Annotated in this window: 56 protein-coding genes, 2 pseudogenes and 2 riboswitches (2 of these 60 running past the window's edge); of the genes and pseudogenes, 10 read left to right on the forward strand and 48 right to left on the reverse strand. The window is 48.4% G+C overall.

What is annotated here, in order from left to right:
- From ispD to K0036_RS15190, 9 genes are all read right to left on the reverse strand, one after another.
- On the reverse strand, positions 1-590 hold the 5' portion of the coding sequence (gene ispD / locus K0036_RS15150) for a 2-C-methyl-D-erythritol 4-phosphate cytidylyltransferase (RefSeq protein WP_025642360.1). 145 nt of this gene lie to the left of the window's left edge; 590 of the gene's 735 nt are visible here — the first part of the coding sequence; the start codon lies at positions 588-590; the stop codon falls past the left edge of the window.
- A gap of 21 nt (positions 591-611) precedes the next feature.
- Positions 612-1,640: a tRNA (adenosine(37)-N6)-threonylcarbamoyltransferase complex transferase subunit TsaD gene (gene tsaD, locus K0036_RS15155; RefSeq protein WP_025642358.1), complete on the reverse strand. Its 1,029-nt coding sequence runs from the start codon at positions 1,638-1,640 to the stop codon at positions 612-614.
- A gap of 35 nt (positions 1,641-1,675) precedes the next feature.
- Positions 1,676-2,584, reverse strand: coding sequence for a ribonuclease Z (locus K0036_RS15160; protein ID WP_025642356.1), 909 nt, complete (start codon positions 2,582-2,584; stop codon positions 1,676-1,678).
- Positions 2,585-2,592: 8 nt separating this feature from the next.
- Complete coding sequence (locus tag K0036_RS15165) at positions 2,593-2,826, reverse strand: hypothetical protein (protein WP_025642354.1); 234 nt, start codon at positions 2,824-2,826, stop codon at positions 2,593-2,595.
- Between the two features lie 106 nt (positions 2,827-2,932).
- On the reverse strand, positions 2,933-3,376 hold the full coding sequence (gene rimI / locus K0036_RS15170) for a ribosomal protein S18-alanine N-acetyltransferase (RefSeq protein WP_220430105.1): 444 nt from the start codon (positions 3,374-3,376) through the stop codon (positions 2,933-2,935).
- A 1-nt stretch (position 3,377) separates the two neighbouring features.
- Positions 3,378-4,412 carry a threonine aldolase family protein gene (locus tag K0036_RS15175; protein ID WP_220430106.1) on the reverse strand — a complete coding sequence of 345 codons (1,035 nt, stop codon included), beginning with the start codon at positions 4,410-4,412 and terminating at the stop codon, positions 3,378-3,380.
- Positions 4,405-5,130 (reverse strand): tRNA (adenosine(37)-N6)-threonylcarbamoyltransferase complex dimerization subunit type 1 TsaB, encoded by a 726-nt coding sequence (gene tsaB, locus K0036_RS15180; protein WP_220430107.1) that lies wholly within the window; start codon positions 5,128-5,130, stop codon positions 4,405-4,407. Before tsaB ends, K0036_RS15175 begins: the two co-directional genes overlap by 8 nt.
- Positions 5,118-5,543: a tRNA (adenosine(37)-N6)-threonylcarbamoyltransferase complex ATPase subunit type 1 TsaE gene (gene tsaE / locus K0036_RS15185; RefSeq protein ID WP_004607217.1), complete on the reverse strand. Its 426-nt coding sequence runs from the start codon at positions 5,541-5,543 to the stop codon at positions 5,118-5,120. The genes tsaB and tsaE overlap by 13 nt, the downstream gene beginning before the upstream one ends.
- A gap of 15 nt (positions 5,544-5,558) precedes the next feature.
- Complete coding sequence (locus tag K0036_RS15190; RefSeq protein ID WP_173694427.1) at positions 5,559-6,074, reverse strand: YcxB family protein; 516 nt, start codon at positions 6,072-6,074, stop codon at positions 5,559-5,561.
- A 146-nt stretch (positions 6,075-6,220) separates the two neighbouring features.
- Between K0036_RS15190 and K0036_RS15195 the strand changes: the two genes are divergently transcribed.
- On the forward strand, positions 6,221-6,589 hold the full coding sequence (locus tag K0036_RS15195; protein WP_025642343.1) for a VOC family protein: 369 nt from the start codon (positions 6,221-6,223) through the stop codon (positions 6,587-6,589).
- A gap of 74 nt (positions 6,590-6,663) precedes the next feature.
- On the opposite strand, the gene K0036_RS15200 is transcribed toward K0036_RS15195, so the two are convergent.
- From K0036_RS15200 to K0036_RS15230, 7 genes are all read right to left on the reverse strand, one after another.
- Positions 6,664-7,293, reverse strand: a complete 630-nt coding sequence (locus tag K0036_RS15200; RefSeq protein ID WP_025642342.1) for an ECF transporter S component — start codon at positions 7,291-7,293, stop codon at positions 6,664-6,666.
- 155 nt (positions 7,294-7,448) lie between these two features.
- Positions 7,449-7,576, reverse strand: a riboswitch (FMN riboswitch).
- Positions 7,577-7,625: 49 nt separating this feature from the next.
- Complete coding sequence (locus tag K0036_RS15205) at positions 7,626-8,678, reverse strand: ornithine cyclodeaminase family protein (RefSeq protein WP_025642340.1); 1,053 nt, start codon at positions 8,676-8,678, stop codon at positions 7,626-7,628.
- 108 nt (positions 8,679-8,786) lie between these two features.
- Positions 8,787-9,602, reverse strand: coding sequence for a MerR family transcriptional regulator (locus tag K0036_RS15210; RefSeq protein WP_173694429.1), 816 nt, complete (start codon positions 9,600-9,602; stop codon positions 8,787-8,789).
- A gap of 44 nt (positions 9,603-9,646) precedes the next feature.
- Positions 9,647-10,807 (reverse strand): dicarboxylate/amino acid:cation symporter, encoded by a 1,161-nt coding sequence (locus K0036_RS15215; RefSeq protein ID WP_220430108.1) that lies wholly within the window; start codon positions 10,805-10,807, stop codon positions 9,647-9,649.
- A 23-nt stretch (positions 10,808-10,830) separates the two neighbouring features.
- Positions 10,831-12,108 carry a serine dehydratase subunit alpha family protein gene (locus K0036_RS15220; RefSeq protein ID WP_220430109.1) on the reverse strand — a complete coding sequence of 426 codons (1,278 nt, stop codon included), beginning with the start codon at positions 12,106-12,108 and terminating at the stop codon, positions 10,831-10,833.
- 25 nt (positions 12,109-12,133) lie between these two features.
- Positions 12,134-12,991 (reverse strand): YitT family protein, encoded by an 858-nt coding sequence (locus tag K0036_RS15225; RefSeq protein ID WP_220430110.1) that lies wholly within the window; start codon positions 12,989-12,991, stop codon positions 12,134-12,136.
- Between the two features lie 29 nt (positions 12,992-13,020).
- Positions 13,021-15,177: a Tex family protein gene (locus K0036_RS15230; RefSeq protein ID WP_025642331.1), complete on the reverse strand. Its 2,157-nt coding sequence runs from the start codon at positions 15,175-15,177 to the stop codon at positions 13,021-13,023.
- A 223-nt stretch (positions 15,178-15,400) separates the two neighbouring features.
- Here K0036_RS15230 and K0036_RS15235 point away from each other — a divergent pair, with 223 nt between their 5' ends.
- From K0036_RS15235 to K0036_RS15255, 5 genes are all read left to right on the forward strand, one after another.
- Positions 15,401-16,003, forward strand: coding sequence for a TetR/AcrR family transcriptional regulator (locus tag K0036_RS15235; protein WP_220430111.1), 603 nt, complete (start codon positions 15,401-15,403; stop codon positions 16,001-16,003).
- A 33-nt stretch (positions 16,004-16,036) separates the two neighbouring features.
- Positions 16,037-16,960 (forward strand): diacylglycerol/lipid kinase family protein, encoded by a 924-nt coding sequence (locus K0036_RS15240; RefSeq protein ID WP_025642327.1) that lies wholly within the window; start codon positions 16,037-16,039, stop codon positions 16,958-16,960.
- Positions 16,961-16,980: 20 nt separating this feature from the next.
- Positions 16,981-17,796, forward strand: a complete 816-nt coding sequence (locus K0036_RS15245; protein WP_044955195.1) for a glycerophosphodiester phosphodiesterase — start codon at positions 16,981-16,983, stop codon at positions 17,794-17,796.
- Between the two features lie 98 nt (positions 17,797-17,894).
- Entirely contained in the window at positions 17,895-18,563 is a 669-nt protein-coding gene (locus K0036_RS15250) for a phosphatase PAP2 family protein (protein WP_173694435.1), read from the forward strand.
- 27 nt (positions 18,564-18,590) lie between these two features.
- Positions 18,591-19,013: a bacteriohemerythrin gene (locus K0036_RS15255; protein ID WP_220430112.1), complete on the forward strand. Its 423-nt coding sequence runs from the start codon at positions 18,591-18,593 to the stop codon at positions 19,011-19,013.
- A 62-nt stretch (positions 19,014-19,075) separates the two neighbouring features.
- Here the strand turns inward: K0036_RS15255 and mutY are convergent, their stop codons facing one another.
- The 3 genes from mutY to K0036_RS15270 form a co-directional block, all read right to left on the reverse strand.
- On the reverse strand, positions 19,076-20,833 hold the full coding sequence (gene mutY / locus K0036_RS15260; protein WP_173694436.1) for an A/G-specific adenine glycosylase: 1,758 nt from the start codon (positions 20,831-20,833) through the stop codon (positions 19,076-19,078).
- The gene (locus tag K0036_RS15265; RefSeq protein ID WP_259283321.1) at positions 20,830-21,954 is read right to left on the reverse strand and encodes a DUF3878 family protein; all 1,125 of its coding nucleotides are present in this window, start codon (positions 21,952-21,954) and stop codon (positions 20,830-20,832) included. The genes mutY and K0036_RS15265 overlap by 4 nt, the downstream gene beginning before the upstream one ends.
- Before the next feature lie 156 nt (positions 21,955-22,110).
- Positions 22,111-22,983 (reverse strand): Rpn family recombination-promoting nuclease/putative transposase, encoded by an 873-nt coding sequence (locus tag K0036_RS15270; RefSeq protein WP_025642315.1) that lies wholly within the window; start codon positions 22,981-22,983, stop codon positions 22,111-22,113.
- Between the two features lie 487 nt (positions 22,984-23,470).
- On the opposite strand from K0036_RS15270, the gene K0036_RS15275 reads away from it, so the two are divergent.
- On the forward strand, positions 23,471-25,027 hold the full coding sequence (locus tag K0036_RS15275; protein ID WP_220430113.1) for an ABC-F family ATP-binding cassette domain-containing protein: 1,557 nt from the start codon (positions 23,471-23,473) through the stop codon (positions 25,025-25,027).
- Positions 25,028-25,232: 205 nt separating this feature from the next.
- Positions 25,233-26,564: an IS4 family transposase gene (locus K0036_RS15280; protein ID WP_220430114.1), complete on the forward strand. Its 1,332-nt coding sequence runs from the start codon at positions 25,233-25,235 to the stop codon at positions 26,562-26,564.
- A gap of 188 nt (positions 26,565-26,752) precedes the next feature.
- Here the strand turns inward: K0036_RS15280 and K0036_RS15285 are convergent, their stop codons facing one another.
- Positions 26,753-28,669, reverse strand: a complete 1,917-nt coding sequence (locus K0036_RS15285) for an FAD-dependent oxidoreductase (protein ID WP_220430115.1) — start codon at positions 28,667-28,669, stop codon at positions 26,753-26,755.
- Positions 28,670-28,688: 19 nt separating this feature from the next.
- The gene (locus K0036_RS15290; protein WP_220430116.1) at positions 28,689-29,534 is read right to left on the reverse strand and encodes an SDR family oxidoreductase; all 846 of its coding nucleotides are present in this window, start codon (positions 29,532-29,534) and stop codon (positions 28,689-28,691) included.
- A gap of 200 nt (positions 29,535-29,734) precedes the next feature.
- Here K0036_RS15290 and K0036_RS15295 point away from each other — a divergent pair, with 200 nt between their 5' ends.
- The gene (locus K0036_RS15295) at positions 29,735-30,292 is read left to right on the forward strand and encodes a TetR/AcrR family transcriptional regulator C-terminal domain-containing protein (protein ID WP_025642308.1); all 558 of its coding nucleotides are present in this window, start codon (positions 29,735-29,737) and stop codon (positions 30,290-30,292) included.
- A gap of 28 nt (positions 30,293-30,320) precedes the next feature.
- On the opposite strand, the gene K0036_RS15300 is transcribed toward K0036_RS15295, so the two are convergent.
- The 16 genes from K0036_RS15300 to K0036_RS15370 all read right to left on the reverse strand — a co-directional run bounded on the left by K0036_RS15300 (position 30,321) and on the right by K0036_RS15370 (position 45,385).
- Positions 30,321-31,439: a uroporphyrinogen decarboxylase family protein gene (locus K0036_RS15300; protein ID WP_259283322.1), complete on the reverse strand. Its 1,119-nt coding sequence runs from the start codon at positions 31,437-31,439 to the stop codon at positions 30,321-30,323.
- Between the two features lie 48 nt (positions 31,440-31,487).
- Positions 31,488-33,095 (reverse strand): ASKHA domain-containing protein, encoded by a 1,608-nt coding sequence (locus K0036_RS15305; protein WP_220430118.1) that lies wholly within the window; start codon positions 33,093-33,095, stop codon positions 31,488-31,490.
- A gap of 1 nt (position 33,096) precedes the next feature.
- Entirely contained in the window at positions 33,097-34,113 is a 1,017-nt protein-coding gene (locus K0036_RS15310) for a methylcobamide:CoM methyltransferase MtbA (protein ID WP_025642305.1), read from the reverse strand.
- A 16-nt stretch (positions 34,114-34,129) separates the two neighbouring features.
- Positions 34,130-34,780 (reverse strand): corrinoid protein, encoded by a 651-nt coding sequence (locus K0036_RS15315; protein WP_220430119.1) that lies wholly within the window; start codon positions 34,778-34,780, stop codon positions 34,130-34,132.
- A 13-nt stretch (positions 34,781-34,793) separates the two neighbouring features.
- On the reverse strand, positions 34,794-35,663 hold the full coding sequence (locus tag K0036_RS15320; RefSeq protein ID WP_220430120.1) for a uroporphyrinogen decarboxylase family protein: 870 nt from the start codon (positions 35,661-35,663) through the stop codon (positions 34,794-34,796).
- 13 nt (positions 35,664-35,676) lie between these two features.
- On the reverse strand, positions 35,677-36,360 hold the full coding sequence (locus K0036_RS15325) for a uroporphyrinogen decarboxylase family protein (protein WP_259283323.1): 684 nt from the start codon (positions 36,358-36,360) through the stop codon (positions 35,677-35,679).
- A gap of 29 nt (positions 36,361-36,389) precedes the next feature.
- Positions 36,390-36,701 (reverse strand): hypothetical protein, encoded by a 312-nt coding sequence (locus K0036_RS19175; protein ID WP_259283324.1) that lies wholly within the window; start codon positions 36,699-36,701, stop codon positions 36,390-36,392.
- A gap of 13 nt (positions 36,702-36,714) precedes the next feature.
- A complete protein-coding gene (locus K0036_RS15330) occupies positions 36,715-37,362 on the reverse strand; it encodes a corrinoid protein (RefSeq protein ID WP_220430121.1) in 648 nt (215 codons plus the stop codon).
- An 18-nt stretch (positions 37,363-37,380) separates the two neighbouring features.
- Positions 37,381-38,310 carry a GTP-binding protein gene (locus K0036_RS15335; RefSeq protein WP_220430122.1) on the reverse strand — a complete coding sequence of 310 codons (930 nt, stop codon included), beginning with the start codon at positions 38,308-38,310 and terminating at the stop codon, positions 37,381-37,383.
- Positions 38,311-38,378: 68 nt separating this feature from the next.
- Positions 38,379-38,557: riboswitch (cobalamin riboswitch) on the reverse strand.
- A gap of 57 nt (positions 38,558-38,614) precedes the next feature.
- Complete coding sequence (locus K0036_RS15340; RefSeq protein ID WP_220430123.1) at positions 38,615-39,391, reverse strand: pseudouridine-5'-phosphate glycosidase; 777 nt, start codon at positions 39,389-39,391, stop codon at positions 38,615-38,617.
- The gene (locus K0036_RS15345; RefSeq protein WP_220430124.1) at positions 39,385-40,422 is read right to left on the reverse strand and encodes an ADP-ribosylglycohydrolase family protein; all 1,038 of its coding nucleotides are present in this window, start codon (positions 40,420-40,422) and stop codon (positions 39,385-39,387) included. Before K0036_RS15345 ends, K0036_RS15340 begins: the two co-directional genes overlap by 7 nt.
- Complete coding sequence (locus K0036_RS15350) at positions 40,415-41,464, reverse strand: ADP-ribosylglycohydrolase family protein (protein ID WP_220430125.1); 1,050 nt, start codon at positions 41,462-41,464, stop codon at positions 40,415-40,417. Before K0036_RS15350 ends, K0036_RS15345 begins: the two co-directional genes overlap by 8 nt.
- 110 nt (positions 41,465-41,574) lie before the next feature.
- Positions 41,575-42,678 (reverse strand): substrate-binding domain-containing protein, encoded by a 1,104-nt coding sequence (locus K0036_RS15355; RefSeq protein WP_173694450.1) that lies wholly within the window; start codon positions 42,676-42,678, stop codon positions 41,575-41,577.
- Positions 42,679-42,717: 39 nt separating this feature from the next.
- Entirely contained in the window at positions 42,718-43,662 is a 945-nt protein-coding gene (locus tag K0036_RS15360; protein ID WP_220430126.1) for a carbohydrate kinase family protein, read from the reverse strand.
- A gap of 2 nt (positions 43,663-43,664) precedes the next feature.
- Positions 43,665-44,612, reverse strand: a complete 948-nt coding sequence (locus K0036_RS15365) for an ABC transporter permease (protein ID WP_220430127.1) — start codon at positions 44,610-44,612, stop codon at positions 43,665-43,667.
- Positions 44,613-44,629: 17 nt separating this feature from the next.
- Positions 44,630-45,385, reverse strand: coding sequence for an ATP-binding cassette domain-containing protein (locus tag K0036_RS15370; RefSeq protein WP_025642283.1), 756 nt, complete (start codon positions 45,383-45,385; stop codon positions 44,630-44,632).
- A gap of 294 nt (positions 45,386-45,679) precedes the next feature.
- Between K0036_RS15370 and K0036_RS15375 the strand changes: the two are divergent.
- Positions 45,680-45,962 (forward strand): annotated as a pseudogene (locus K0036_RS15375) (sugar transporter); the annotation flags it as partial.
- 331 nt (positions 45,963-46,293) lie between these two features.
- Here K0036_RS15375 and K0036_RS15380 read toward each other — a convergent pair.
- The 11 genes and pseudogenes from K0036_RS15380 to K0036_RS15430 form a co-directional block, all read right to left on the reverse strand.
- Positions 46,294-46,983 carry an L-ribulose-5-phosphate 4-epimerase gene (locus K0036_RS15380; protein WP_271262786.1) on the reverse strand — a complete coding sequence of 230 codons (690 nt, stop codon included), beginning with the start codon at positions 46,981-46,983 and terminating at the stop codon, positions 46,294-46,296.
- Positions 46,952-47,857 (reverse strand): L-ribulose-5-phosphate 3-epimerase, encoded by a 906-nt coding sequence (locus K0036_RS15385; protein ID WP_220430128.1) that lies wholly within the window; start codon positions 47,855-47,857, stop codon positions 46,952-46,954. The genes K0036_RS15380 and K0036_RS15385 overlap by 32 nt, the downstream gene beginning before the upstream one ends.
- Before the next feature lie 12 nt (positions 47,858-47,869).
- Complete coding sequence (locus tag K0036_RS15390) at positions 47,870-48,925, reverse strand: hypothetical protein (protein WP_310593061.1); 1,056 nt, start codon at positions 48,923-48,925, stop codon at positions 47,870-47,872.
- An 11-nt stretch (positions 48,926-48,936) separates the two neighbouring features.
- On the reverse strand, positions 48,937-50,040 hold the full coding sequence (gene ulaG / locus K0036_RS15395; protein ID WP_220430129.1) for an L-ascorbate 6-phosphate lactonase: 1,104 nt from the start codon (positions 50,038-50,040) through the stop codon (positions 48,937-48,939).
- A 2-nt stretch (positions 50,041-50,042) separates the two neighbouring features.
- Positions 50,043-51,530, reverse strand: a complete 1,488-nt coding sequence (locus K0036_RS15400; protein ID WP_220430130.1) for an FGGY-family carbohydrate kinase — start codon at positions 51,528-51,530, stop codon at positions 50,043-50,045.
- A 166-nt stretch (positions 51,531-51,696) separates the two neighbouring features.
- A complete protein-coding gene (locus K0036_RS15405; RefSeq protein ID WP_025642276.1) occupies positions 51,697-52,404 on the reverse strand; it encodes an MBL fold metallo-hydrolase in 708 nt (235 codons plus the stop codon).
- Positions 52,401-53,375, reverse strand: coding sequence for an ABC transporter permease (locus tag K0036_RS15410; protein WP_025642275.1), 975 nt, complete (start codon positions 53,373-53,375; stop codon positions 52,401-52,403). The genes K0036_RS15405 and K0036_RS15410 overlap by 4 nt, the downstream gene beginning before the upstream one ends.
- 18 nt (positions 53,376-53,393) lie before the next feature.
- A pseudogene (locus K0036_RS19690) lies at positions 53,394-54,889 on the reverse strand (sugar ABC transporter ATP-binding protein).
- A gap of 39 nt (positions 54,890-54,928) precedes the next feature.
- On the reverse strand, positions 54,929-55,915 hold the full coding sequence (locus tag K0036_RS15420; RefSeq protein WP_025642272.1) for a sugar ABC transporter substrate-binding protein: 987 nt from the start codon (positions 55,913-55,915) through the stop codon (positions 54,929-54,931).
- A 19-nt stretch (positions 55,916-55,934) separates the two neighbouring features.
- Positions 55,935-56,606 (reverse strand): nuclear transport factor 2 family protein, encoded by a 672-nt coding sequence (locus K0036_RS15425; RefSeq protein ID WP_025642271.1) that lies wholly within the window; start codon positions 56,604-56,606, stop codon positions 55,935-55,937.
- Between the two features lie 16 nt (positions 56,607-56,622).
- Positions 56,623-57,291, reverse strand: partial view of a nuclear transport factor 2 family protein gene (locus K0036_RS15430; RefSeq protein ID WP_252998667.1) — the 3' portion only. Its footprint extends 36 nt past the window's final position; the window shows 669 of its 705 coding nt (coding positions 37-705); its start codon lies beyond the right edge, outside the window — the gene reads right to left on this strand; it ends in the stop codon at positions 56,623-56,625.

Below are 57,291 nucleotides of genomic sequence, written 5' to 3' on the forward strand. Positions count from 1 at the left end.
GAGTCTTCCCGCATTAGCCTGGAATATGCTTCAATAATCAGAGAAGTTTCAAAAACTTGTGGCGTCTGTACCGCACGCACGTATTTTCTCTTCGGCGTCTGTACCGTACAGTCATCCTCATCCACCAGCTTGATCGTATCCTTGCACGGCATTCCCGCCACGCAGGCCTTATATTCCCGGACGGTCTCATAGCCCCGCCTGATGATATCTCCATCTACGAATAGTCTTACCCCGTCATGTATAAATACGTAGCCATCCTGGTTCTTAACCTTCAGTCCGCCGTCCCGAATAACCTTTAGCGCCTGCCATACAGAATCATAGCGTTCCTTTCCTCCAAGCACTATGGCATCCACCTTAGTAAACTGATACTCTTGTACAAGTTCGCTGCAGTCGTGGATCTCCTCTTCTGATCCCACGGCCAGTATGATGTCGTCAATGACTTCCGAATCCTGAAAGGCTTTCAAGGTATAATAGATTACTGGCTTCCCTTCCAGTTCTATATACTGCTTCTGCACATCAGCGCCCATCCGCCTTCCCTGGCCTGCCGCCAGTATGATTGCCGTACACCGCTTCTTATCTTTTGCTTCCATAATGTATATCCCCAATACTTCCTATCTTTCTCCTAATTTCAGGTTTGGAACAGCATTCAGGTCCCATCCATGCCTTGTTCCATTCCTATATTCATAGTATGCTGCCACTCCGATCATGGCCGCATTATCCGTACAGTAGATTGGAGATGGATAATAGAACTTCACGCCCCGCTCCTGGCATGCTTCTTTCATGGCTTCTCTTAACGCGCTGTTGGAAGCAACCCCTCCTGCGATGGCGAATTTGTCAACCTGATATTCTTCCACTGCATGCATGGCATTTGCCACCAGCACGTCCGTGACTGCTTTCTGGAAGGAAGCCGCAATATCAGCCTGGCTGTACGCTTCCCCTTTCATCTTGCATCCATTGATGTAATTGAGCACGGCAGACTTTACCCCGCTGAAGCTGAAGTCATAGGGCGCGTCCTCCACATGGGCTCTTGGAAATGCAATGGCCTCTGGATTCCCTTCTTTGGACACCTTGTCAATCTTCGGCCCGCCAGGGTAGCCAAGCCCGATTGCCCGCGCCACCTTGTCAAATGCCTCTCCAGCCGCGTCATCCCTTGTCCTGCCGATAATATCGAATTTTCCGTAGTCCTTCACCCGTACCAGATGGGTATGGCCTCCAGACACTACCAGGGAAAAGAAAGGCGGCTCCAAATCCTTATGCTCGATAAAATTTGCCGCAATATGTCCCTCAATATGATGGACGCCCACCAAGGGCTTTTTAGCCGCGTAGGCAATCGCCTTTGCCTCGGCTACGCCTACCAGAAGCGCGCCGACAAGTCCCGGTCCATAGGTCACGCCAATTGCGTCTATGTCAGCCAGGGTAGCGTGGGCTTCCCTAAGCGCTGTCTCTATCACCTGGTTGATCTTCTCTATATGCTTTCTGGAAGCGATCTCAGGAACCACTCCCCCATACAGCGTATGCAGGTCAATCTGAGAAGATATGATATTAGACAGGACTTCCCTGCCATTTTTTACGACGGCTGCCGCCGTCTCATCACAGGAACTTTCAATTGCCAGAATCAATACATCTTTTTTCTCACTCATAATCAAAGCCTTTCATCATTGCTTCCGAATCTATATTAATCAGAAAATACAAGTTCCGCGCTTCTGCGATCCTTTGCCGCGATCGCTTGGGGGAATATGGCTCTTACTTCGTCCATATATTCTTCCGGCCTGGTCAGGGAAGGACTATAATGAGTCAGCCACATCTCCTTAACGCCTGCCTCTTTCGCAACCTGGGCTGCTTCATAGAAGGTCATATGCTTGTATTCTTTTGCTTTTTTTAGTTTGTCTTTCTCGCCGTACATGCCCTCGCATATGAATAGATCCGACCCAGCCGCATTATTCTTCATGGATTCCGTGGGGCGGGTATCCGTACAGTATGTCAGTTTGATGCCTTTGCGGGCAGGGCCCAGCACCATATCCGGCGTATAGACGTTGCCGCCTTCTTCCACCGGCTCGCCCTTTTGCAGTATTCCCCAGTATTTCTGCGGAATGCCTGCCGCATTTGCCCGCTCCACGTCAAACTTCCCGGCCCGGTCAATCTCCATGCTATAGCCGTAACAGGTCACATTGTGGTTGACTCGAAATGCTTTTAGCCGGTAGCCATTCATCTCGAATGTCTGCTCCGGCTCTGTAATCTCTATATATTTGATAGAAAACGGCAGCTCAGGCGCAATGACCCGCAATGAATTCACTACCCGCTCCAGGCCTTTCGGCCCCACTAAGGTCAACGGCTCTGTCCGGTCGGCATTCCCCATCGTAAGGAGAAGCCCCGGAAGCCCGCTGATATGATCCCCATGGTAATGGGTAAAACAGATGACATCGATCGGCTTGAAACTCCATCCCTTTTCCTTAATCGCAATCTGCGTTCCTTCCCCGCAGTCAATCAGCACGCTGCTGCCGTTATACCGCACCATAAGCGCCGTAAGCCAGCGGTATGGAAGCGGCATCATGCCGCCCGTTCCTAACAAACATACATCTAACATATTTTACCTCAATTTCCTACTTTGATTTGAAAACTTTTTACCAATTCATCATAGCAGTCTTCGCAGAGGTCGAATTGATCTATCTGGTTATCCTTCCTGGAGAAATATCCCCAGCGCTTGTTTACTTCCAGCACATCCTCCTGGGGAACCCCTCCTTTGACTTCAATCTCCCTGCCACATTTATTGCATATGATCTTCTCTATCTTCTTTGTCTCTTCTATCTCTTTTCTATACTGGCGCATACAATTCCTCCTGTGAGTATCCTATCACTTCTTCTTTCTTGCTACGCCTTCATTATATCTGTGCCCATCGGTTTTTCCTAGTGGGAACTGCTGTCAGTGCTGCCAGTTATCTTCCAAGTCCACGACTCATAAGTATAGCATCTTCTGTAGGATTCGTATAGAAGTTTTTGCGGATTCCGTCTTCCTTAAAGCCACGGCTATAATAGAATCCAAGCGCCGCCGCATTGCTTTTCCTTACATCCAGCATCAGCTTTGCAATGCCCTTGCCGGCTAAGACACTTTCCATCTCATCAAGCATCGCCCCGGCAACCCCTTGCCTCCGAAACTTTTCATCCACGGCTATCCGGGCAATCTCGCTTTCATCTGCCGCAAAATAAACGATCACGTATCCTGCCATCTGCCCGTCCAGCCACGCGCCTAATATCCGCGCCTGTTTCTGGTTCCAGGTATCCCGAAGGGCCTTCAGGCTCCAGGGGTCTGGAAATATCTCCTGCTCAATCCTGGCAATCTCCTCGATCTCCTGTTCCTTCACTGTCCTAACCGTCAGCATCCTATAAAGCCTCGATATCCGCAATCAGCGCATCTACTGCTTCTTTCTTTGTCGCCCAGCTGGTACAGAAGCGAACCGCGCTGTGAGAATCATCCACAGCCTCCCAGAAGCCGTAAGAATATTTTTCCTTCAGTTTCTCAAGATGCTCATTCGGGAGAATCGGGAACTGCTGGTTGGTATAGGAATCATAGCGCAGGCCATACCCCTTCTCCAAAAATGCCGCCTTAAGTCGCATCGCCAATTCATCCGCGCCTTTTGCAATATCAAAATAAAGATTATCTGTGAACAGCACGTCGAACTGGATACCCAGAAGCCTGCCCTTGGCAAGCATCCCTCCATGCTGCTTGATCAGATAGCGGAAATCCTTCTTAAGCGCCGGATTCGTGATCACGACTGCCTCGCCGAACAAAGCGCCCACTTTCGTGCCTCCGATATAGAATACATCCGTAAGTTCAGCGATCTCCGAAAGCCCCAGGGAACTCTTTTCTGACATCAGCCCATAGCCCAGCCTGGCCCCATCCAGGAATAATGGAAGTCCCAGTTCCCTACAGGTTCTTGACAGTGCCTGCAATTCTTCCTTCTCATACAGCGTGCCATTCTCCGTAGGATGGGATATGTACACCATTCCCGGCTGTACGATATGTTCATGGTCCGCATCATTCCAATGTGCCTCGTATGCTTCCCTGACCTGAGCCGCCGTAATCTTTCCATCCTCGCTCAGCAATGCAAGCACCTTGTGTCCCGTGGCCTCAATCGCCCCGGTCTCATGGACATTGATATGGCCGGATACTGCCGCAAGCGCTCCCTGATATGGGCGCAGGATTGCGCTGATCACAGTAAAATTCGTCTGCGTTCCGCCTACCAAGAAGTGCACGTCAGCCTCCGGCGCATTGCACAGTTCCCGAATCTTCTTCCTGGCACTCTCGCAGTATGGATCGTTGCCATACCCTACCGTCTGTTCATAATTTGTCTCTTCCATCTTCTTTAATATAGAAGGATGTGCCCCTTCCTGATAATCACATTGAAATCTAATCATGACCTAACCTCTCTTTCCGTTCTCGTTCTGCCTGGGATACCCGCAGATAATCCGGCTGATGCTCTGCGGCTGTCTCCATCTTTCCTTCTCTATAATATCTTATGGCAAGCGCCCCCACTGCCGCCGCCCGCTGGCGGTTCAGATGGGCGGGCGCAAATGTGATCTCCCTGCCTGCCATGATCCGCTCTATCAGCGCCTCCTTGAAGACCGGTACTCCGTCTCCCAGGAATACGACCTTCCTGTCATAGGAATGAAGCCGTTGCCCCAATTCCTCTATGCCAACCGCCATCTGATCTTCCAGCACGATCAGCCTGTCATTATCAAATTCATAGATTCCCGCATAGACTTGTCCTCGTCTGGCATCCATGATCGGACAGACGATATGATCGGTGCCGCACAAATTATAAGCCAGCCCCTCCAGGGTAGGAATATGAATCAGCGGCTTATCAAGCGCAAGCCCAAGTCCTTTGGCAGTGGCCGAGCCTATCCGAAGCCCGGTAAAAGATCCGGGGCCTGCCGCCACGGCAATAGCATCCATGCTATTTAGATCCAGTTCCGTCATCCTTGCCACTTCATCCAGCATGGGAAGAAGCGTCTGCGAATGGGTCTTCTTATAATTTACCGTATATTCGGCAATCGTCTGCGCCTCCAGCACGCCGCCTTCCACCACTGCCACGCTTGCAACCAGGCCGGAACTGTCCAATGCTAATATTCGCATATGCTTATCCTCCGATAATCAAATCCTTTTTCCAAATCCTTCTCTATCTTTACTTCTGTATAATGCTGCGGAAGTATCTCTTCAATCAGGTTGGCCCATTCGATAAGACTTACGCCCTCGCCATAGACATAGTCTTCGAAGCCAACCTCGTCCATCTCTTCTACATCGCCGATCCGGTAGACATCAAAATGATAGAAGGGCAGACGCCCTTCCTCATATACCTGCACAATGGTAAATGTAGGGCTGCTTACCGGCTCCTCGATGCCAAGCCCCGCTGCCAGCCCTTTCGTAAATACAGTTTTGCCTACTCCCAGATCACCCACCAGCGTATAGACCTGGCCAGCCCGGGCCTCTTGCCCCAGCCGGCAGCCCAGTTCATACGTCTCTTTCTCGCAATTGGATTCTATCACCATTCTTTAAAACCCTTCCTATTTCTTTCCATCCATCCGGCGGATTCTCACCGCAGGCGCTGGCATGTTTGCATAGATCAGATCCACCACTGCTGTATACTGATCCCCCATCTGGTCGATGGGAAGTACGATAGCCTGCTTTTCCGCCGTATACAATATGATAATCCTCTTCCTGGCAACCGCCCTCTTGAACTTACTCCAGGAAGCCTTGCCGCTGTCATCGGCAGTCGTTGTCGTAATGCCTCCGTCGTCAAATTCATAGGTCACAAGCGCGCCAAGCTTCTTGGAGTTCTGCATCTGCTTTGCCACTTTTCTTCTAATAAGGTATGGGAAAATGCCCAGTATCAGGAATGCAAATGCAAGAAACATCAGCACCAGTAAAAAATCCCCTTTCATAATAAAACTTACCGCAAGCCCCATATTCAGGACTCCCAGTATCAGAGCCACCATTCCCGGCCCGCTAGTGTAAATATTATATACCATAAAATCCGCCATTGAATCTACGTCCAGCTTTACTTCTACTTTTACCGGCATATTCCTTCCTCCTGTCTCTTTTGCTCATTTACGCTCCCTCTTGATAGATAAACTATTTTTAATTATAGCATATCTTTTTTTCTTCTGCCACTGATGATATACTAATTTTGTATTCAATGACAACATCGTTTGAGGAGGACAGATTCATGAAATTCACATTTTACCACAACAATATTAACGTATTAGATTTGGAAAAGTCGGTAGCGTTTTACCAGAAGGCTCTTGGCCTTGCTATCACCAGAGAAAAGGAGGCCGACGACGGAAGTTTCAAGCTGGTATTCCTGGGTGATGGAGACACTCCCCATCTGCTGGAACTTACCTGGCTCAGAGATATGGACAGGCCTTATAACCTGGGCGACAACGAATTCCACCTTGCCATGCGGACAGATGACATGGACGCGGCACATGCGCTTCATGAAGAGATGGGCTGCATCTGCTTTGAGAATCCTGATATGGGAATCTATTTCATCAGCGACCCGGACGGATACTGGATCGAGATCTGCCCGGCCAGATAATGAAAGCCGCCTGGATCAGCAAAATGCTGTTTCCGGGCGGCTCTGTTTTTAAAACTTGTATGATTCCAAGAGGATTAATGTCCCATCTTGAAGATCGGACTGATCTTCTTATAGATCAAAAATACGATCATGGATACCAGCACGCCTTTAAGCAGATTAAATGGCGCCACAGCAAACACCACGAAAGTGGACAGTCCCGTAATCTTGCCATTGATCGCGCTTCCCATTCCTACCAGCGCGTCAATGGGCATCCCAAACGCTTTTGCGTAAGTGGGTAGAAGGACGAATGCATTCAAGAAGCAGCCTACTACCGTCATAAATACGGTTCCTGCCGCCATACCGACAATCGCCCCATTCCTGGTCTTTTTCTTCTTATAGATAAGTCCTGCCGGAACGATAAATGCGCACCCAATCAGGAAGTTGGCCACATCCCCGACGCCTGCGGTTGTTGTTCCGCTGATCGCCACATGCAGTATGATCTTGATCAATTCTATGACTGCGCCGGCGAATGGTCCCATTGCAAAACATCCTACCAGAACCGGTACCTCGCTGAAGTCAATCTTGTAGAATGCCGGAGCAAAGGGAAGGGGCACCTCGAACTGCATCAGCACGACGGAAATCGCCGCCAGCATTCCGATCTGAACCATCATCCTTACCTTTGTTCTTGATTTTGCGTTTGCGTTTGTAATCACATCTGTACTCATTTTCTTTCTCTCCTTTTTAATGAAAATTGAAACTGTCAAAGAAAGAATATCTTCTTGGAACCATGTAACTGCCGCCAGTCCATGATGCATCATATTGCATAAAAAACCCCGATGCCTTGGCATCGGGGTCTGATTGCACCATAACTTGTCATTACATAATTCTTCTCTCATCCAGACTTTACTGTCGGTTCCGGAATTGCACCAGATCAGCCAGCGCAGACTGCTGCGCCGGGTCGCGGACTATACCGCCGGTTGGGATTTGCACCCGACCCCGAAGAATCTCTTTCAGTTCTCTCCTATTATAACTCCTTCGGTCCCAATATGCAATACCTTTATAGCGGCAGTATTCGTCCAATCCCCTGTTCCAGCGCTCTTGCGAAGATTGCCTGCCCCATTACCATATCACATACGGATATGCCGATATTGCTGCACACGATCAGTTCTTCGCGGTCCGTACGCCCTGGATGTACTCCCGCGATGACTTCTCCAGTCTCGCAGGTGATTGGAGCCAGGCCGTCCGGAAAGTATCCCATACCTTCAAACAGTTTATGCTCTTCCTTGCTGTCCACGATGTATTTATCCGCCATGCGGCATATCTCGGGATCCCAGAAGGTATTCAGGTCGCAGGGGATGATGGTCTGTCCCTTCCTTACCCACTCTTTCTTTACGACTTTCAACGGATCCCTGAGGATAATCGTAGCCGAGCTCATAACCTCGCAGCTGGCCACCAATTCTTCCGGGCTCGCAGCCTTTACAATGGGGACGCTTACTTCTCCTTCTACTTCCTGGATCAGCCGGTCCATATTCTCGCTTCTCACGTCATAGATATAGATCTTCTCCAATTCCTTGAGCGCCTTGACGATATATCTGACGTGTCCTGTTCCCTGCACGCCGCACCCGAACATTCCGAACGTCTTTGCGTCCGGATGCAGCGCCGCTGCCGCAAGGGATGTCAGCGCAGGCGTACGCATAGCCGTAATCCAGGCCGAATCCATTACCGCCACAGGGATTCCCGTCATGATATCATTGAGGATCAGCAATCCTGTCGTCTGCGGGAGTCCGAAATCCTTTGGATTCCTTGGATAGCACTCGATCCATTTCACGCCGCAGGCGAGACTGTCCGGCACGTAGGCGGGCATTGCATGGTAGAACACATCTTCGTATGGGTGGATGCCGATCTTGGCGGGCATCTCATACCGTTTCTTTCCATGTGCTTCCATGGCTTTATGGATCAGTCCCAACGTCTCCGCCACGTCAGGACCTGCCTTAATGCATTCCTCCTGCGTAAGCCACAGGATCTCTTTTCCCAGTTCCAGCTTGCTTTTCAGATAATCGTGTTCCTTCTGAAATGCCTCCAGCTGGTCTTTTGTCGCTTCATATGCCATATGAATACCTCCTTCATTCAATATTGAAAGCAAAAGCCGCTCCAACTCTTTATCTATCTTAATCATAAAGGTTGGAGCGGCTCCAATGTCAATTTAAATATTTATTTATCAATATTCCAGCAATACCTTGACCTCGCAGGGGTATCCATAATCCAGATATTCAAATAACTGCAATCCGATCTCGTCTGCTATTACAAACTTTGCCGTGACTTTGTTCTCCTCCATCCAGTCTTTAAGAACCGAAAAGTCCGTGCGGTCATTCACGACATTTACCACGCAGCAGGCATATTTCCCGAAGGGAAGAGTCATCACATAGGCCGGGTCTACAGATTCATTTATCCTGTCATCAAAAAACTCTATATACTCTGCTGTCTTCACGAAGCCATCCTGTTTGATCCAGGATGCATCCAGGACAAATCCATATTTTCTTCTGAAGGAGTTGTGATGTTCGGTTGCCGCCCGGCAGTTCTCCTGGAGTTTTAGATGATAGGCTTTGGCATCCTCAACATTCGCCCCATATATGACCTTTCTCTCAGGCAGATATCTGACCTGTACATCCGAGCCTTTTCCGGCTTCATGAATCTGCGCATGCTGCGTTGCATACCAGTCGATATCCTCTGCCACATGCAGGTAATATTCGCTCAGATACAAGGCTTCCTTCTGATGCTCCTTCATAAGTTCCATCACCATATCATTGTTGCGGGACGACAGGATATCTTTGATCTTTCCGATGGATATATTAAGCCTGCGCAGGCAAGTGATCGCGTCAATCCTCCAGAACTGGTCATAGGTATAATACCTGTAGCCATTGCCGGGATCCACGTACTTGGGCTTGAACAAGTCAATCTTGTCATAAAAGCGCAGTGTATCCTTGCTTACGCCGGTAATACGGCTCACTTCTCCAACGGTATACTTTCGTTCCATATTCCCACCCTTTCCTGCTGAAAAAGGATAAACATTGTATCGCTCTAATTTTTTCTGGCGTAGCCTGTCAGCATCAAAGTAAGCGCTCCATCTCCGGTAACATTGCATGCCGTTCCAAAACTATCCTGGAGCGCGAATACGGTCAGCATCAGGGCTGTGCCAGACTCATCAAATCCAAGGATGCCGATAATCAGGCCAAGGGATGCCATGACGGTTCCTCCTGGAACTCCCGGCGCGCCAATCGCGAATGCTCCAAGCAGCAGGCAGAACAGCACCATAGTCCCCAAGGAAGGGATGGTTCCATACAGAACCTGCGATACCGTCATGACAAAAAATACTTCTGTCAGGACAGAGCCGCACAGGTGGATATTGGCAAACAGCGGAATCCCAAAGTCAACCATATCCTCTTTCAGCGGAGGCTGGGACTTCTTGGCACACCTTAATGCCACAGCCAAAGTTGCCGCAGAAGACATGGTGCCTACCGCCGTGATATAGGCTGGCCCGTAATTCTTAAGGACCTTCCATGGATTCTCTTTTGCATAGATGCCCGCCGCCCCGTAGAGAATTGCAAGCCAGATATAATGGCCCGCCATCACGATCAGCACCACCTGGATAAATACAGGAAGCTGCTTTGTTATCGTGCCTTCATAGGCAAGACTGCAGAAGGTAAATCCGATAAACACCGGAAGAATCGGTATTACGATCTTCGTTACAATGTCCAGTACGATCTTCTGGAATTCATCCAGAACCAAGGTTATCGTCTCCGCCTTGGTCCACGCCGCGCCAAGTCCCAGCATGACCGACAGTACCAGCGCGCTCATGACTGGCATGATCTGCGGAATATCCAGCTGGAATATTACCTCTGGAAGTTCCTTCAAACCATCTATTTCAGATACGATTGACAGATGCGGGATTATCCCGTATCCTGCCGCCATGGATCCCAGTGCCGCCAGGACCGAAGAAGCATATGCAATCACAATAGCCACGCCCAGCATGCGGGAAGCATTGTTCCCCAGCTTGGTAATGGACGGCGCGATGAAGCCGATAATAATCAGCGGTACGCAGAAGGTGATCAGTTCTCCAAGGATGTATTTAACAGTTACCACGATATTCATAAATGCTTCGTTCGCCGCAAGCCCTGCCGCGATGCCTATAATGACGCCCAGTATCAGCCTGGCTGGCAGGCTTTTCATGATTCTTTTCATTGATGTCTCTCCTATAAGTCTGTTTATTCTTCAATCATCATCTTAATAATCTCTTCGTTCGTCTCTTTCATTCCTTCTTTCCCAAGACGGCCGATATTGTGTATGGTCGCCTCCACTCCCTTTGTCACGATCCCGTCGCCTGCATAGAACTGCTGCCCCCGCAGGTACATATTATAGCCCAGAATGCCCGCGTCAACGGATGCCGCTATCTTGGCCGCGCAGGAGGCTTTTGCCCCATCGCAGACCATGCCGGATACGATTGCCAGGGCATTGACCACCGTGTGGATAACTTCCTCATAGCCGCCACCGCACAAGTAAGCGATTCCTGCTCCTGCTGCCGCCCCGGCGCTGACCGCCCCGCAGTAGGCCGACAGCCTGCCAATTCCCGTCTTCTGGTGGATGGCGATCAAGTTGGACAGCGCCAGTGCCCGGTACACCTTCTCCTCTCCCGAGTTCAGTTCTTTTCCGTATTCAAGCACAGGCAGGGAGCAGGTCATCCCCTGATTGCCGCTTCCCGCGTTGATGATGACCGGCAGCTCGCATCCGTTCATACGGGCATCAGAGCCTGCCGCTGCCATCGCCTTCGCTCTCGTGCGCACGTCATCGCCATATGTATCCAGAAGAACGCTTCCGATGTTGGCTCCATAGTCGCCCCTGAGTCCTTCGTTTGCAATAGCGGTGTTGTAATTAATCTGTCTTGTGATGATTTCCCGGATGTCCTCCACGTCAACGATATTGATGAATTCCCAGATATCCTCTACATTCAGAATGCTTCTGTCCGTCAATCCTTCTTCCTTCTCGCCCTCCACCGGTACAAAGTAGCGCACTTCCCCGTCCTTTTCAATCAGCACGATATTGGTATGGTAGTTGGCGATCCGCACCTTCGCGTAGGAATCCCCTTTACCTACGGTGACCTGGATATCAAAGGTAATCCCATTGTCCACATGCCGGACGCTGATGGATGCCGTATTTAGAAATTCCACCATCCGCTCCATCTGCTCCTTGCTTACTTGCGCGATCACCTCTAATTCCTTCTCGGCTCTGCCCGCTATAATCCCCGCTGTCGCTGCCGCCGGAATTCCTTTGAGGTGATTGGTATTGGGTACGATGACGCTCTTTACGTTCTTGATTATGCTGCCGCTGGCTTCGATCACTACCTTATCCGGCAGGCATCCCAGTACCTCCCTCGCTTTCGCCGCCGCATACGCAAGGGCAATGGGCTCCGTACATCCCATCGCAGGAACCAGTTCTTCTTTCAGTATCTGGACATATGCCTGATACTTTTCGTCCGTTCTCTTCATACTAACCTCTCCTTTGCAAATGAATTTAATTCCTTTCCATTGTAAATCCCCGTCCGCGTACTCCATTGATCTGGGAAATCGTTATGAAGGCCTTGGGGTCTATATTCTGAATCATTTCATTTACTAAATACAGTTTTCGCCCGGGAATCACGCACAGCACGCCCTTCTGCTGACGGTGCCCATATCCCGTCTCGATGTGCACCATAGTGGCTCCTACGTCTACCTCCAAAAGCATCCGGCGTTTGACTTCTTCGTACTTGTCCGATATGACAAACAGCTGGATCTGGGATTTTCCCATCAGCATGACACGGTTCAGGATTAGCGTATTGAGCACCAGCGCAAGTATGCCATACAAGATCTGTTCGGAGTCCGAGAAGAATGCCTGGAGACTAAGGACGAGGAAATCCACGATGTATAGCAGCACGGCCACCGATACATGAACCCATCGATTCAGCACCAGCGCCAGAATATCCGTTCCTCCTGTGGATGCCCCCACCCGCACGATCAGACCCACGCCAATTCCCAGCAGGACTCCTCCATATATGGTAGCAAGCATGACATTGTCCGTCAATCTGGTGATTCCTGGAATTGCTTGCATTGCCGACAGAAATGCAGGATAAACGAACGTGCTGATGATCGTGGTGACAATAAAGGTCTTCCCCAGAATCAAAGCCCCCAGGATAAAGAGGACTGCATTTACGCAGAAAATGATCAAAGAAAGATCCACAGGCAGATAATGGCTTATAGCAAGGCCGATGCCGGTAGCGCCTCCCATGATGATCCCGTTGGGCACTATGAAGGCGGCCACGGCTGCTGCCAGTATCGCATTTCCTGCCAATACGCCTGCCAATGTCTTCAGGCTCTTCTTCCAACTCCTCTTCATCTCTTGCCGGTACCCTCTCTTCTATATTATTATGAGATGCCCTTCATCGTAAGCTGGATCCGCTTCTTCTTAAGATCTACGCTTAAGACTTTTACATCAACGATATCTCCTACGCTCACAACCTCAAGCGGGTGCTTGATAAATTTTTTGTCCGTTATCTCGGAGATATGTACCAGGCCGTCCTGATGGACGCCGATGTCTACGAATACGCCAAAGTCGATGACGTTTCTGACGGTTCCCTTTAATACCATTCCTTCCGTCAGATCCTTCATTTCCAGAACATCCGTCCTTAGGATGGGCTTTGGCATCTCATCACGGGGATCCCGGGCTGGTTTTTCCAATTCCTTTACGATATCCTTCAAGGTAATCTCGCCGATCCCCAATTCTTCGGCAAGGGGTTTGTAATTCTTGATGGTAAGAGATAAGCCAGTGAGTTTTCCCCCATCTATATCTTCCGGCTTAAATCCCTGCTTCATAAGCAGTCTTTCGGCTGCCTCATAGGACTCCGGATGCACGCTGGTTCCATCCAGAGGATTGTCCCCTCCTTGGATCCGCATGAATCCGGCACATTGCTCGTAGGCCTTGGGGCCTAGCTTTGCCACTTTCAGAAGCTGCCTGCGGCTGGTAAACCTGCCGTTTTCCTCCCGGTACGCAACGATGTTCTTTGCGATCGCCGCGGATATGCCGGAGATGTAGGCCAATAGAGGGGCGGATGCCGTATTCAGATCAACGCCTACCTTATTTACGCAGTCCTCCACGACGCCAGAGAGGGCCTCGCTCAACTTCTTCTGGTTCATATCATGCTGGTACTGTCCCACGCCTATGGACTTAGGATCAATCTTCACCAGTTCTGCCAGAGGATCCTGGAGACGGCGGGCAATGGAGGTCGCGCTTCTTTGTCCCACGTCGAACTTGGGGAATTCCTCAGAAGCCAGCTTGCTTGCGGAATATACGGAAGCGCCCGCTTCATTTACGATAACGTACTGCACCTTCTGAGGGATCTCTTTAAGCAATTCCACGATGAACATCTCCGATTCCCTGGACGCCGTTCCATTTCCTACAGAAATCAGCGTAATATTATACTTCTTTATAATCTTCTTCAGCAGATCTTTGGACGCCTGGATCTTCTGCGGCGTGGTTGGCGCCGTAGGATAGATGACCGTCGTTCCGATGACTTTTCCGGTAGGATCCACCACCGCCAGCTTGCAGCCAGTGCGGAATGCCGGATCCCATCCAAGAACGGTCTGCCCTACGATCGGAGGCTGCATCAGAAGCTGTTCCAGATTCTTTTTAAATACTTCGATGGCTCCGTCTTCTGCCCTCTCGGTCAGCTCGCTTCGTATCTCCCGTTCAATGGCCGGCGCGATCAGGCGCTTGTAACTGTCTTCCGTTACATCTTTAAGGATCGGCGTTGTATATGGATTCTCTCCATGGATCGTCTTCTTCTGCAGATAGCGTATGATATCTTCTTCCGGCGCTTCAATCTTCACCGTCAGGAACTTTTCCTTCTCTCCCCGGTTCAGCGCAAGAATCCTGTGTCCTGCCAGTCTGCCTACCGGCTCTTCAAAGTCATAATACATCTCATAGACGGATTCTGCCTTCTCATCCTTGGCTGCAGAGATGACTCGTCCTTTCTGCATGGTGATCTTCCTGATCCAGATACGGTAATCTGCCTCATCCGATATGTTTTCGGCAATGATATCTTTTGCGCCTGCAATAGCCTCTTCTACAGTATGTACTTCTTTGTCCGGATTTATGAACTCTTTTGCCAGATCTTCCACCGGCTTGTCAGTCTTTTGAAGGCTGATGATGGCAGCCAGCGGCTCCAGCCCCTTTTCTTTGGCAATCGTGGCTCTCGTCCGCCGCTTCGGCCGATATGGCCGGTATAAGTCTTCCACTACCACCAGGGTTTCTGCTGCCAGTATCTGCTGCTTTAATTCTTCCGTAAGCTTGCCTTGCTCTTCGATGCTGGAAAGTACCTGCTCCTTTTTCTCTTCCAGGTTTCGAAGATACGTCAGTCTCTCATGAAGCCTTCGCAGCTGTTCGTCATCCAGGGTGCCTGTGGCTTCTTTTCTATATCGTGCAATAAATGGGATCGTGTTGCCTTCGTCAATCAGTTTGACGGCGGCATCTACTTGCCATCTCTTTACTCCAAGTTCTTCTGTGATTTTCTGATTAATATCCATGTCATGTATCCTTTCCTGCTAATGATGTAATGCCTGTTGCTGATAATTATAACCGAATTTTCCCTAAACCGCAATGCATGCCTCTTTCAGGACAGTCCTTTATGGCAGGCTATCTTATCTGATTCAGAGAATACCGAGTTCACTCTGTTTTGTTGAAATCCCCTCTCCACTATGATATACTTAAGACAAACTAACAGAGGTACTTCAAAGGGGAATATAAACTATGAATCAGGTAACGCAAGAACTGTCAAAGCAGCAATTGAAGTCAAAAGAAACCAAGGCAAAAATCTTCCGCGCCGCCAAGCATATCCTCCAAAAGCAGGGATATGAGCAGCTTTCTATCAAGAATATCTGCGAAGAGGCCGGCGTTTCCAACGGAAGTTTCTATCACCATTTCAAGACTAAGGATGATCTTCTGTCCTACTATATCGAAGAACAGCCCAGCATCAATCCTGATCTTCTGGATATGCCCCGAAATGCCGCGGAGGCCAAGGCCGCGATCATCCAAGTGTACTTAAATTACGTGCATTACTGTCAGGAATTGGGCGTAGAATTCATGTCCAATTATTATACGCCTAAGAACCAGTCCTTAAACCCATTGATCCGTACGGAAAGGCCCTATCCGATCGTCACGGTCCACAATTATCTGCAAAAAGCCATTGATGCGGACATTATAAAGCCGGATCTGGATCTGGAAGATATCACCACGGATATCCGCATGATCGTCATTGGCAACGTGTTTGAATGGTGCTTAAAAAGCGGCGAGGCAGACTTTGAAGGCAACATGAGGCGCACGCTTAGAATTTATTTAGACGGCCTGTTCTAAAGGCTTCCATAACCATATGTCAGGAGGAAGATTATGTATATATTCATAACCAATCCCAACGCCCGCTCCGGGCTGGGGCATAAGATATGGGATGATATCGAGACCGTTCTGAAAAAACGAGGCGTCACCTACCAGGTATATTTTACAAAATACCAGCAGCACGCCACCAAGATCGTCCGACAGATCACCTCTGACCATGAGCGTCACAATATTATCGTGCTGGGTGGCGATGGAACGGTGAATGAAGTGATCAACGGCATTGACTGCCTGGCAAACGTCACGCTGGGCTATATTCCGATCGGGTCAAGCAACGATTTTGCGCGGGGCTTAGGACTTCCTGCCGACCCTTTGAAGGCGCTTGAAAATATCCTGGCACCCGTCCGCCATCTTGCGATCAATATCGGCGTGCTCGAATACGGGGATAAAAGACGGCGCTTTTCCGTAAGCACTGGACTTGGATTTGACGCGGGGGTTTGTCATGAAGTTATGGTATCCCGTCTGAAAGTCTTTCTAAACAAGATAAAATTGGGGAAACTTTCTTATGCAGGAGTCGCCCTTCACCGCATGATATCCCTTGATCCGAAGGATATGACGGTAATCATGGACGGCACCCGGAAACTGGATTTCCATAAAGTATACTTTGCCACTGCCATGAATCTGGCCTATGAAGGCGGCGGCTTTAAGTTCTGCCCCAAAGCAGACTGCAAGGATGATCTTCTGGATATCATCGTCATCTCAGACATGCCCAAGATCAAGGCGCTTGCGCTTCTCCCCACTGCGTTTAAGGGATGGCACGTATTTTTTAGAGGCATTCACATCTATACCTGCAAAGAGATTGAAATCATCAGCGAAAAGGCGCTGCCCGTACACGCGGACGGAGAGCCCATTTTCCTGCAGAAACGGATAAAGGCATGCCTTGAGCCAGAAAAATTACGCATTATCGGTGCTCCCGAATAAGAATAACGGAGGTTACTGCCATGATATGGCTTATCATCACGATCGCAGTCATCCTGCTCTATCTATTTGCCCTCGCGCCCAGGCTCTCCCGCCGCGATGCCATGCGCGCCTTTTCCGGCACCATGTTCGCCCACAGGGGCTATCACTGCAAGGAGCGAGGCATACCGGAAAATTCTATGAAGGCGTTTCGTGCCGCCATCGCCAGAGGATATGGCATTGAACTGGATCTTCACCTGACAAAAGACGGCCGTCTTGCCGTCTTCCACGACGATACGCTGGAACGCATGTGCAAAAGAACTGAAACGGTGGAAGAACTGACTTCCCTGGAACTGTCTTCCTGCACTCTTTTAGATACGGATGAAACGATCCCCATGTTTGAGGATGTGCTCACTCTTGTAAGAGGCCGGGTTCCCTTGCTGATAGAACTTAAGATTCCAACCGCCTCCCTTCAGATATGCGAAGAAGTCTTAAGACAAATGCGAAACTATCAGGGCCCCTTTCTGATCCAGTCCTTCAACACCATGGGACTTCGCTGGTTCAAGCTTCATGCCACGGATCTGTTAAGAGGCCAGCTTTCATCCAACCTGACCGCCAAAAAGACCCGGGAATCCTGGTTCTTAAAATTCATGGTCAAGTATCTGCTTGCAAACTTCCTTGGCAGGCCTGACTTTATATCTTATAAACTGGCAGACCTCCCTGTGATGAACGTCTGGATATTGAAGCATATCTTCCATACGCCGGTTGCTGTATGGACGCTTAAGACTCCCGAGGCGCTTTTTGACGGGAAAAAGTGCTATGATATTCAGATTTTTGAAAAATCCTATGAAAATTATTAACAAATAATGAACATTATTGTTGATTACCCTTTTTCATGTTATAATCCGTGGTGAACCATGAATATATTTTAACAAGGGGCTTAAAAGGGGAAATCACTATGAAAGCCATAGAAGCAACGAAAAAGATAGTAAAACGCTATAGTCATGCATGGGTGTTCTTATACGCATTCATCTATATGCCATGGTTTCTGTACCTGGAGAGGCGTACCGGAGTCGATTATTATATCATCCACTCGCCGATCGACAATTATATTCCTTTCGTAGAATATTTTATAGTTCCCTATCTATTATGGTTTCTATTTATTGCCGTAACGGTAGGCTACTTTTTCTTTACGGACAAATGGGGTTTCTATCGGCTGTGCGCATTCTTATTCACCGGAATGACGCTTTTCCTGCTGATATGCACGTTCTTCCCGAACGGGCTGAATCTTCGTCCTGTTGTATTTGAAAGAAATAATATTTTTGTTGATCTCGTCAAAACCCTATACAGTACGGATACGCCGACCAACGTGCTGCCAAGCATACACGTATTCAACTCCATCGGCGTCAGCATCGCGATTGCCCACAGCAATGCCTTGAAGAAGCACCGCATGGTACAATGCAGCGCTTACCTGCTGGCTATGCTGATTATAATGTCCACCGTATTCTTGAAGCAGCATTCCGTGACGGACGTTATCGCTGCCATTGCGATGGCATGCATTATCTATCCGTTCGTATACGTGACACAGGAAAAGAAAGCGCCAAAGTTATCACACCAGCCAATCTAACCATTCTATAAGAGGAGGATACCAATTATGAATGCAGAATTCAGTGAAAATCTTATCACAGGCAATGAAATGATAGATTCCCAGCACAAGGAACTAATCGAAAAAATGAACCAGCTTCTGGAAAGCTGCGAGAATGGAAATGACAAGTTAACCGCAGTAAAGACGCTGGACTATCTTGAGGACTACACAGATTACCATTTCAAGGCAGAAGAACAGCTGCAAAGAGATATCGACTATCCGGGCTACGAAAAGCATATTGCGCAGCACGAGATATTCAAGAACACCATCAAGGATTTAGAAGAGATGCTGCAGGAAGAAGAAGGCCCATCCAACGCGTTCGTTGAAAAGGTAGAAGAAAACATTGTAAAATGGTTCTATACCCATATCGAGGGCTTCGACCGTTCCGTTGCTGAATATAAATTCATGCGCGAGAACAATGAGCGTCTGTAGATCCCACTGATACAAATAACCGGCCTCTGTACAGAGGCCGGTTTCTTATATTCCTGCATCCTTTAGTCTTTCTTGATTCCTGCGTAACGGGTATATTTCTCAAACGCAGAAGGCATAGAATATTTCTTCTCGATTTCTTCCGGATGTATGAAAAGAAAATCTTTCTGGTTCGTCTTCTCCAACTCATCTACCATTACTTCATAGCCGGTCATATGCCATTCGATATGGCTGAAGATATGCTTTGCCGTCTCCAGCTTCTTTACACGGATGGGCATTAGGCCGATGGATTTGCTGTATTCTGTTACTTCTTTCATCGTCATGTGGCCAGGCTCGTTCGGGAATTCATACAGTCCTGCAAGAAGTCCCTTAGACGGCCTCTTCTGTATCGCAAGCCTCTGTCCATCCTTAAATAGAAGCACGGTCCGCTTCTCCATCTTCCGGGCTTTCCCCTTGCTCTTTACCGGTATTTCGCAGGTCGTCCCCTGCTTCCTCGCCTCGCATAGATGTGCCACTGGACATTCGCCGCATTTCGGCTCACCGTTAGGCACGCACACGATAGCTCCCAGTTCGATCAGCCCTTGGTTAAAATCGCTGGCTCCATCCGCCGGAATCACCTTCTCCAATGCCTCCTCCATCTTCTTGCGCACGCTCTGCTTCATGATATCCTCCCGGCTTCCCGTAAGCCTGGATACCACGCGGAGCACATTGCCGTCCACCGCTGGCTTGGGGATGCCAAAGGCAAATGCGCTGATAGCCCCAGCCGTATAATTGCCGATTCCTTTTAAAGAACGGATCTCTTCATAAGTATCCGGAAAACGGCCATGATAGTCTATCATGATCTGCTGGGCGGCTTTTTGCATGTTTCTTACCCGGTTATAGTAGCCGAGGCCTTCCCATAGTTTCAGGAGCGTATCTTCTTCTGCCCTTGCAAGTGCCTCTACTGTCGGGAGTTCTCGTAAGAATCTCTCATAATAAGACTTTACCGCCTCCACCCGGGTCTGCTGAAGCATAATCTCAGACACCCACACCCGGTAGGCGTCCGGATTCTTCCTCCACGGAAGATCCCGCTTATGATTGCGGTACCACGCCATAAGAGGCTCTGCCATCTCGTGCAGGATTGGATTCTCAAGCACCACCGGCACCTCTTCGGCAATTTGGATCGCGTCAGGGCTTACCTCGCAGTCATAGGCAACCACGCGGACGCCGTCCCCGGCCGCTTCCCTTAAGGCTTTCGCGAACGCCGGATGGGTATCCGCATTGGGCGTAAAGTAGCGGACATCTCTCATCTGGATGACAAAAAACACATAGGCTTCATAACCTTGCCTTACCGCGGCTTTCAACTCTTCTACATGCTTCACGGCACGTTCGCTTGGGGCATCGGGAAAACGCACTCTTCCCTCTTCTTCCAGCGTCACCCCTTTGACCTCGATCAATATCTTCCGTTCATTCGTCTCTACATACAGGTCTATCCTGGAATTGCCATAAGTATACTCGGGCTTTACCAAAGTTGCTCCTTTGATCAGGCCGCCTTTTTCAATCCATTCCTTAACCACTTGGTTTGGCACCTGGGAATCCATATTTATTAATTTGGTATTCCCCTTTGCATCCTCTTTCTCCACCGCGATCAGATCCCATCTGGTTTTTCTGTCTGGATTATCGGACTCCTGCAGATAAACCCTGGCTCCGGCTTTTAAAAGTTCCGCGCAGCGTCCGGTATTCTTTACATGGACGGTCTCCCTTTTCCCATCTATTTCGATATATGCAATAAACCGGTTGGGCCGTTCCAGGAATATCCCCGGTATGATGCTCTTGTATCTCATCTGTCTTCTCCTTTCACTGCTTCTTGATGCGCCTGCGGCTTCGTTTGTCCCATTCTATCTGCTTCTCTTAATGAAGCCTCCAGCGTATCTTCTACTTTGCCCTGCCTTCCCCAGCCAGTAAAAAAGCCGCTGTTTCTGCCGCCTTTTACAGATTTTATGCATTTCGATACCATAAACTGAGTGCGGAAAACGAACTCCTCGGACTCCATAATCGTAAATGGATGCTCCTCCGTCACTATAATCTGAACATCTCCCTTCCGATATTCTGGATATTTGCCCGAGTATCCCTCGCTTTGCAGACGAGAATCAATGACTCTGCGTTTCGTCTTAATATCTTCATTCTGGCTGCTTCCATAATCCCTCTCATCATATGCTTCCGACGCAGCCTTTAACTTATGCCAGATCAAAACATAAAGTTTCTCACGCTTATGCGAAAGGAGCCTCCGGCTTAGGAAATATTCCACCCTCTTAGAAGGATGCTTGTAGTAAATGCGCAGCAGCCTTACAAATGAGATATCGCCTGCTTCCCTGGCAAGCGCCATCATCCGGTCTATTCCCTCATAGGTGGCCGGATACCTGCCTTCGAGAGACTCCCTGATTGGCGACCACTCCCGAAAAGGTGCGAATTCTATCACTCCCAGCAGTTCCTTTTCCTTTTGGTTCAAGACTGCATCGCCCAGATATTCATATTTATCATAGACCGTCCCTAACATATACACCAGCTGGCGCCACTGCTCTTGTCCCTTTACCCAGAAATGCCCTATCTGATGATATTGATAGCAATGGATACTTTCCTCCATATCGTCAAAATACAGTGTCAGCGCATTCTCGCTTCCCTGTCGAATGCTTAGGACATAGCCCTTGTCATTCACAGCAAGGCTTGCCGACGTCTCAAGGCTTTCCTCTAAAAGGAACTCCCCAACCACCCGGCAGTTCTTAAGAATCAAGTAGCATTCCACTGCATCGTTCATCATATACGGAACATAGTATTCCTTCTCCATTTTCCCTTTACACAGTTCAAAGACCTGGTATTCAAATGTCTCCGCAAGACGGCAGAAGGCTTTCGGTAGCCCTTCTATATCCCCATAGAAATACCGCCTGTCGTTATCTTCTTGCATCATATATTTAATACTTGCTCCCTTTTCTTACCTATCAGTTTGTTAAGAACAGACTCATTATATTACATCCCCGTGTTCTTGCCAACCTGATAGCGATAAAAATAAGCGCCAAAATAATCAGGCGGCATCCCTGCTTTCACAAAGATACCGCCATCACGCCTATATATGAAATTCTTCGAACAGCAGCATTCTATATTCTTGATCCTCCACTGCCCGTTCCAGTTCTTCCAGCCGCTCTGACCGGATCAGCTGCTGGGCCAGCCGGGCCATACGTTCTTCCCCGGACTTCTCTCCTTGTTCTATCCCTTGTTTTAGTCCCTGCTCATGTCCTGCGTTCCAATTACTCTTCATCTGGTGGTGATGGTCCCTGATCGCTTTCTCCCGTGCTTCATATTCCAGCCGCTTCTTCTCGTCTGCGCTAAGATTCGTTAACGCCTCATAGGCCTTACCCAGAAATTTATCCGTCTTTGCTATCATCTCCAAATCCTCCTTCCTCTCTGCATTGATAAAGCGTGCCCATTTTAGTAATTCTGTCTGCGGATATCTATATCTGTCTAATTTGGGCAGTTCCAGTATGTGTACTTCTAATTTATCCGTATACTTCCTATGCCTTTGATCCTCCCAGATATGGAACCTTGAATAAAACTCCTCATCTTCCTGGAACATTACAAAGTCCAGTATTCCTATATGTATGCACTTCTTTAGTACATCGTAATCTTCCCCCTCTTTTATCTGGTCAATATACATTTTTCCCAAATAAAATAGTGACCGCTCCGCCCATAATTCAAAAGGCGCCACCTGCATCTCCATATTAATCTGGATATCTCCATTAAGAAGAACCCGCACATCCAGGATTCCCAGTTTCTCTTCCTGGCTTTCCTTCCTTAGATGGGTAGGAAGCAGTGTAGTCTGGATAATCTCTTCCGGCCTAATTCCAAGCACCGCCGAGATAAACCCTCGCCGCACCTCCGGCTCCTCCATCAATTCCTTAAAGCAGAAGTCTACTTTGGGCTTCATTATAAATTCACTCATCTTACCGCTCCTTTCTCTGTAAGAAAGACGCGGCAAAGGATGTTTGTCCTACTTTCATTATATGGATGTTCCCTGGAATATACAACATCTTTCTTACTCTGTATTTGGTTGTCAATTAGGGATTATTAAGGCCGAAAGGCCATGAATCTCGCCAGATATGGCTTGATAGAATCTATTTTAATACATTGGGCTTTTGTTTGCAATCACCTTTATCTATATACGCAGTTATCACTAATATCTATCACTGCCTTACTTCATCAATATTTTCAATGACGCAATCCCTTTCTTTCATTGAACCATTCTGACGCGCGGGAAGCCGCGCGCCAATGCGCCAAATATCCGGTGCAGCCATCTAACTGGGAGGCCTGATTTTAGGCTGGCAGGCGAAAAACATTGAGTGCTTACTTACAATATGTTATATTAATGAGGATGTCTAACTGGCATCCTCATTCATATTAAAAGCAATGATGCAAAGGAGTATCACAGCATGAGCATATTAACCGTAGACCATCTTTCCCACGGATTCGGAGACCGGGCCATCTTCCAGGACGTCTCCTTCCGCATGCTAAAAGGCGAGCACATTGGCCTGGTCGGCGCAAACGGGGAAGGCAAATCAACATTTTTCAATATCGTAACCGGCAAGTTTGCCCCTGATGCCGGCAAGATCGAGTGGGCCAAGAACGTCCGCGTCGGCTACCTGGACCAGCATACCGTGCTTGAGAAGGGTATGACCATCCGCGATGTGTTAAAATCCGCTTTTTCCTATCTATTTGAGCTGGAGGCGAGGATGAACGATATCTGCGATCAGCTTGGATCAGCAGATGAAGAGACCATGAATAAGCTGATGGAAGAATTGGGCGTCATCCAGGATACCCTGACGATGCATGACTTCTACGTGATCGACGCAAAGGTAGAAGAAGTGGCGCGAGCCTTAGGGCTTCTGGATATCGGCCTTGATAAGGACGTCACCGACTTAAGCGGCGGCCAGAGGACTCGGATCCTGCTTGGGAAGCTGCTGCTCCAGAAGCCTGATATCCTGCTTTTGGATGAGCCTACTAATTATCTGGATGAAGAGCATATCAACTGGCTAAAACGCTATCTTAACGAGTATGAGAACGCCTTCGTCCTGATCTCCCATGATATCCCGTTCCTCAATGATGTCGTCAACATCATCTACCATATGGAGAACCAGGAACTGAACCGGTATGTGGGGGATTATGATGAATTCCAGAAAGTATATGAAGTGAAAAAAGCACAACTGGAGGCCGCTTACAAGCGCCAGCAGCAGGAGATCAGCCAGTTAAAAGACTTCGTGGCCAGGAATAAGGCCCGTGTCTCTACCAGGAATATGGCCATGTCCCGCCAGAAAAAACTGGATAAGATGGATGTCATCGAACTGGCAGCCGACAGGCCAAAGCCTGAATTTCACTTCCGCCTGGGGCGCACGCCGGGAAAATATATCTTTGAGATCAAGGACTTTGTAATCGGATATGACGAGCCGCTCTCAAAGCCGCTCAATCTTTCGCTTGAAAGAGGGCAGAAGATTGCCCTTACCGGCGCCAATGGAATTGGCAAGACCACGTTGATCCGAAGCATCCTGGGCCTGGTGCCTCCTCTTTCCGGCACCTGCGAATTAGGAGAAAATGTATTGCCCGGCTATTTCGAGCAGGAAGGGGATTATAATAACAAGACGACCTGTATTGAAGAAATCTGGCAGGAGTTTCCTTCCTTTAACCAGTATGAAGTCCGCTCCGCCCTTGCCAAATGCGGCCTGACTACCAAGCACATCGAGAGCCAGGTGCGGGTACTGAGCGGAGGCGAGCAGGCGAAGGTCCGCCTGTGCAAGCTGATCAACCGGGATACCAACGTCCTGCTTCTGGACGAGCCGACCAATCACCTGGATGCAGACGCTAAGGATGCCCTGAAAGAGGCCCTTAGGGAATACCGGGGAACCTTGCTTCTCATCTGCCATGAACCTGAATTTTATCAGGACATTGTAAATGAAGTCTGGGACTGCAGCAAATGGACGACCAAGATCGTATAGGATTCTAAAAAACCCGCCGCAAATTAATCAATGGCATTAAGTTAAGAAAAATCTCACATCACATTATCGTGGTGTGGGATTTTTTTATAGAAAAGTATTGACATACCGTTCAAAAAATGCGGCCGCTTTAGCCACTGATTCATTTTAGAGGTAGCTAAAGCGGCCCTTGTAATTAGACAGATGTCTTTTACAAGGAGGAAACCGTATGAATGACATATCACAAAAATTAAAAGAGACCCTGCTTGGGCTTATTAGGAATCAAGATTTATCTGAATGTGTGAGAGCACCTGATAAAGATTTCGCCAGAAACAGGAAACTCCCCTATGAAAAAATGATTCTCTCACTCTTAACAATGGAGGGGACATCGTTAAAGAATGAGTTGTTAAGACAGTTTGGATATCACTGCGACATAGCATCATCCTCTGCATTTGTTCAGCAACGTGAAAAAATACTTCCGGCGGCTATGGAAAAACTGTTTTATAGTTTTGTTGCGGAAACGGATGTACCACTTGGCTTTAAAGGATTTCGTTTGATTGCAGTCGATGGTTCCGACATACAGATGCCGACCAATCTCAATGACGCAGATTCCTTAATTCAAACTTGTGAAGGGCGTAAGCCATACAATCTCCTTCACCTAAACGCTCTGTACGACCTTCAGGCACATACCTATGTTGATGCCATTGTTCAGAAAAAACATGCTAGTAGTGAAAATGGTGCTCTGACAAACATGGTTGATCGTTCTGAAATAACTGGGGATGTAATCCTGATCGCTGACAGGGGGTATGAATCTTATAATAACATGGCGCATATCCAAGAAAAAGGCTGGAAATATCTTATACGGATAAAGGATTTTCAACAATACAATTCAGGAATCCTGCACGGCTTTGAACTTCCCAATCAGGAGGAGTTCGACATAGACATCAACCTTACAGTCACTCGTAAACAAACGAATAAGATCAAAGAACTGCTGAAAGACAAAAACCATTATCGCAAGATTGCCCATAGCAAAACATTTGATTACCTCCCAAAAACCAGCAGGAAAGCCGATCCGGCAGTCATGTATACAATCCCATTTCGCATTGTCCGTTTTCCAGTATCAGAGAATGCATATGAGGTGGTTGTTACAAATCTGGACAAGAAAGATTTCCCATCAGAACTCCTAAAACAACTTTATGCTAAAAGATGGGGAATTGAAACATCATTTCGGGATTTAAAATATACGATTGGTTTATTGCATTTTCACTCAAAAAAAGTGGAGCATATCCTACAAGAAATCTATGCCAGACTTATCATGTATAACTTTTCTGAACTGATTACCTCGCATGTAATCATAGAAAAGAAAAACAGAAAACATGAATACAAAGCCAATTTTTCTGTTGCAGCACACATATGTCGGGAATTTCTATTAGGTATAAATACTCCACCTGATATAGAAGCACTGATTGCCAGATACATAACTCCAATCCGTCCTGGGAGATCCCGTCCAAGGGATATGAAAATCAAGCAGGCAATAAGCTTCATGTACAGAGTAGCATAAATCTTGTAAATTTCATATGCTTTTTTAGGCAAGGAAGCGTTCTTGCCTTTTTATTGAGCAAGATGCTATGCCGATATCTTTAAGTTGTAAAGCGATAAAAAAGAAGCTGCCACGGATTATGTGGTAGCCTCTTCTAAATTTCTTAACTTAATGCCATTGGCAAATTAATGCGGCGGGTTTTCTAACTATTAAAACAAGCTGCATGCATACTTATTGCCTGCCTGGACTGCCGTTACAATCTTTCCATTCAGATTCGCATCTCCAATCTTATGTACCATTGGCCTTCCCATTGCTTTTAATTCATGATAAATATGATCGGCTGGCTTTATTCCTGCTGACAGAATCACATAATCGGCTGGAAATTCTACTTCTTTATCCGCCAGCATATCTTCTGCTTTCAGGACTCCATCTGCAAGTTCCAGAACCTTATGGCTATGCTTTATTACTATACCTTCGCCTTCTGCCCTTGCCATTTCCAGCGCCATCTCCATTGTCGCATCGCCGCCCATGCCGGCGTTTTCCAGGCTTGGCCTCTTGGCAAAGTCGAGAATTACTATATTTTTCCCTTGCTCTTTCAGGTATAGCCCTGTCTCAATTCCAGTAAGTCCGGCGCCAATCACGATGATATCCTTGCCTTCCAGTTTCATTTTTTCTTCCAGAACGTCTCTTGCCTGGAGGACATTCTTCGCGTCAAACCCTTTGACCAGAAACTGGGCCACATTACTTCCCGCCGCGACGACAACCGCATAGGGATCTAACGCCAGTACGGACTCTGTTGTCGCTTCTGTATTAAGCCGAAGATCTACCTCTGATTTTGCCAGCATATTTTCATAATATTTGACAAACCAATCCATTTTTTCCTTATGGGGCGGAACCTTGGCAACATTAATCATTCCGCCAATCTTCCCGCGTTTTTCAAACAATACTGGCTTAAATCCCCGCTCGGCCAATGTCAGCGCAGCCTCGCAGCCTGCCGGGCCTGCACCCACTACTGCAACTACTCTGCCATTTCCGTCTTTTTTAAGTTCTTTCCGGGCCTCTTCTCTTCCTGCATAGGGATTCACGCTGCATCCTGACTGGTCCGGAATGAATCCATAATTCCAGCAATTCATGCAGGATATGCAATAGCGTAGTTCATCCTCTCTCCCCTCAGCGCATTTTTTTACCCATTCGCGTTCTGCGAAGATTCCTCTTCCCATGCCGACCATATCGCATTTCTCATCCTTGATAATCTTATCCACATATTGGGGATGCCGAATATTTCCGGTAGCACAGACGGGAATGGATACTTGTTCTTTTACCTGGCTTGAGGCTGCAACCTTCCAGCCCTCAGCCCTCGTGCCGTCGCCGGACATTACATTTACGCCAGTCAGGCTTCCGCCAGCACTGACGGTAATCATATCTGCACCTGCTTTTTCTATATATGGTGCGAAACTCGCTGCCAATTCCGGGGTAATGCCTCCCTCCTGTCCGTCGAATCCTTGTAGTTTCACAGCCAGAATCATGTCATCGCCGATTGCCTCCCGCAGGATATGCAGCGTCTCCATTGAGAAACGAAGCTGGTTTTCCAGCGTATCTATGCCATATTCATCGGTCCGGTGGTTGAACAGCGGACTTAGAAATTGTGCACCCAGATAATTATGGCACATCTGGTACTCGATTCCGTCTGCCCCTGCCTTTTTAGCCCGAACTGCTGCCTCCTGAAACTGTCTCTGGATTCCTTTAAACTGCTCGACAGTCATCTCGTTGATTGTCGGAGGATTGCCGCCGCTGTAATCTACCTGACCGGGATGCCACAACTGGAATAGAATCTTGGCTCCATTTTTATGAGCCGCATCAGTCAGCCTAGCAAGCCCCGGAATATATTTGTCGTCATTAATTATCGGCTGCATTGGCAGCGTAGATGGCCATGTCGGGTCAATCACCATCGCTCCCGGTATCACGATACCCACCCCGCCCTTTGCGATAGACTCTATGTAAGCAACATCCCGGGAACTAACGGAGCCATCCATTCCTGAATAACATTTTGCCATTGCCAGATAGATGATCCTGTTTTTGACTGTCTGACTTCCAATTTGTATTGGTTCTAAAAATTTGTGTCCCATCTTTTATAATCCCCTTTCCTTACATAATGTATGGTTCCCCAGCGCTCCGTACCGTAATATCGCTGATATTGATACCCCATGGCTGGTTCATCACATATACTACATTGTCAGCCAGGACGGAAGGATCGATGTACACATTTCTGATGCTATCCTGCTCTGTAAGATCCGGACGTCCCGGCATCTCCTGCAAAAGTCCCATCATAGCCAGCGCATTCTGCCCCACCAGGCCAATCGCCGTATCCTGATTGATGATACAATCGAACAGCGGCGTAGTCGGTACTCCCGTAGGCTTCACGCAGGTAACCTTGATCTTTCCATAGGCTTCCTGGCGCAGCGTATCAGATATATATTTTACGGCAACTTTGGATGCCTGATATACACAGCCGCCAATCACAGGATGATTGGAATAAATGGATGAAATGTTAATGATATGCCCCTTCTCCTGCTTGATCATCTGGTCATATACAGCGCTGATTCCATAGACAACGCCCTTAATATTCGTATCAATGCAGTCATCCCAGGCCTTCCAAGCCCTCTTATGGTCTGAGAAGAAACTAAGCGGCATAGTCCCTGCGTTATTCAGCAGAATATCAATCCTGCCATACTTTTCAACCGCCAGTTTGGCAACGGCATCTACTTCATCCTTTTTTGTCATATCCGCGATCCGATATTCAATCTCGCCGCCTAAATCGCGAATGCCTTCTACCGTCTTCTTCAGTTCCTCTTCTTTTCGGTCACAGCAGACAATCTTTCCGCCCATTGCCGCCGTCCGTTCAGCGACCAATTTTCCGAACCCGGTCGCCGCGCCGGTAATAATTATTACCTTATCCTTGATATAATTTTCTTTGATGTAACTTTCCATCATTTGTCCTCCTTCTGAGAATTTTTAATTTGACATGTTTTCTTTTAATCTCAATATAGGACAATTTATCCAACTTTTAAATTTTCAAAAAAATCGGTTTGTGCATTTTTTCACATTTTATAATGAGTATGCAATTTTTCATGATTTTGGTTTCAAATTAAAATCTTCTCTATTATAATTATTGATAAAAGGGGGAAATCATCATGATTGAAAAAAGGACGACAAAGCAAATTCTTGTAGACTCCGTTTTAGATCTACTGTCCAAAAAGCCGATTCAAAAAATAAGCGTTCAGGAAATAGCGGCACACTGCCACGTCAGCACCCGTTCTTTTTATAATCACTTTCTGGATAAACAGGATATTGTTAATTGGATCTATTTAGATAAAGAAAAAGAATTGTTCCGAAACTTCAATAAAGGAACATCTTTACATGATTCATTTTTAAAACTCTTTTCTTTCGTTTATGATAATATGAACATATTTTTAAATATACAGACTTATACAGGCCAAAATAATCTGAGCGAGAATATTATAGAACAGGCGAAGAAAACTATGACAGCCGCAATAAAAGCAAATGAAAACATCACAGAACTTGACGAAGAAACGCAGTTTGCCATAGAATTCTGGCTTAACGGGGTCATAGCCATGACTGCAAAATGGCCAAAATCGCCTGCCCCGCTTCCACCAGCTGATTTTCTACATCTGGTGGAAGTCGCCACGCCTCAAAGGCTAAAGCCATATATCTGCGGGGAGAATGAATAGTCGAAGGGCAGGCGTAAACGTATACCTTCTATCCTTCCGTGATCCCTCTTGGCATCTTTCCAATCCTTGCCCCTCTCCCGTACTTCCTGGCCGCATAGATAAATGCCTCCACATTTGCCTTTGGCGTTCCTATGGGAAGCTGGCAGCCGGTATTGAGAATAAAGCCGGCGGGATTGTCCGCGCATTTTATCAGACATTCCCTGCAGGATTCGATTACCTCGTCTATCGTTCCTTCTTTCATAACATCCACAGGAGGAACATTGCCCGCAATCCGCATCCGGTCTCCTACCGCATCTTTCGCCTCTTTTAGATCTTCGCAGTTGTCAATGCTGAAGGAAAACAGTCCCGCGTCTGCAAGATCTCTCCATATCGGACTTGTCTTGCCGCAGATATGTGCCCCTGGCCTGGAGCCCATGATCTTTTCCGTTCCGTCGATCAATTTTTTGATGTATGGCAGGGAATACTCGTCAAACTGCTTCTTGCTGATGACGTCCATACAGGTCACAGGGTCTGAAAAATTGGTCCCTACCGGTCCAAATTCCCGGTGAAATGCCTCAAACCACTTAAGGGAGCATTCTACCGTAAGATCCAGCAGTTTATGAAGCATCTCGGGATTCTTGCGGGTATCCTTAAGCACCATCTCCACCGGACGAACTGCAATCGCCGTAGAGATTGGCCCGGCCACGCTGGTGGTCATGCTGACATCCGGGAATCTGTCTTTTAGCCGTTTCGCACTTTCAAGGATAGGAGCCAGCACCGGATTCTTGTATGGATCCGTCACTTCCAGCCTCTCAAAGTCCGCATAATCCTTAAGGATATGCTCCTCCACATAATCGATCCCATGTTCCGGCGCCCGAAGTTTTGACCCCAATGCTCCTCCGATCGTCTTAAGTCCCAATCCTACGTTGAAGCTGTCCAGGCCAAACTCTTCTTTTCTCCTTCGTATGACTTCGCTCTTTACTTCAAAGTCTTTGGCAAACTGGGTGGTGGTAAACCCGAATATATCTGCCATAGCCGGATCCGGCGCCTGCAAGGTATAAGGAATATAATCCACCTCTTCCCCCGCATTATATGCCTTCATCCGCTCCGCTGCCGTCATCTCATCCTTCTGGCCATCCATTAGCCGCTTTAACTCATCATACTCCATCTTCTGATCTCCTTTATCTGTCCCGGCCATGCACACAGCCGGAAGTGTTCACGCTTTCGGATATTCAGGAAAAATCATGCTTTCGGTAAATATCCGCTCGTAATTCTCGGTCTCCGCCAGTTCCATGTATTCCATCCTTCTGGCCAGTTCCTCTACTTCGTGCCTTGCTTTACTTGACATCAGCGTCATGTATGCCCCCGTCTTGGAAGAGTTTCCCACATAGATCAACTTATCTTCCACTTCCTTTGGCAGGATCCCGGTCCCTGTCAAAGATTCTGCCGGCAGATGGGCTCCAAACTGCCCGGCTATCAGAACCTTATCTAAATCTTTCATGGAAATCCCTGCTTTGCTAAGCAGCGCCACGAATCCTGACAAAATGGCTCCTTTTGCCAGCTGTACCTGCCTTACATCTCCCTGGGTTACCAGAAGCCGGGGATTCTCATGCAGAACGAATTCCCGCTTTGCCCCATTCATCTGGATCATCGGATACCGGTAATCCGACTCGGGCAGCCGGTCCTTCTTAATAAACGCCCCGGTCTTCTTGACGATTCCTGTACGCAGAAGTTCTTTCACCACAGCCAGTATGCCACTCCCGCAGATTCCGGCGGGTTCCTGGTTATCTATTGTCGCAAGCTCGATTCCTTTCTCTGTGATCCGGACATCCTCAACCGCTCCTTCGGCCGCCCGCATACCGGAACTGATATTCATCCCTTCCAGCGCGGGACCTGCGGCGCAGGAACAGCAGAGTAGCCTTCCATGGCTTGCAAGCACGATCTCTCCATTGGTGCCGATATCAATAAAAAGTACATTTCCCGGTTCCTTCTGCAACTGGCACACGTAGGCCCCAGCCACGATATCCGCGCCAATATATCCCGATACCTGGGGAAGGCAGTAAAGTCTCGTATCTTCCCCTGCCAGGATGCCTATCTCGCTTGCCGCCAGTTCTCTGGCCTCCTTAAATGCCGGTTTGTACGGCGCTCTTCCGATGGATCTGGCATCCACGCCGAGAAGCATATGCGTCATCGTGCAGTTTGCCGCCACATGTATTTCCCGGATTTCTTCCTTATCCACGGAAGCCTCCAGACATACCTCTGCGATCATTGCATTAATAGACTGTACGATCGCGTCTTTTAACTCTCCGATTCCTGTCTCCGGATTCTCATACTCATACGTGATCCTGGTGAGCACGTCCAGGCCATAGTGCTTCTGGGCATTGATCATGGACGCATCCGCCAGTTCCTCTCCGGTGCGAAGCTCGATCAAGGACGTCACGACGGTGGTTGTGCCAATATCGATCGCAATTCCATATCCATCCTCATAGGCATCCATCACGAACTCCGGCACATATCCTTTTGTCAATACCTTATGCTTACGTTCTTTCTTCAGAAGTTCTACCTCTACATCTCCCAGCACTTCCGTCATGCAGGACAGGCGGATACTCTGTTCCCGTTCTCCTGCGCTTAACTGATCCATCTCCGTCTCGGAGGCTGCAGATACTTGCCCGCTTAGAATCTTTACCTTGCATTTTCCGCAGATTCCCTTGCCATTGCAAGGATTATCCACAAATATGCCTTCAGCAAGCAGCACCTTCAGCAGATTATCTCCTTCCTTGCAGCAAATCTTCTTTCCACTTTGCTTTACCGTCACTGACGCCATCTTACAAGTCCTCCTTCAGGCACTTAAGAATCGCCTGGACATTGGCAAGCGGCGACTTCATTCCAAGGCCGCAGGCCGGAGATATGATATCCGATCCGCTTCTTACGCAGCCTTTTGCCAGCGTCCTTACCTTCTCCTGCTCCCCGAATTCCAGAGCGAACGTACTCACATTTCCCATCAGCACCCGGTCTTTTAAGTTGGCCCTCGCTTCTTTCATGGGAACCACAGAGTCAAAACTGAGCACGCTGCTTCGCACCATATTTACTTCTTTATATACGGGACTCATCTGACCGCAGATATGCACGATCGTTCCCATCTTCTCTTCCTGGAGTCCGTCAAGCAGCTGGTTCAGATAGGTAACCGCAAATTCCTCAAAATACTTAGGACCCAGGATCTCGCCTGTGCCGCTTGGGTCGGAGATGGCTATCACATCTGCCCCGGCCTCGATCTGCGCCCTGCCAAACGCGATCAGCTGGCGGGTAATAAAGTCCATATATGCATGGGCCTGCTTATTCTTCTTGCGCAGTTCCTTGTAGAACACCACCGGCTCCATCACGGAACTGGCTGTGCTGATTGGCCCGGTCAGGTTTCCGATGATCGGAACCCCATCCGTCTCTTCCCTCAATATCCGAATTGCGTCCAGAACCACCTTGGCCCGTCCTCTGCCTATATCTATGGGTGGAAGTTTCGCATAGTCCTCCACAGATTCTATGGCATAGGCGCTCACATGAGGCTCATAGACCCGGGATCCCATCTCCACCTTGGCTCCCATCTCTTCTGCTTCAACGGTCATGCAGAACGGAACGCCATAATTCTCAAAACAGCCATAGTCATATACGGCTTTGGCCAATCCTGCCATCATCCTGGCATCTGTATGGGCTTGTGGCATATAGATGTCCACCGCATCCATCAGATCCGTGGTAACCATATTCATCATTCCGCCGGGACAGATGCAGGGCGGCCGGTCTACTGCATTTCCTTTCATTACATTGTACAATCTTTCCTTTGGAGTCAGCATTTTTCTTCTCCTTTTTCTATGCAATATTAAGCAGGCGTTTGGCTAGTTTCACGGCCTCCACCGCATTCTGCGAATAGCCGTCCGCGCCGATCTTGTCCGCATATTTCTGGGAAATAGGGCCGCCGCCTATCATGACCTTTACCTTGTCGCGCAGTCCTGCGTCTTCCAGCATATGGATCACCGTCTCCATGCCTCCCATCGTCGTCGTCATTAAAGTAGACATGCAGATCAGATCCGCCTCTTCTTCTTTTGCCGTCTCTATAAACTGCTCAAGCGGGACATCCCTGCCAAGATCGATCATCTCAAATCCGGCAGTCTCCATCATAATCTTTACCAGATTCTTGCCAATATCATGGGTATCGCCTTCCACGACTCCGATGACGCCTTTGATCTTTCCTTTCCCGCTTTCTTCCGGAAGATAAGGACGCAGGATATCCAGCCCCACATACATGGCATCTGAGCACAGCAGCACATCCGTGACAAAGTATTCTTCCTCCTCATACAGCTGGCTTGCCCGGTTCATGCCATCCACCAGGCCTTCCATGATACCGTCAAACGCAGGATACCCTGCTTCCAGATACTCTTTGGCTGCCTCTTCAACGTCATCTTCTTCCATCTCTACTACGCCGTCGGATAATCTTTTCAGTAATTCTTCCTTTGAACTCATATTCGCTTCTCCTCTAAATTAATCTCACCGTCTTGATCCTGCCGCTCTCCAATTTGTAGTGTACATTTTTAATACACATCTGCCCCATGAACCTGGCTTTCCCAATCATCTCGATGCAGCCTTCTCCATATTCCATGGGTCCGGATAATTCTGCATCCACGAATTCTGCCTTTCCGGTTCCAAGCAGGGCAAATGTAGTCTTAGGGCATAAGAGTATCAGCGGGGAATCCCCCAGTTTCTCTGCCGCCTTCTTCAGAAATTCATAAGTAAAATCTTCCACCACCTGCTCAGCCATCTTCGGTCCCAGGATATTCAGTCCTCCAGAGGAATCTGCATAACTGATCATATCCACGCCATACTTCTTAGCTTCCTCCATGAACCGGAGAATCTCTCCCCCCAGTTTCCAGAATACTTCCTTCATAAGTTCCGGCTTCTTGCGCATTGCTTTGAACACGTACTTTGCGTCGATCAATACGTTCAGAATCGTAAACGGGCCGGACACCTGGAGCACCACATGCTCTCCCTCTTCCCGCAGCGCCTGGCAGGCAAGAAGCACTTCATGAATTCTCCCTTCCTGCAGATTCATGGCTGGAAGTTCCAGAAGTTCTTCGGGCGAGGTGCAGATATACTCTTTTGCCCTGGGGCCGGTCTTCTCGTTCCCGTAATTGATGATTCCGCCCATGGCTTCCGCCTCCACCGTATGACAGAATGGAAGTTCGCAGAATGAAGCACCGTCATGCCTTTTCAGCGCTTTAGACAGCGCTGCCATGGTCTCATGGTGCATATATGCGTCCGGAAACTTTAAATCTAATTCCCGGGTCACCTCTCCATTGATGCCTGCTGAATTGTCATATGTACATTGAAAGTCTTTGATCTCTCCCATAATTGCCTCCTCGTTATCCAAACAGAACCTTTTCCGCGTCTTTCGCCGCTCTTACCACTGCCTTCACATTTTCGTCCGGCGTCAAGGGCGACACATCGCAGTCGCCGCTTAAGATAAACCGGCCGTCCCTTGCGCCATCCATACATTCCTGATAAGCAAAATCATAGACTTCCTGCTCGCTGCCCTCCATAAGCACGGAGCAGCAGGGGATGTTGCCCATCAGAGCCACCTTGTCGCCGTATTCCTCTTTCACCTTCCTGGTCTGCGTATCAGAGATATGCCATGCATCGCCAGATTCCTTAAGCACCAGGTCAAACCGATCGTCATACAGTCCGCAAGTATGGATCACGATGGATGCGCCATAGTCCTTGATCCGCTTGTTGGCACGGATGTTGCTTTGCGAGATGCATTTCTCATAAGACTTTCTGGAAATGCAGTATCCGCCAAAATTAGGCATTGGGAACCACAGGAAGTCCAATCCCGCATCTACCAGCACCTTGCAGGATTCCACCACGGCATCTTCCACATAATCGCACAGGGTGCGGAAAAGTTCCTGGTTCTTGATCATCGCCTTAAACGCAGGCTTGGCCCCCATCAACGTAAATGCAACTGCCGCCGGAACATGGAGTATGGCATAGATCGGCTCCTCCGGCTCCGCCGCCCTCATTAACTCAATGGTGCGCAGTATATTTTTCATCCTCATACATTTGCTCACATCATATGGCTTTATTTTTTTATATCATCAAAGGAGTGTACCACGTCATCCCCATCTCCTATAATATTGCCTTCGCTGTTTGGGAGATGGCCTCCCATCATGGCTGCGATGCCTCCATATACGCCCGCGCACAGGCCGTCATAGCCCAGTGCCTGCCGGGTCCCCACCATGCATTCCGTCAGTTTTTCGGGACTCATCATAACCTCCGGCATTGTATATCCATACCGCATCACAGGCAGGGAGAATGCATTCATGATGATGGGGATTCTATCCGCCCCAGTTCCATCCAGTATTGCCTTTACCGCTTCTCTTTTTCCCATCATGGCCTTTTCCCTCCTATACTTCAACCAGGCTCTTTGCAAATTCTACCGCTTCTATAGCGCTGCTGGTATAGCCGTCTGCTCCGATTTTTTTGGCAAATGCAGGAGATACCGGCGCTCCTCCTACCATAACTTTTACTTTGTCGCGAAGTCCGGATTCTTTCAGTTTGTCAATCACGATCCCCATTCCCGGCATTGTCGTCGTCATGAGGGAGGACATGCACAGGATGTCCACTTCGTTCTCCCTTACATAATCCACAAACGCGTCAAGAGGCACATCGCGGCCCAGATCATGGACCTCAAATCCTCCCGTCTCCATCATGATCTTTACCAGGTTCTTCCCAATATCATGCGTATCGCCTTCCACGACTCCGATTGCGATCTTGCCGATGCTGGTATTCGCGGCTTCCGGAAGATATTTTTGAAATTCTTCGATTCCCGCATACATTGCATCAGAACAGACGATGAGTTCCGGGACAAAATACTCTCCTTCTTCATACAGCTTGCTGGCCCTCTTCATCCCGTCTACCAGGCCGCCAAGCATCCCTTCCTGTGGATCATAGCCGCATGCGATATACTCCTTTACGACATCTACCACCTCTTCATCTTCCATCTCAAACACACAGTCTGACATTTTCTTCATCAATGTCTCTTTTGTCTCCATTTTCTTATTCCTCCTTAATTATATATTTTTTCTCCGAAATAGCATTTCTAACGCCGTCTGATTCAGGCCGCATCCGATCACCGCCGCTTCGCCGCCAGTTCCAGCCGGATTCTTTTCTTCCCTGTATTCGGATGCCAAAGGCGTAAAATCAAAATGAACCAGGCCTTTTTCCATAGTCTCTACCCAGCCTTTGGCCCTCAGGATATATCCATACTGTTCTTTTTTCAAAGCCTTCATTATGGCCTCTAAATCCTCTATTCGCATTTGCGGCAGGTCCGTAAAGGAAACACTGGAGAATACCTTGTCCGCCGGAAGTGCCGCATATGCTGCATCTCTCCTGGCATCCTCATCATAATCGGGCGTCTCTTCCAGAAGTTTTAAGAGTTCTTCAGCCTCCAGCTGCCTCCAGTCGCCGTCATATAAGATGGCGTGCGGATTCAGTTCCTTTAAGCGTCCGATAACGAATTCCTTCTGCGCCTTATCTTCTGTCCCTGCATGGCTAACTAGCAGGAGGCCTGCCCTCTCTATCTGATCTTGGTAGAATGCTCCGAATCCTTCAATATATTCCTCAAAGGATGCCATGTCCACGATTGCAATCAGCTTTGTAATCTGCAAGCTGACTTTCTCTCTTTCCCTTGCCATCTGGCAGGCCTTGACAATATCCGTTAGCCGCCCTACTCCGGATGGCTCAATGAGAATTCTGTCCGGATGAAAATTCTCGGCAATCTCCTTGATTCCCTTCCTGAAATCCATAGCCAGGCTGCAGCAGATACATCCTGCAAAGATTTCACGCACCGGAATGTCTTCCTGTATTCGATCCCCGTCAATCCCGATCTCCCCAAATTCATTCTCTATCACTACCGTCTTTCCGGAAAGCAGTGGAAGATATTTGTTTAGAAACGTCGTTTTTCCGGCTCCCAGAAAGCCTGTGACTATCTGTATCTCCATATCGTCCCTCCTATGTAATAAAAAACGGCAGGAAAAAGGCAGCGTAAACGCTGCCCTTTCCCCACCGAAAAGAATCTCCTATATATAGCAGGTCTCCTGACTTGATCTCATCCTCAAGTCCCGCCTTCCCCGGCTGACCGGGTGGCTTATGGGACGATCGTCCATCACACAGTAGAGCGGGCTGTCCTGGATTCTCACCAGATTCCCTTTTCAATGCGTTTGCATCACTATATACGTTACTGTTATTATGATATCATAGAAAATTTCATCATCCTAATTGATAATCCTGATGAGTCTATAGAGATCATCTATAATTTGAAAGTTCTTCTGCCCATGCTATGTTTTCAATAAGTGCCCGCAACTGGATCCGGGAGGAATATCCCTCTGTCAGTTCGTCAATCTTCGCATTGACCGCCGGGTGGAAGGCTCTCCCTTGTATCTTCTGCTCTTGTCCATACTGGAATGCCTGGCTTAAGATTTCCTTGTCTGCAATCCGTTCTTCTGTTTGGATGCTTCTCAGGAAAAGGGTGTTCTTAGACGGAGCCTCTTCCCTCCAGCATCCGCTAATCTTTACCTTTTCTCCCTCGAACAAATAGCCGTCGCAAACATCCGAATGATATCCAAGGATCGTGATCCCAGCTTCTTCCATGGCCTTTATGGTCCTTCCCAGATCAAACATATCCTTCGGCGATACTGCAAGCAAGGATACGGGGCTATTGGCCAGCGCCTGCAGATCATGGCATTCTTTTGACTCCTGCCCTTCCATAAGGCCGCCCATGCCGCAGGTGACGGCCAGCGCAATCCCCAGTCCTTCGCACGCCTTCATCGTTCCCGATGCGGTAAGCGCGCCTGATTTTCCATTGGATGCATAGTACTCATAATTCTGGTAATTCACCCGGTCAAAGTCCTGCGCCTTTTTCCTGAATCGGCAGAAATCTTCGATTCCTCCAACTCTTAATCTGCCATCTTCCATCCACGCAATACTTGCGCTGTCCTGCGGCCACATCCGTATCAGTTCCTCCTCCGAGATGCTTCTAAGGCCATGCGTAAGAAGCGCGGACTCCGCGAGATAGCCTACCATAAAGCCTCAATCCCTTCTGCCTGAGCCGTAAGATCCATATGGTTCTCTTTCTCGATCATCTCAAGATATCCTTCCGGTATGCTGTCTGTGCCGTTGCATGCTCCGGCAATTGCACCCGCGATGCAGGCGATCGCGCAGGTCTCGTCGCCAATATTTACAGCGTCATAGATGCTCTCCATCGTATCTCCTTGATTCGCTATCAGGATTCCCAATGCCGTAGGCACCGTCTCAGAGATGGCCGGGCCGCTCCCGATCCGCTCTGCCAGTTCTTTTACTACATCTTTCGTACTGCCGCAATGCAGGGCGATTTCAACCGCCATCTCAATACGCTTCGTAACGGACGGACCGGGATATACCCAGATGTCTTCCCTGGCCCTTGCCAGTTCTTCTCCTTTTACACTGCCGTAATGCGCCGCTTTTATTATCCGGTATACGGACGTGCCATCGCGCATTGCCTCGCTGACCGCTGCTGCAACCGCGCACGCCCCGGATATGCTGTAAGGGTCGTCGTGGGATGCCATCGTGATCTCCACCGTATCTGCGATTGCCTGATCCATATTGCCATTGCTGATGAGCCCTTCGGGATAAGCCTTGCTTGCCGCGCCGTTGGAGGAAAGCGCGTAATAATGTCCTTTGTACAGTTTATTTCCCAGATGTCCCGCATAGGCCCACGCGCTCATGCTGGCATCCTTTTTCAGACGGTTTATTGCATTCCTGGTGGTCATGCCTGCAAATGGACCGAAATATTCGGTCTCGCCCCACTCTAGCAAAGCACGCTCTCCCAGTTCTCTGGTAGCTTTTCCGCCTTCTTTAATCAAATGTTCTGTAAGTATATAGGGAATACTGAATGCATCCGTGACCTGTCCTGCCCTTCTTCCTCTGGCCAGCGTATCCTGGGGAGGCGTTTTGAATTCCCGCACGGCCCCTCCAAATGTCCTCTCGATCTGTCTGGTGGATTTTGCCTCCGTCGCAGCTCCCATGGCATCGCCTACCGCAGCTCCCAGCAGACAGCCCAGCACCTTCTTATTCATGACTTGCCCCTCCTTTCTCCTGCTCCCGAAGCCTATCCTGCGCAATTGCAGTCAGATCTTTAGCCAGTCTCTCTATTTCCAAATGATTCGCTTTTTGAAGCGTCGGAAGGAAGTGCGCCGGAAATGCGCCCGCACCGTTCAAGGCGCCTGAGAGCGCTCCGGACATGGTCGCGATAGTATCTGTATCATATCCGACATTGACAGCGCCTACGATAGAGCCCAGCGCATCTCCTTCATTGGCTGCAAACAGCCCGAACGCGCTGGGAATCGCCTCAGAGACATGAAGTCCCGCGCCGATCCGATGGCCGATCTCCACCATCTTCTCCCATGGCGTTCCTCTTCCCAGGCCGATATCAATGGCCATCTCCATCCGCTTGACCACGGAAGGCCCTGCCACATCCCTGGCCACTTCCCGGCCAATGCGCTCGCCTTCCCTGGCCCCATAAAGTCCGGCCTGAAGCACGCTGTATACATCCGCATCCGGCATAACCGCACGGCTTGCCGCTGCCGTAACCGCGCATGCTCCGGATATCGCAAGATAGTTGTCATGGGTCACCATCGTCACAGTCACCGCGTCTGCTATGGCCTGCTCGATGTTTCCTGCATTCAGAAGGCCGATCGGCGATATCTTCATGGCCGCGCCATTGGTAGCCTGCCTCGTAACCAGTTCCACGCCTCCGGACTTCTCAATCTTTTCCCCTTTGTATCTGCGAATAGCAAGCCTGGTGGTAGGCCCGGCGAACCGGTCAAAAAACACCGCATGCTCGGACCAGTCGATCAGCGCTTCCTGTACGACTTCCTTTGTCACCTTTCCTTGATTATCCGCAATATGCCTTGCTACGAAATACGCCGAACTAAAATCATCTGTAAGCTGTCCCGGCACGTTCCCCGCGCCGAAGGTATCCATAGGCGGAGTCTCAAAGTCCGTGACTTCATGCCCGAAATACGCAAGTATCTGTTCCGTCGTCCTGGCCTCTGTCGCGGCCCCCATGGCGTCACCTGCGCCTGCGCCGATCAGCCCGCCAAGTATTCTGTCATACATCTGTCTGCTTCCTCCTTCTCATCATTGTCTTATCTGCCCATATGAAAGGGGAAATGTCCCTTGAGACATCTCCCCATCCTGCCCTAACTCTTTTGGCATGTAATTCAGGACTAATGCCAGTCTGACATCTGATCCACATTAGAAGAGTCTACGACTGCCATCGGCGTGCTGTCTCCTACCTTGGAAACATCCTGTCCTTCTAACGCTTTTAGCATGATGATGACTGCCTCTTTTCCCATCAGATATGGTGACATTGCAACAGTCGCGTCATAAGTCCCCTCTTCGATTGCCGCTTTTGCTTCCTCTGTAAAGTCAACTCCGACTACCGCTACCTGGTCTTTTGCATCTTTTTCTTCTAATGCCCTTACAACTCCAAGCGCCATATCATCATTGCCGCATGCGATTCCTACAATGTCTGGATTCGACTCGATGATTGCGGCTGCCGCGTCATATGCCTTCTGGGCATCAAAGTCGCACTGCTCGACCGCTACTACTTCCATGCCGGCGTCTTCAAAAGTTTCTTTTGCGCCATCCCTGCGGGCATCAGACTGTGTTGCGCCTTCGTTTCCCGCGATTACTGCAACCTTTCCTTTGCCATCCGTCTTATCAATGATATACTGAGCGCCCAGAACTCCCTGATTATAGAAGTCTACGGTAATTTTCGCATCAATCTTGCCGCCTGCTTCTTTCAAGGAATCTTCATTCACTTCATTTCCGGTCGTAATAATCTTTACATCATTCTGGTTTGCCGCAACAATGCCTGAAATCAGGCAATCTTCTGTAAGCGGGGATACCGCGATCGCTTCATAGTCTTTCACAAGCATGTTATTGAGAATGTCGAGCTGGCCTGTGGTATCCGTATCGGAATCTGTGGCCTGCACATCAATTGACACTCCATACTCTTCTGCCGTATCCTCATACCCTTCCTGCATCGTTACCCAGAAAGAATTGGTAAGCGTGCTCTCGATTGCGGCAAGCTTCTTCCCTGTGTCTTTCTCAGGAAGCGGCGCAAGATCTTCATTTACCTGCGCAAGCGCCTTGCCAAATACTGTGTCTGTTGAGACTTCCTTTGTTCCTTCATCCTTTTTCTCTTCCGTCTTCTTTGAGTCTTCCTTGCTGCTGTCTTTTGAGTCGCCGGAACCAGAACCGCATCCTGCTGCCAATGTTGCCACCATAGCCACGCAAAGAAGCAGGCTGACTAATTTCCTTTTCATGATCTTATCCTCCTCGTCATGTTGTTTATAAGTATATAGTTAAAGAGTACTGCTGCCAGACTCCTTAAACTCCAGCACAGCTGCCACATCCGCACGGCTTCTGGGCCCCTCCTGCATACATTTGATCGCTGCGGATGCATTTGCAAATTCAAGCGCTTCCTTCTTCTCCATACCCTCCTGAAAATATGCATACAGCAGGCCGCCAAGGAAGCAGTCTCCGGCTCCTGTCGTATCCACCGGGTCAATCTTATACGCCGGAACCCTGTATTCCTTTCCGTCATACCATACGGCTCCTTCATCGCCAGCCGTGCAGATCACGCCTTCTTTTACCTGATACTTTTCCCATACCATCTTCATGGCCTTAAGGTAGTCCTGCTCGCCGGTAAGTTCATAATACCCGTCCCTGCCGCTTACAAATACCGTGCACAGCCCCATCATTTCTTCGATCTCTTCCCTGGATGTTCCGCACATTTCCATAAACGAGGGAACGCACTGCATGTTGTAGAGAACCGGCTTTCCCTGTTCCACAGCCTTCTTTGCCAGCCAGAGCGCTGCCTTTGGCGAAAACATGTCATTATAGAAAATGTCCATGGAGTCCATAATCTCTTCCGGCAGTTCTTCCGGTATCAACGTGCAGACCGTATCCCCGGTATTCGCAAAGATACAGTGTCTGCCCCCCGGCGCAGTCAATATGTAAGTGTGAAGGGTTGTCCCACCCTTTTTCACTGCTACAAGTTCAGCGTCCACGCCATCTTCTCTCAGCGTCCTTAAAAATTCATCGCCGATATTATCATCGCCAATCTTGCCTGTCTGATAAGACTCCATGCCAAAGTACGCCGCTGACACGGATACATTGGAAGCGCTCCCGCCCGGGAGCATCTGCTCATGATTGATCAGGGCAAATCCATCGTCCTTCGGAAGATCATGGCTGTTGATTACGATATCCATGGCGATTGCCCCCAGAGACAACAATTTCTTTCCCATAACTATACCTCGCTTTTCCTTCTTTGATTACTTTCCGATATGAGAACCGATATCAGCAGAATCAGGCCCGTCAGGATTTCCTGGTAATGCGTGGATATGGACAGCAAGGTCAGGCCGTTCTTCATAATATTCAATATGAAGCAGGCGATGACCGTGCCTATAATGCTGCCTTTTCCTCCCTGCATGCTGGTCCCGCCAAGAATCGTAGCGGCGATGGCGTCCATCTCATACCCCTGTCCTGCCAGCGGCTCCGCCGAATTTAGCCTCGCTGTCACGATCATACCCGCAATCCCGGCACACAGGCCGCAGAAGGTAAATACCATGACCTTGTACTTCCTTACATTCACGCCGGAACGGTTCAGCGCAATCTCATTGGAACCGATAAACAGGCAGTAGTTGCCGAATCTGGTCTTATGTAATAGGATTGCTCCGATGACCGCTATCATGATGGATATGAGGATGGGCATGTTCACCGGGCCGATCTTTCCGCTTCCGATAAATCCGAATTCAGGCCCGAATCCAAAGACTGACTTTGAATTTGTCAATACCAATATAATGCCTCTTATTATGGTCATCGTACTTAAGGTCACTATAAAGGAGTTAATCCTCCCATAGGCCACGATCCATCCATTCACCAATCCGATAAATGCGGCAATCGCAAGCCCCAGCGGTATTGCCGCCGAGGCCGGGAGGCCGGCCTTGATCAGCATTCCCATGCTCATCCCGGAAAATCCAATGACCGCGCCCACAGACAGATCAATCTGCCCTGCGCAGATAACCAGTGTCATTCCGACAGACAGCACCAGATATATGGCCGACTGGTTCAATATATTCCGACAGTTTTTCCATGAAAAGAAGTAGGGCGACGCTGCCGCCAGCACGGCAACCAGCACGGCCAGCACGATCACTAGTATGACTGTATATGAATAGTTTTTCAGATTCTTCTTCACGATGCTTGTTCCCCCCGCTACGATGCCGTGGATGCTCCTGTGATCATAGCCACCACTTCATCCATCGTCGTATCTTCTGTCCTTAATTCTCCAATGACTTTCCCCTGGCGCATCACGCATATCCGGTCTGATATGTGGAATACCTGGGGAAGGTTATGGCTGATGATAATCACCGCATACCCCTGGGCAGCAAGCTTCTTAATCAGCCTTAGCACTGCGTTCGATTCATTCAGTCCCATTGCCGCCGTAGGCTCGTCGAAGATCAGGATCTTCCCGCCCCGATGAACCAGCCTCGCAACCGCCACGCCCTGGCGCTGCCCGCCGCTTAGATTGCCTACCGGAACCGTCACGTCCGGGATATGGATATCCAGATCCTCAAGCAGTCTCTTCGCCTCTTCATTCATAACCTTCTTCTGTAGGAACCCGCCCCTGGTCCTCTCATTTCCAAGAAACAGGTTTGCGGCCACATCCATCGTATTGCCAAGAGCCAGATCCTGATAAACGGTAGAAATCCCGGACTCGGACGCCTTTCTTGGAGTGAGCCTTTCGTATTCCTTCCCTTCCAGCCTGATGATGCCGCAGTCCGGCTTCAGTACTCCGGACAGGATCTTTATCAGCGTAGATTTTCCCGCTCCATTATCCCCTACAATCGCCAGAACCTCTCCTCCATAGGCCTTCATTGATACTCCCTTTAGCGCCTGGACATGATTAAAACTCTTGTGGATATCTTCCGTTTCAAGAAAGGGGGCTTCGCTAACCAATTCCATATTCATTGTAATTTCTCTCCATTAATATATGAAATAAACTTTAATAATAGATATTTTTAATACATAATCATGTTAGCACTGGCATATCTATAAGTAAAATTGATTGTTTCAATAACTTTATAAATGTTATCTATAATTAACTTCCTGAGCAACTACCAAAAAACAGACGATTCTTACCCTATTTTTATATCGCATAAAAACGCTCTATAAATCCATGCCAGATATCACAAAAAGCAATTGGAAATTTCCCTGGGACTTGACTATACTAAAGTCATACAAATAATCAGGAGGTAAGAAATAATGTCTATTACAGCAGAAACTGCAAAAGAACATGCAAATGACCCGGCTGTATTATGCTGCCGGGCAGAAGAGGGCATTACGATACAGGCTTCCAATCTGGAGGATCCTGCTATTTTTGACGAGTTAGTGGATTCAGGACTGCTATCTTTGGATGGCTGCCTGACAATCGGACAAGTCTTAGGGGCAACTCTGACAAAGACAAGCGATTCTTTATGTCCATTGACTGCAGATAACGTAGGGGGCTTCAAAGAAGTAGTTGAGGAAGAAGAACCTGCATCAGAGCCAGTCGAAGAAGCGGTAGCCGCAGATATTAATATTGGGGGTGCGGTCACCACGATCAAAAATGGAAAAGTTGTTATTTCAATCAAAGAAGGAAAAGATATCTATTTAGAACTTCCTGTTTAGTTGACTCTTTCTCCTTTCATTACAGAAAGAGGGTATATGATAAATAACCGGCAATATCCGGCAGCTGCTACATTCAAATGATTCATTTGGATTGCCGGATAGACGCCTTCTATGCCGGTTAAAAAGTTCCTTTCTTGAATCCTTAAGGTTTTGCAAAAAAAGCACTGGACGCGCGTCCGGTGCTTTTTCATCCGATTGAGTTTGCGATTTTATTTTTGTCCATAGTACGCATTTGCACCATGCTTCCTATAATAATGCTTGTCCTGCAGGATCTGCGGAGCCGTCTTAACTTCTGGATTAATCAGCTCGCACCGGCAGGCCATTTTCGCGACTTCTTCTAATACGACAGCATTATGTACTGCTTCATCAGCATCTTTGCCCCAGGTAAATGGCCCATGATTCTTGCAAAGTACGCCGGGTATCGCCTCATAATCCTTGCTTCTAAAGCAATCTGCTATCAATATCCCTGTATTTTTCTCATAGCCCGCATCAATCTCTTCCGATGTAAGGTTTCGGACGCATGGCACCTCGCCGTATATGTAATCCGCATGCGTGGTTCCATAACATGGAATCCCGCGCCCTGCCTGCGCCCAGCTGGTGGCCCAGGGAGAATGCGTATGCACGATGCCGCCGATAGCCGGGAACGCCTTGTATAATTCTACATGCGTCGGCGTATCGGACGACGGATGATATCCTCCCTCTATCTGATTGCCTTCCAGATCTACAACTGCCATATCTTCCGGCCTTAACTTGTCATAATCAATTCCGCTTGGCTTAATGACTACCAGGCCGCCCTCGCGGTCAATCGCGCTGACATTGCCCCATGTAAATGTTACAAGCCCGTACTTTGGAAGCATCATGTTAGCTTCATATACTTGCTCTTTTAACTGTTCCAGCATCTGTTCTTCCTCCCTTACCATATTCAAATGCGCCGGATACATCATCCAGAATGGCCCTCATTGTCTGATTGGCATTGGCCAGATCTTCCCTCCAGTGTTCGCTTCCCTTGTACCAGAATTCTGTCACGAATTTTCGGATTCCGATCGACCAGGCTGCTTCGATCATTTCCCGGAAATTCACATGACCTTCCCCGTAAGGGATTTCCCTGAATACTCCCGGCATCGTCTCTTTCAAATGAACCGCGGCAATATGCCCCTTTCCTGACAGCAAGTCCTGAACCTCGCTGTGCCCGTCGGCGACCGCCGCGTTCTTCATATTTCCCACATCCGGATATATATTCAAATACAGGGAGTCAATCTGCCGGACATAATACATGGCTTTCCAGACGGTATTCATAAAACAATTCTCCATGGTCTCCAGCCCGATAATGACACCATAACTTGCCGCTATATCCGCGACTTTCTTCAGATTGCGGATGTATCTTTGCTGTGTCTTGGCCGTGGATGTCTCATAATAAACATCGTAGCCCGGAATCATGACAATACGAATTCCCAGGTCATCCGCCAGTTCAATCGCTTTTTCCGCAATCAGCAGCCCTCTGGCCGAGTACTGTAAATCGCTGCTCCCCAGAGAATATTTTGTGAGGGCGCTTACGCACATAGAACGAAACGGAAGTCCTGCTTCATACATGCACTCCACCAATTCCAGGCGCTCTTCTTTCGTCATATTAATTCTCGCTATCTTCTCTTCTGTCTCATCGATGCTCAATTCAACATAGTCATATCCCGCTTCCTTTGCTGCCTCAAACTTTTCTTTCCACGTAAGGGTGGATGGCATAGCCTTCTCGTACAATCCTATTGTGTAAGGTTTCATCGGAATCCTCCCTTATTCTTTCTCTTGCAGCGTATACATGGCGATTTCATCTATTTCCCTGTTTGTGGCAAGAAGCATCTCCTTGCTGCCATCTGTATAATGAAGCAGATTCGCGGCACCCGTATGTTCATCCAGGCATTCGGCTGTGTAGCCGCCTTTCTTGTCTGAACGGAATGCAAGCAGCCGTCTCTCGCCTTTTCGATGCCCGACGACTACCGTAGGCTCCCCGCTGATATTGCCGCCGGAGATGGCATGAAGGAACTCCAGTTTCTCCGGATATTCATACACGGCAGCATAGGCATTCCCGCATTTTTTATAGATACGAATGGTATCTCCATGGAATGGCAGCATTGTAAATAGTTCTTCTTCACCGTCGCCATCCAGATCTATCAGCATTGCCTCGCTTGCAGCCTCATCGCATAACTGCTCAATCTTCCACTCTCCCCGGGGCGCATCCGGCGCTTCGAACCAGAAGACGCCTTCCTCGCAGGAGATCACTGAGCCATCTCTTCCATCTTTGCTGCAGCGGCAGTATCCATGATTTCTTGTCATCCCATCTTTAATAACTTTCATCTTAAGCGGATGTTCCTCATCCAATCCGCTCAGATCCGCAGGAAGCACTGCTGCGTATACCTTCCCCGGGCTTCTAAAGTCATCCTTATATTCGTGGTCCGACTTTAACGTACAGGCCAAGAGGTAGCTAACGCCATTCTTTTGAATAATGTCAAATCTATGGACAAACGGAAGATTTACCAGCGTGCGGACCTTCCAGTCATTTTTCCCCTTCGGCTCTGCAATAATAATCCTTGCCTCTTTGGAGTCATTCGGAGAATAAAACTTATGCGTCGCAAGGAATTGCCCGTCTGTTTCCGGCACCTGGACCATGGTCATGACGCCGCCGGGCTCATTCCATACAACCTCCTCCAACTCTCCGCCAAGGCTGTACATCCGGCACTGGTTCGCCTTTTCAGCTGCAACCAGAAAATGATCTTTCCCCTGATACTTCAGCACCGCCATAGCATAGCACTTTTCAAGATTGCCAATTACTTTTTTCTCAACTTTCAACATTTTACCTCCCCCTACAGACAGGACCGGTAGGGAATATTCTGGGGCGCCTCGAAGCAATCCTCAAACCCTCTCCTGTGATGATAGTAGATTTTATCTTTGTCCGCCGGGTAGGTATATTTGCCGCCCACCTGCCAGAAAAACGGATGGAATTTATAAGCATTGCGGTCTTTCTTAAAATCATAGAGCAGCTTGATCTCTTCGCAGTCTGCCTGGAAATTCGTCCATACATCCCAATGAATGGGAACGACCACATCGCAGTGAAGATTCTCGGCCATGCGGAGAATATCCGTAGACGTCATCTTGTCCTGCATCCCAATTGGATTTTCTCCGAAAGAGCCAAAAGCCACGTCTATGTCATAGTCTTTTCCATGTTTTGCAAAGTAAATCGAAAAATGGGAATCTCCAGAATGATAAATATTTCCTCCTGGAGTCTTCAGCAGATAATTCACCGCTTTATCATCCATATCTGTGGGGCAGATTCCGGCCAGTTCTTCCCTGTCCTCGCCGGTAGAGTCTGTCGTAACAATGCAGGTACGGTCAAAACTATCCAGCGCCACAATCTCAATCTCTTTCACCTTGATAACATCTCCCGGCTTCACAACAACACAGCGTTCTTCGGGAACGCCCCACTTCATCCATGTTTCCACAGATTTCTTTGGCCCGATAAACGGAACTGGAATCTCCTTGCCATTTTCATCCGTAGTCATCATCCCGCTCTGGATGACGTGTGCTGCCCATTCCGCCGACATGTGGTCCTGATGATAATGGGTCGCAAGCACTGCATCGACCTGTTTGAACGCAAATGGATCAATAACAAACGGGACATTGCGAAGGTTGGGCTGCACCTCGCGCCCTCCGCACATATTTGCCATCTGATGCCCCACCTTCATCTTGCCGTCTCCATGGGTTCTTTTCCCATTGCCGCACCACAGATCCACTGTGACATTCGTGTTTTCCGGTGTCTTAAACCAGATTCCGGTACATCCAAGCCACCACATGGCAACATTTCCAGGCGGTACCATCTCATTTTCAATGTCTTCTACCAGCCAGGTTCCCCATTCCGGGAATGTACTCTTAATCCAGCTTTCTCTTGTCATTTCGCTTATCTTGCTCATTTTCATACCTCCTCTGATTCATATATTTTTTCATATAGAAGATTCATTCTCTGCTGCTTATCCATATAGTCTATGTATTTTGCCTTATCCGGCGTATACTGCTCCCTATTGTCCTGGCTGCAAATCTTACAAAATGCCTGTTCCATGCTTTCATACACGCCCATTTTGTATAATGCCGCCATCAGCGCCCCGCGTGCGGTGGCCTCGGTATCTTTCATACGCTGCAGCAAGATTCCATAGATATCCGCCTGTATCTGATTGATCACGCGGCTATTTGTCAGCCCTCCGCTGATATATGCCTGCGTAATGTCTGTATATTGCCCAAGCAGCCGGATATTATTTTTTATCTCAAAAAAGATTCCTTCTAATATGCTTTTTAACACCTCCGGCCGCGTGGTTCCTAATGTGATTCCGGTTACGGCAGCCGCCGCCTTGGGGTTCCACATGGGAGTACTCCTGCCCTGGAAGAAGGGAAGGCTCAGGCAAGACGACGGATTGCCGTATGCCTCTTTTAGTTCACGGTTAATGCGGGCATAATCTATTTCCCCATCCTCCCAGTCGTAGAAGTTTCTTAAGAACCAGTCAAATGCGGAGCAGCAGGCGAGCACGCTGGCTTCCACAATATATTTGCCTGGAACCGCCGAACAGTTACAGATCAGCTGATGTTCCATCTGCTCGGGAATATGGTCACAGGTAGCCACAAGAAATGCTCCGGTTCCTGCCACAATAGACAGCACGCCTTCTTTGAACGCCCCCTGGCCAATCGCCGCGCATTGCTGGTCTCCGCCGGATGTGATCACGGGAATTCCCTGCCTTACGCCGGTTTGCGCCGCAAACTCTCTGGATATGGATCCGCACATGCTGCCCGGCTCTCTCAATTCACAGAGATGTTCTTCCTTTACTCCAAATATCCCAAGCAGTTCCTTATCCCAACTACAGGTTTTCAGATTCATAAGATTGGATCTGCTGCCATAGGTATAATCCGTTATATAATTTCCAGTCATCCGATAGATCAGATACTCCGGAATATTTACCAGTTTTGCCGTCCTGCAATAAATCTGGGGCCTCTCCCTGCGGATCCACGCCATCTTCCCGCCCGAAAATACCGTATTCACTTTCGCGCCGCTGATATTTGCAATCTGATCGTTATATGCTTCCAGGCTTTGGCACAATTCCTGATGCCTGGCATCCTGCCACATCATTACCGGCATCAATGGCTCTCCATTCTTATCCAATGGAACGACGGAAGACCTCTGCGCCGTTATTGCAATCGCGTCTATCGTCTCCATCTCTTGCCCTGTTTCTGCCTGGATGGACTTGACGATTGTGGCCAGCACATTTACAAATTCATCCGCAGATTGTTCCAGTTCGCCTTTTGTATTGTATGACGGACGATAAGCCACCTGGTGCTGTTTTAATTTTTTCCCATCTGCCCGAAAGAGAATCCCTCTCATGCTGGATGTCCCGACATCAATGACAAGAATATTCACCGTCTTCACCTCTCTTTCTATATTCAATATAGCATTACACACTGGCGAGCAAACTTTCTTCTCAAATATGCACATATGTGCTTCTTAAAAATCGCCGCGAGATTCCCGCGAAAAAATGGGACATACCCCATTGCTGGAATATATCCCATTTTCCTTCTCCTTCTTTTTAATCCCTATATCTTTCTTTTGCTGTATTTGCCGCCTTTTTTAACACACCCTGGCCATCGCCAATATATATGCTGCTATGGCCCGGCGCAATGATCTGAGGATTCAAAGTCTTCAGCAGTTCAAAAGAATCTACATTCTTTTTTGCATCAAAATCCGGACCTCCATCCCACCCCGGATCAATTATTATTTCATCCTGTGGCGTAGCTCCTTGTAACGAAAACATATCTCCAATGAACAAGATCACTTTCCCGTCAGCCTCTGCCAAATATGCCACTGCTCCGGCTGTATGTCCGGGAATGTCAATTACCTTAAGCGTCACGTCTCCAAAGTCGAAAAAGTCTCCATCTTTTACCCCTGCCGCATGCTGGCATGTATGGAATCTTGTCCCAAACTGCTTTTCTAAAACAGCAGGCCCGCCCTGGCACAGCGCATCTTTGTCCTTATGTCCAATATAAATTTCCGCCCCTTTATCTTCAAAGCGATAAGCATTACCCGCATGATCCAAATGCGCATGCGTCAGAAAAACGGCTGTTACTTTGGATTCTAACCGATACTGCTTCATTACATCCATCATGGATCCATACTGTTTATCAGCATATCCGGCATCAATCAGAATCACGCCGCTTTCTGTATCGATTGCATAGACGTTAGAATTCATGCCGTAAATAATTCCGCTGACCTGATATACATGTTCTGTTATCCTCATTTATCCTGTCCCTCTATTGTAACTGTTTTTCTTCTGGATTCAATAAATTGTTTGATCGAATCAATGCTGAGCGCAAAAAGAAGGATTAAGCCTTTGATCATCAGCTGTACATATTCTCCTGCCCCGATCATGACCAGTCCGTTTGCCAGTACGCCAATCAGCAGCACGCCGGCAATCGAGCCTGACACCTTGCCATCGCCGCCGGTAAAGCAGATGCCGCCCAGCACGACCGAAGTCAGCACATCCATCTCCTGGCCAATGCCGGTAGAGGCCTGGCCGGAATTCACCCTGGACAGCAGGATGATTCCTGCAAGGGTCGCGAACGCCGCACAGATAACGTAAGCTGACAGATTCATAAAGTTCACATTGGTTCCGGAAAGCCTGGACGCCTCTTTGTTAGAGCCTACCGCATATAAGGTCCTTCCGTATACCGTCCTGTTCATTACAAAAGAAGTGATCAGGACACAGATGATGAACAAGATTACCGGGATGGGAATAGGGCCCGCTGAACCCTGTCCCAGTTTTGCGAATCCTTCCGGAAATCCATATATGGGCTGGGCGTTGCAGATGGTGTAGCTTAATCCTTTAAACACCCATGAGGTTCCAAGCGTTGCTATAATGCTCGGAATCTTGCAGTATGTAACAACGAACCCATTTAAAAAGCCAATCACAAGGCCAATGGCTATGCCGAGAAGCACTGTAACGCCGATGCTAAGATGCATGTTTACCATGAAGTAGGCCATGCAGATTCCAATCAAGGATACCGATGTCCCTACAGAAAGGTCCACATTTCCCAACAGCATGACGAACATCATTCCCATAGCCATTATGCCCAGGGATGATATCTGGCGCAGAATCGTCAATGCATTGGAGACTGACAGAAAGGTGGGACTGAGAATCGAAAAAAGGGCTATGATTGCCAGCAGCGCAATATATATACTTAAAGTCTGCATCTTTAAAAGTTTCTTCATAATAACCTCCGTATCTTATTATTTATCACCGGATGCCATATCCAGCACTCTGTTCTGGGTCATTTCCTCTTTTCCCAGTTCCCCTGCCATCCGATGTTCCGAGAGAACGATGAGCCGATCCGACATACCCAGAAGTTCTTCCATTTCCGATGAAATCATGATAATGGATTTCCCGTCTTCCACAAGCTGGTTCATAATCCGGTAAATCTCCTGCTTGGCGCCCACGTCCACTCCTCTGGTAGGCTCATCAAATATGAGAATATCGCTTTTTCGCACCAGCCATTTTGCAAGCACTACTTTCTGCTGGTTGCCTCCGCTTAAGTTCTTCACAGTCTGGGCAAGCCCCGGCGTTTTAATCCTGAGTATGTCTACCTGTTCCCGGGCTGCCTTTTTCTCTCTCCTTCTATCTATAACCATTTTCTTTGCAAATCTTTTCAGGGAAGGGAAGGTTATATTTTCCACGATACTCTTTCCCAGAATCAGTCCATGGAGTTTTCGATCCTCTGGAATCAGTCCGATTCCGTGATTTACGGCTGCTCTGGGGCTTGGAATATGTACTTCTCTTCCATGTACAAATATTTTTCCGCTCTCTACCCTTGCTGCTCCGAATATCATCATGGCCGTCTCTGTCCGCCCCGCGCCTACAAGGCCGGCCATTCCAAGTATCTCCCCCCCCTATGCAGGCTGAAGGATATGTCTTGTACTCCGTTACCGGTCAAATGCTCTACTCTCAGCGTCTCTTCCCCCGGCTTTGTATCTCGTTCAGGGTAGGTTTCCGACATCTCCCGTCCTACCATATAATTAATCAGATCTTTTCTTTTTACATCTTTCGTAACCACGGTTGTAATATAATGGCCATCCCGCATGACTGTACAGCGATCCGTAATTTCAAATATTTCTTCCATCCGATGAGATACGTAGATAATGGTCACTCCTCTGGCCTTCAGCTTCCGTATGGTTTGAAACAATATCTGTACATCTGAATTGGCAAGCGTCGCTGTTGGCTCATCCATGATCAATACTTTCGCATCTTTTGAAATAGCCTTTGCGATTTCTACAAACTGCATATAGGCCACGCTCAGATTTCCCGTTTTCTCCTCCGGGTCAATGTCTATTCCCAACTGTTCGAATATTCGTTTCGTCTCCGCAATCATCTTCCCCGGATCTACAAGTCTCTTCCCCGGGCCTTTTGTCTCCAGATTCCCCAGAAAAATATTTTCGTATACAGCGAGCTGGGGTGCCAGATTCAACTCCTGGTATACCACTTCGATTCCCATCTTCCTAAGCCCGTCAGGGCCCATGGCGGTCAGTTCCTGCCCTTCGAATCTGATGGAGCCTGAGTCTGGCCGCACTGCGCCTGAAATACATTTTATAATCGTCGACTTGCCTGCGCCGTTTTCCCCTACAAGCGCATGTACTTCTCCAGCCTCAAATTCCATGGAGACATCATTCAGCGCAATCACTCCAGGATAGGTTTTGGTAACATTATGAATGACTAAAACACTTTCGGGCATAATCTTCCTCCTGCTTCTCTTTCACCGTCTCTATCCTGCCTATTTGTTCATAAAATCCTTATAATCTGAGACATTTTCAATTGTTACAGGTGATACTCCCATTGTTACGACCTCATCCACCTTTTCTCCTGTAATCAGGTCATATGCCATCTCTACTGTTTTGGAACCACAGATCATATTATCCGTATCGGTCGTTCCTCTATAGCAGGTTCCTGCTGAAATATACCCAAGTGCGACTGTGGATAGGTCGCTCCCGAATATGCCGAATTTATCTGTGTCAAGTCCGGCCGATTTGACCGCCTCATATGCGCCTACTCCAGGGCCATCGGAAATGGAGCAGATCACATTGACATTCGGGTGGGCAGCAAGCATCGACTCTGTGCTTGACATGCCGGTAGAGGAATCAATGGCATCAAACTCGGCCACTATCTCTGCGTCTGGACATTCCTTCTTAATTGCTGCTTCAATAGCATCAGCCCTCTCTACCAGCACTTCCATCAGAGAATAGCCAATGATGCACACATCTGCCTTTCCGTCAAGATTCTCATTAATCCAGTCTGCTGCCATCTTTCCGATCGCAGTACCGGTTACCGTATTATCGTTTTTATACCATACATCGCAGTTGTCAAGGCCGATGCCGTAAGCAATTACCTTTATCCCTTTATCCCTGGCTTTTTGCGCCTCCTTGGACATGGACGTGGCATCAATCGCCTGAATCACAATACAGTCACAGCCGGATTCAATAAAGTTCTCCACCGCATTTAACTGTTTCGTCGCGTCATTCTCCGCATCAGAGACTAATAGTTCCATTCCAAGTTCATCTGCCTTATCTCTTGCGTCAGAAATTGCCTGAGCAATAACAGCATCTGAGGTACTCATAAGAGACCATCCTACTTTCTGGCCTCCTTCTGATTTTGCCGTGTCTTTCGAGCCGCCCTCCTGGGAGCCAGAACTATCCTTTCCACATGCGGCCATTGACACTGCCATCGCTGCTACCAATACTACTGCTAATAGTTTTTTTCTCATAATTTTCTCCTCTCATTTGTTACTTTAAATTAGTATAAATCCATTCCGTGGACGTTTCTTCTGGAAATCTTTTCCATGTATCTTTCCCAGGCGGCTCCGGCGACGCCTTTCTTACCTCTCCCTTCTGATAAGCATATTTCCCCAGAAAATTCCGATCCTGCTCCGGTGTAAGCGGAGGCCTTGTATTTGTCGGCTCCATGCTGTGAACCCAGCCTTTGTGATATTCGTTTTTCGTGGTTCTCTGCCATGCCCCGGAAAGGATCTTCCATTCCCCTTCTTCTTTTACGTGTGTCCCCGGCACCATTCCAAGGCTGATAATCGCCATTGGCTTCTCGCGGAATTTAGACAGTCCTTCCACTCCAAGGGACCACCATACTGCCCTTGCCTTTGTACATTCATCATTCACTTCGATAATCGGCGTTGTCAGCGGATGAATCAAAGAGTTTCCTTCCAGGCTGTCTACGACTGCTTTGGCCCGAAATGCCATCTCGCCCTCTACATCGAAGCTTGGATGTTTTAAGGCGTGCAGTTCCCGTCTCTTTTCCCCTATATGCTGGTCATCGTGGAAGGTCGCTGCCTGGCCTCTTAAATTCTTAATCTCCCATACAGAGAGAAGTTTTTCTACACGCTGTTCTAATTTCGCAAATTCCTCATCTGCCAGCGTATCGATTTCTGTTCTATCGCTAAACATAATCCTTCCTCCGTTCTTATTTTGTCTTATCTTTCTCCAGCATCCAGCTGCTATTTCCTTCATGTACTTCATATGGCCTTGGGCATGCAGGAATTGCTTCTCTGACTGACAATGGGGAGTATGGATTATGATAGGTTGTCGGTTTTGCCATTGGGTGGACCGGAGTGTTCAAGCGATGAATCATGCTTGTGTCCTCTACCCAGCCTTTTTTATACAGACACTTAATATATCGGAAGTAATGGAAATGCCAGATTTTCCATTCGCCATCCTCGCAAATGAAATCAGCGCCGATCATGCCCCAGGCCCAGATTGCATCCGGATCGCTATCTTCATTGGCGATCGCTCCGCCGCCCGGGCACCACCATACTGCCTTTGCCGTCTTAAGATCGCCGGCGACCTCGATCATTGGCGTTGTCAGCTGGATATCCAGCATCTCGCCCGGCTTCTGCGGTGCGCCTACGACTTCATTTACGATTGTCTCCACAGCCTCTTTCCCCTCAAATACGCCTTCATCTGCATATTCCAGCGATACATCCGCCTGATTCAGCGCGAAATGTGACAGCACCCTATCGGCCTGCCTGAAATTAAATGCGGCAACTGTTCTTCCCATCTCATTCTGAATCTCCTGATAAGCCTCTAATTTCTCAATATTTTTTATTAAATCCCTTTTCCGATTCTCGGTAAC

This window comes from [Clostridium] scindens (assembly GCF_019597925.1).
Taxonomy (GTDB): domain Bacteria; phylum Bacillota; class Clostridia; order Lachnospirales; family Lachnospiraceae; genus Clostridium_AP.

What these genes read in the sequence shown, in the direction of transcription:
- tsaD (WP_025642358.1), bottom strand. Translation starts at nt 1,640, where the DNA reads ATGAGTGAGAAAAAAGATGTATTGATTCTGGCAATTGAAAGTTCCTGT.
- K0036_RS15160 (WP_025642356.1), bottom strand. Translation starts at nt 2,584, where the DNA reads ATGTTAGATGTATGTTTGTTAGGAACGGGCGGCATGATGCCGCTTCCA.
- K0036_RS15165 (WP_025642354.1), bottom strand. Translation starts at nt 2,826, where the DNA reads ATGCGCCAGTATAGAAAAGAGATAGAAGAGACAAAGAAGATAGAGAAG.
- rimI (WP_220430105.1), bottom strand. Translation starts at nt 3,376, where the DNA reads ATGCTGACGGTTAGGACAGTGAAGGAACAGGAGATCGAGGAGATTGCC.
- K0036_RS15175 (WP_220430106.1), bottom strand. Translation starts at nt 4,412, where the DNA reads ATGATTAGATTTCAATGTGATTATCAGGAAGGGGCACATCCTTCTATA.
- tsaB (WP_220430107.1), bottom strand. Translation starts at nt 5,130, where the DNA reads ATGCGAATATTAGCATTGGACAGTTCCGGCCTGGTTGCAAGCGTGGCA.
- tsaE (WP_004607217.1), bottom strand. Translation starts at nt 5,543, where the DNA reads ATGGTGATAGAATCCAATTGCGAGAAAGAGACGTATGAACTGGGCTGC.
- K0036_RS15190 (WP_173694427.1), bottom strand. Translation starts at nt 6,074, where the DNA reads ATGCCGGTAAAAGTAGAAGTAAAGCTGGACGTAGATTCAATGGCGGAT.
- K0036_RS15195 (WP_025642343.1), top strand. Translation starts at nt 6,221, where the DNA reads ATGAAATTCACATTTTACCACAACAATATTAACGTATTAGATTTGGAA.
- K0036_RS15200 (WP_025642342.1), bottom strand. Translation starts at nt 7,293, where the DNA reads ATGAGTACAGATGTGATTACAAACGCAAACGCAAAATCAAGAACAAAG.
- K0036_RS15205 (WP_025642340.1), bottom strand. Translation starts at nt 8,678, where the DNA reads ATGGCATATGAAGCGACAAAAGACCAGCTGGAGGCATTTCAGAAGGAA.
- K0036_RS15210 (WP_173694429.1), bottom strand. Translation starts at nt 9,602, where the DNA reads ATGGAACGAAAGTATACCGTTGGAGAAGTGAGCCGTATTACCGGCGTA.
- K0036_RS15215 (WP_220430108.1), bottom strand. Translation starts at nt 10,807, where the DNA reads ATGAAAAGAATCATGAAAAGCCTGCCAGCCAGGCTGATACTGGGCGTC.
- K0036_RS15220 (WP_220430109.1), bottom strand. Translation starts at nt 12,108, where the DNA reads ATGAAGAGAACGGACGAAAAGTATCAGGCATATGTCCAGATACTGAAA.
- K0036_RS15225 (WP_220430110.1), bottom strand. Translation starts at nt 12,991, where the DNA reads ATGAAGAGGAGTTGGAAGAAGAGCCTGAAGACATTGGCAGGCGTATTG.
- K0036_RS15230 (WP_025642331.1), bottom strand. Translation starts at nt 15,177, where the DNA reads ATGGATATTAATCAGAAAATCACAGAAGAACTTGGAGTAAAGAGATGG.
- K0036_RS15235 (WP_220430111.1), top strand. Translation starts at nt 15,401, where the DNA reads ATGAATCAGGTAACGCAAGAACTGTCAAAGCAGCAATTGAAGTCAAAA.
- K0036_RS15240 (WP_025642327.1), top strand. Translation starts at nt 16,037, where the DNA reads ATGTATATATTCATAACCAATCCCAACGCCCGCTCCGGGCTGGGGCAT.
- K0036_RS15245 (WP_044955195.1), top strand. Translation starts at nt 16,981, where the DNA reads ATGATATGGCTTATCATCACGATCGCAGTCATCCTGCTCTATCTATTT.
- K0036_RS15250 (WP_173694435.1), top strand. Translation starts at nt 17,895, where the DNA reads ATGAAAGCCATAGAAGCAACGAAAAAGATAGTAAAACGCTATAGTCAT.
- K0036_RS15255 (WP_220430112.1), top strand. Translation starts at nt 18,591, where the DNA reads ATGAATGCAGAATTCAGTGAAAATCTTATCACAGGCAATGAAATGATA.
- mutY (WP_173694436.1), bottom strand. Translation starts at nt 20,833, where the DNA reads ATGAGATACAAGAGCATCATACCGGGGATATTCCTGGAACGGCCCAAC.
- K0036_RS15265 (WP_259283321.1), bottom strand. Translation starts at nt 21,954, where the DNA reads ATGATGCAAGAAGATAACGACAGGCGGTATTTCTATGGGGATATAGAA.
- K0036_RS15270 (WP_025642315.1), bottom strand. Translation starts at nt 22,983, where the DNA reads ATGAGTGAATTTATAATGAAGCCCAAAGTAGACTTCTGCTTTAAGGAA.
- K0036_RS15275 (WP_220430113.1), top strand. Translation starts at nt 23,471, where the DNA reads ATGAGCATATTAACCGTAGACCATCTTTCCCACGGATTCGGAGACCGG.
- K0036_RS15280 (WP_220430114.1), top strand. Translation starts at nt 25,233, where the DNA reads ATGAATGACATATCACAAAAATTAAAAGAGACCCTGCTTGGGCTTATT.
- K0036_RS15285 (WP_220430115.1), bottom strand. Translation starts at nt 28,669, where the DNA reads ATGGGACACAAATTTTTAGAACCAATACAAATTGGAAGTCAGACAGTC.
- K0036_RS15290 (WP_220430116.1), bottom strand. Translation starts at nt 29,534, where the DNA reads ATGATGGAAAGTTACATCAAAGAAAATTATATCAAGGATAAGGTAATA.
- K0036_RS15295 (WP_025642308.1), top strand. Translation starts at nt 29,735, where the DNA reads ATGATTGAAAAAAGGACGACAAAGCAAATTCTTGTAGACTCCGTTTTA.
- K0036_RS15300 (WP_259283322.1), bottom strand. Translation starts at nt 31,439, where the DNA reads ATGGAGTATGATGAGTTAAAGCGGCTAATGGATGGCCAGAAGGATGAG.
- K0036_RS15305 (WP_220430118.1), bottom strand. Translation starts at nt 33,095, where the DNA reads ATGGCGTCAGTGACGGTAAAGCAAAGTGGAAAGAAGATTTGCTGCAAG.
- K0036_RS15310 (WP_025642305.1), bottom strand. Translation starts at nt 34,113, where the DNA reads ATGCTGACTCCAAAGGAAAGATTGTACAATGTAATGAAAGGAAATGCA.
- K0036_RS15315 (WP_220430119.1), bottom strand. Translation starts at nt 34,780, where the DNA reads ATGAGTTCAAAGGAAGAATTACTGAAAAGATTATCCGACGGCGTAGTA.
- K0036_RS15320 (WP_220430120.1), bottom strand. Translation starts at nt 35,663, where the DNA reads ATGGGAGAGATCAAAGACTTTCAATGTACATATGACAATTCAGCAGGC.
- K0036_RS15325 (WP_259283323.1), bottom strand. Translation starts at nt 36,360, where the DNA reads ATGAAAAATATACTGCGCACCATTGAGTTAATGAGGGCGGCGGAGCCG.
- K0036_RS19175 (WP_259283324.1), bottom strand. Translation starts at nt 36,701, where the DNA reads ATGATGGGAAAAAGAGAAGCGGTAAAGGCAATACTGGATGGAACTGGG.
- K0036_RS15330 (WP_220430121.1), bottom strand. Translation starts at nt 37,362, where the DNA reads ATGGAGACAAAAGAGACATTGATGAAGAAAATGTCAGACTGTGTGTTT.
- K0036_RS15335 (WP_220430122.1), bottom strand. Translation starts at nt 38,310, where the DNA reads ATGGAGATACAGATAGTCACAGGCTTTCTGGGAGCCGGAAAAACGACG.
- K0036_RS15340 (WP_220430123.1), bottom strand. Translation starts at nt 39,391, where the DNA reads ATGGTAGGCTATCTCGCGGAGTCCGCGCTTCTTACGCATGGCCTTAGA.
- K0036_RS15345 (WP_220430124.1), bottom strand. Translation starts at nt 40,422, where the DNA reads ATGAATAAGAAGGTGCTGGGCTGTCTGCTGGGAGCTGCGGTAGGCGAT.
- K0036_RS15350 (WP_220430125.1), bottom strand. Translation starts at nt 41,464, where the DNA reads ATGTATGACAGAATACTTGGCGGGCTGATCGGCGCAGGCGCAGGTGAC.
- K0036_RS15355 (WP_173694450.1), bottom strand. Translation starts at nt 42,678, where the DNA reads ATGAAAAGGAAATTAGTCAGCCTGCTTCTTTGCGTGGCTATGGTGGCA.
- K0036_RS15360 (WP_220430126.1), bottom strand. Translation starts at nt 43,662, where the DNA reads ATGGGAAAGAAATTGTTGTCTCTGGGGGCAATCGCCATGGATATCGTA.
- K0036_RS15370 (WP_025642283.1), bottom strand. Translation starts at nt 45,385, where the DNA reads ATGAATATGGAATTGGTTAGCGAAGCCCCCTTTCTTGAAACGGAAGAT.
- K0036_RS15380 (WP_271262786.1), bottom strand. Translation starts at nt 46,983, where the DNA reads ATGCTGGAACAGTTAAAAGAGCAAGTATATGAAGCTAACATGATGCTT.
- K0036_RS15385 (WP_220430128.1), bottom strand. Translation starts at nt 47,857, where the DNA reads ATGAAACCTTACACAATAGGATTGTACGAGAAGGCTATGCCATCCACC.
- K0036_RS15390 (WP_310593061.1), bottom strand. Translation starts at nt 48,925, where the DNA reads ATGTTGAAAGTTGAGAAAAAAGTAATTGGCAATCTTGAAAAGTGCTAT.
- ulaG (WP_220430129.1), bottom strand. Translation starts at nt 50,040, where the DNA reads ATGAGCAAGATAAGCGAAATGACAAGAGAAAGCTGGATTAAGAGTACA.
- K0036_RS15405 (WP_025642276.1), bottom strand. Translation starts at nt 52,404, where the DNA reads ATGAGGATAACAGAACATGTATATCAGGTCAGCGGAATTATTTACGGC.
- K0036_RS15410 (WP_025642275.1), bottom strand. Translation starts at nt 53,375, where the DNA reads ATGAAGAAACTTTTAAAGATGCAGACTTTAAGTATATATATTGCGCTG.
- K0036_RS15420 (WP_025642272.1), bottom strand. Translation starts at nt 55,915, where the DNA reads ATGAGAAAAAAACTATTAGCAGTAGTATTGGTAGCAGCGATGGCAGTG.
- K0036_RS15425 (WP_025642271.1), bottom strand. Translation starts at nt 56,606, where the DNA reads ATGTTTAGCGATAGAACAGAAATCGATACGCTGGCAGATGAGGAATTT.